Origin of the sequence: Hyphomonas sp. L-53-1-40, assembly GCF_000682775.1 — a bacterium.
Lineage (GTDB): Bacteria > Pseudomonadota > Alphaproteobacteria > Caulobacterales > Hyphomonadaceae > Hyphomonas.
This window is the reverse complement of the sequence record NZ_AWFI01000016.1, coordinates 1-56,339: the sequence shown is the minus strand read 5'-3', so window position 1 is coordinate 56,339 and position 56,339 is coordinate 1. Positions and strand designations below refer to the sequence as shown.

55 protein-coding genes and 2 tRNA genes (1 of these 57 running past the window's edge) are annotated in these 56,339 nt (G+C 56.4%); 29 read left to right on the top strand and 28 right to left on the bottom strand.

Features of this window, described 5'->3' with window-relative positions; translation table 11 throughout:
- Positions 1-1,986 carry the 5' portion of an amidohydrolase family protein gene (locus tag L53_RS11265; RefSeq protein ID WP_084333385.1) on the bottom strand. The gene continues 1,254 nt to the left of window position 1, outside the view, so the window shows 1,986 of its 3,240 coding nt (coding positions 1-1,986); its start codon is at positions 1,984-1,986; its stop codon lies off the left edge, out of view.
- A gap of 163 nt (positions 1,987-2,149) precedes the next feature.
- Here L53_RS11265 and L53_RS11260 point away from each other — a divergent pair, with 163 nt between their 5' ends.
- The gene (locus L53_RS11260; RefSeq protein WP_034815425.1) at positions 2,150-2,632 is read left to right on the top strand and encodes a hypothetical protein; all 483 of its coding nucleotides are present in this window, start codon (positions 2,150-2,152) and stop codon (positions 2,630-2,632) included.
- A 117-nt stretch (positions 2,633-2,749) separates the two neighbouring features.
- Here the strand turns inward: L53_RS11260 and L53_RS11255 are convergent, their stop codons facing one another.
- Complete coding sequence (locus L53_RS11255; RefSeq protein ID WP_034815423.1) at positions 2,750-3,373, bottom strand: GNAT family N-acetyltransferase; 624 nt, start codon at positions 3,371-3,373, stop codon at positions 2,750-2,752.
- 479 nt (positions 3,374-3,852) lie between these two features.
- Here L53_RS11255 and L53_RS11250 point away from each other — a divergent pair, with 479 nt between their 5' ends.
- The gene (locus tag L53_RS11250; protein WP_034815420.1) at positions 3,853-4,104 is read left to right on the top strand and encodes a hypothetical protein; all 252 of its coding nucleotides are present in this window, start codon (positions 3,853-3,855) and stop codon (positions 4,102-4,104) included.
- A 7-nt stretch (positions 4,105-4,111) separates the two neighbouring features.
- Here the strand turns inward: L53_RS11250 and L53_RS11245 are convergent, their stop codons facing one another.
- Positions 4,112-5,521 (bottom strand): trehalose-6-phosphate synthase, encoded by a 1,410-nt coding sequence (locus tag L53_RS11245; protein ID WP_051607897.1) that lies wholly within the window; start codon positions 5,519-5,521, stop codon positions 4,112-4,114.
- Between the two features lie 188 nt (positions 5,522-5,709).
- A complete protein-coding gene (locus L53_RS11240; protein WP_034815711.1) occupies positions 5,710-6,600 on the bottom strand; it encodes an ROK family protein in 891 nt (296 codons plus the stop codon).
- Positions 6,601-6,688: 88 nt separating this feature from the next.
- Between L53_RS11240 and L53_RS11235 the strand changes: the two genes are divergently transcribed.
- Together L53_RS11235 and L53_RS11230 are read left to right on the top strand one after the other, a co-directional pair.
- Positions 6,689-7,939 (top strand): sugar MFS transporter, encoded by a 1,251-nt coding sequence (locus L53_RS11235; RefSeq protein WP_034815418.1) that lies wholly within the window; start codon positions 6,689-6,691, stop codon positions 7,937-7,939.
- Positions 7,940-8,065: 126 nt separating this feature from the next.
- The gene (locus L53_RS11230; RefSeq protein WP_156947903.1) at positions 8,066-9,046 is read left to right on the top strand and encodes a hypothetical protein; all 981 of its coding nucleotides are present in this window, start codon (positions 8,066-8,068) and stop codon (positions 9,044-9,046) included.
- A gap of 1 nt (position 9,047) precedes the next feature.
- On the opposite strand, the gene L53_RS11225 is transcribed toward L53_RS11230, so the two are convergent.
- Both L53_RS11225 and L53_RS11220 read right to left on the bottom strand, forming a co-directional pair.
- Positions 9,048-10,085 carry a LacI family DNA-binding transcriptional regulator gene (locus tag L53_RS11225; RefSeq protein WP_198019798.1) on the bottom strand — a complete coding sequence of 346 codons (1,038 nt, stop codon included), beginning with the start codon at positions 10,083-10,085 and terminating at the stop codon, positions 9,048-9,050.
- A 278-nt stretch (positions 10,086-10,363) separates the two neighbouring features.
- Positions 10,364-12,838: a TonB-dependent siderophore receptor gene (locus L53_RS11220; protein WP_051607865.1), complete on the bottom strand. Its 2,475-nt coding sequence runs from the start codon at positions 12,836-12,838 to the stop codon at positions 10,364-10,366.
- Positions 12,839-13,085: 247 nt separating this feature from the next.
- Between L53_RS11220 and L53_RS11215 the strand changes: the two genes are divergently transcribed.
- Entirely contained in the window at positions 13,086-14,165 is a 1,080-nt protein-coding gene (locus L53_RS11215) for a D-2-hydroxyacid dehydrogenase (RefSeq protein WP_051607864.1), read from the top strand.
- Here the strand turns inward: L53_RS11215 and L53_RS11210 are convergent.
- The gene (locus L53_RS11210; protein WP_034815412.1) at positions 14,130-15,176 is read right to left on the bottom strand and encodes a glycosyltransferase family 2 protein; all 1,047 of its coding nucleotides are present in this window, start codon (positions 15,174-15,176) and stop codon (positions 14,130-14,132) included. The two genes, L53_RS11215 and L53_RS11210, sit on opposite strands and share 36 nt — an antisense overlap.
- Before the next feature lie 195 nt (positions 15,177-15,371).
- On the opposite strand from L53_RS11210, the gene L53_RS16460 reads away from it, so the two are divergent.
- Positions 15,372-16,559: a glycosyltransferase family 2 protein gene (locus L53_RS16460; protein ID WP_051607863.1), complete on the top strand. Its 1,188-nt coding sequence runs from the start codon at positions 15,372-15,374 to the stop codon at positions 16,557-16,559.
- 145 nt (positions 16,560-16,704) lie between these two features.
- A complete protein-coding gene (locus L53_RS11200) occupies positions 16,705-17,871 on the top strand; it encodes a CaiB/BaiF CoA-transferase family protein (RefSeq protein ID WP_034815705.1) in 1,167 nt (388 codons plus the stop codon).
- On the opposite strand, the gene L53_RS11195 is transcribed toward L53_RS11200, so the two are convergent.
- Both L53_RS11195 and L53_RS11190 read right to left on the bottom strand, forming a co-directional pair.
- Positions 17,868-18,608, bottom strand: coding sequence for an SDR family NAD(P)-dependent oxidoreductase (locus L53_RS11195; protein WP_034815410.1), 741 nt, complete (start codon positions 18,606-18,608; stop codon positions 17,868-17,870). The two genes, L53_RS11200 and L53_RS11195, sit on opposite strands and share 4 nt — an antisense overlap.
- 75 nt (positions 18,609-18,683) lie before the next feature.
- The gene (locus L53_RS11190; RefSeq protein ID WP_034815408.1) at positions 18,684-19,550 is read right to left on the bottom strand and encodes an alpha/beta fold hydrolase; all 867 of its coding nucleotides are present in this window, start codon (positions 19,548-19,550) and stop codon (positions 18,684-18,686) included.
- 275 nt (positions 19,551-19,825) lie between these two features.
- On the opposite strand from L53_RS11190, the gene L53_RS11185 reads away from it, so the two are divergent.
- Positions 19,826-20,011: a NepR family anti-sigma factor gene (locus L53_RS11185; protein ID WP_034815406.1), complete on the top strand. Its 186-nt coding sequence runs from the start codon at positions 19,826-19,828 to the stop codon at positions 20,009-20,011.
- Between the two features lie 447 nt (positions 20,012-20,458).
- Here L53_RS11185 and L53_RS11175 read toward each other — a convergent pair whose 3' ends face one another.
- Positions 20,459-20,935, bottom strand: coding sequence for an outer membrane protein assembly factor BamE (locus L53_RS11175; RefSeq protein WP_034815402.1), 477 nt, complete (start codon positions 20,933-20,935; stop codon positions 20,459-20,461).
- Between the two features lie 75 nt (positions 20,936-21,010).
- On the opposite strand from L53_RS11175, the gene L53_RS16455 reads away from it, so the two are divergent.
- From L53_RS16455 to L53_RS11145, 6 genes are all read left to right on the top strand, one after another.
- Positions 21,011-21,562 (top strand): ubiquinol-cytochrome C chaperone family protein, encoded by a 552-nt coding sequence (locus L53_RS16455; RefSeq protein ID WP_156947902.1) that lies wholly within the window; start codon positions 21,011-21,013, stop codon positions 21,560-21,562.
- 92 nt (positions 21,563-21,654) lie between these two features.
- Positions 21,655-22,680, top strand: coding sequence for a phosphate acyltransferase PlsX (gene plsX, locus L53_RS11165; protein WP_084333377.1), 1,026 nt, complete (start codon positions 21,655-21,657; stop codon positions 22,678-22,680).
- A gap of 23 nt (positions 22,681-22,703) precedes the next feature.
- Positions 22,704-23,675: a beta-ketoacyl-ACP synthase III gene (locus L53_RS11160; RefSeq protein WP_034815400.1), complete on the top strand. Its 972-nt coding sequence runs from the start codon at positions 22,704-22,706 to the stop codon at positions 23,673-23,675.
- A 103-nt stretch (positions 23,676-23,778) separates the two neighbouring features.
- Positions 23,779-24,072 carry an integration host factor subunit alpha gene (locus L53_RS11155; RefSeq protein ID WP_034815398.1) on the top strand — a complete coding sequence of 98 codons (294 nt, stop codon included), beginning with the start codon at positions 23,779-23,781 and terminating at the stop codon, positions 24,070-24,072.
- Between the two features lie 16 nt (positions 24,073-24,088).
- Positions 24,089-24,553, top strand: a complete 465-nt coding sequence (locus tag L53_RS11150) for a MerR family transcriptional regulator (protein WP_051607861.1) — start codon at positions 24,089-24,091, stop codon at positions 24,551-24,553.
- Positions 24,554-24,587: 34 nt separating this feature from the next.
- A tRNA-Pro gene (locus L53_RS11145) sits at positions 24,588-24,664 on the top strand.
- Between the two features lie 61 nt (positions 24,665-24,725).
- Here L53_RS11145 and L53_RS11140 read toward each other — a convergent pair.
- From L53_RS11140 to L53_RS11110, 7 genes are all read right to left on the bottom strand, one after another.
- Entirely contained in the window at positions 24,726-26,969 is a 2,244-nt protein-coding gene (locus L53_RS11140) for a S9 family peptidase (protein ID WP_233347770.1), read from the bottom strand.
- A 58-nt stretch (positions 26,970-27,027) separates the two neighbouring features.
- A complete protein-coding gene (msrB, locus tag L53_RS11135) occupies positions 27,028-27,438 on the bottom strand; it encodes a peptide-methionine (R)-S-oxide reductase MsrB (protein ID WP_034815689.1) in 411 nt (136 codons plus the stop codon).
- A gap of 147 nt (positions 27,439-27,585) precedes the next feature.
- Positions 27,586-28,041 carry a MaoC family dehydratase gene (locus tag L53_RS11130; protein ID WP_034815688.1) on the bottom strand — a complete coding sequence of 152 codons (456 nt, stop codon included), beginning with the start codon at positions 28,039-28,041 and terminating at the stop codon, positions 27,586-27,588.
- Between the two features lie 110 nt (positions 28,042-28,151).
- Positions 28,152-29,297, bottom strand: a complete 1,146-nt coding sequence (locus tag L53_RS11125; RefSeq protein ID WP_034815396.1) for an aminotransferase class V-fold PLP-dependent enzyme — start codon at positions 29,295-29,297, stop codon at positions 28,152-28,154.
- Between the two features lie 57 nt (positions 29,298-29,354).
- Complete coding sequence (locus L53_RS11120) at positions 29,355-30,902, bottom strand: acyl-CoA synthetase (RefSeq protein ID WP_034815394.1); 1,548 nt, start codon at positions 30,900-30,902, stop codon at positions 29,355-29,357.
- Positions 30,903-31,011: 109 nt separating this feature from the next.
- The gene (locus L53_RS11115; RefSeq protein ID WP_034815392.1) at positions 31,012-31,941 is read right to left on the bottom strand and encodes a sterol desaturase family protein; all 930 of its coding nucleotides are present in this window, start codon (positions 31,939-31,941) and stop codon (positions 31,012-31,014) included.
- 121 nt (positions 31,942-32,062) lie between these two features.
- Positions 32,063-33,364, bottom strand: a complete 1,302-nt coding sequence (locus L53_RS11110; RefSeq protein WP_051607860.1) for an amidohydrolase family protein — start codon at positions 33,362-33,364, stop codon at positions 32,063-32,065.
- A gap of 149 nt (positions 33,365-33,513) precedes the next feature.
- On the opposite strand from L53_RS11110, the gene L53_RS11105 reads away from it, so the two are divergent.
- Positions 33,514-34,425, top strand: coding sequence for a crotonase/enoyl-CoA hydratase family protein (locus tag L53_RS11105; RefSeq protein WP_034815390.1), 912 nt, complete (start codon positions 33,514-33,516; stop codon positions 34,423-34,425).
- A gap of 25 nt (positions 34,426-34,450) precedes the next feature.
- Positions 34,451-35,401, top strand: coding sequence for an alpha/beta fold hydrolase (locus tag L53_RS11100; protein WP_233347768.1), 951 nt, complete (start codon positions 34,451-34,453; stop codon positions 35,399-35,401).
- A 3-nt stretch (positions 35,402-35,404) separates the two neighbouring features.
- On the opposite strand, the gene L53_RS11095 is transcribed toward L53_RS11100, so the two are convergent.
- The 4 genes from L53_RS11095 to rpsF all read right to left on the bottom strand — a co-directional run bounded on the left by L53_RS11095 (position 35,405) and on the right by rpsF (position 38,247).
- The gene (locus tag L53_RS11095; RefSeq protein WP_034815385.1) at positions 35,405-36,901 is read right to left on the bottom strand and encodes a replicative DNA helicase; all 1,497 of its coding nucleotides are present in this window, start codon (positions 36,899-36,901) and stop codon (positions 35,405-35,407) included.
- 134 nt (positions 36,902-37,035) lie between these two features.
- Positions 37,036-37,623: a 50S ribosomal protein L9 gene (rplI, locus tag L53_RS11090; RefSeq protein WP_034815383.1), complete on the bottom strand. Its 588-nt coding sequence runs from the start codon at positions 37,621-37,623 to the stop codon at positions 37,036-37,038.
- A gap of 12 nt (positions 37,624-37,635) precedes the next feature.
- Positions 37,636-37,893, bottom strand: coding sequence for a 30S ribosomal protein S18 (rpsR, locus tag L53_RS11085; protein WP_034815380.1), 258 nt, complete (start codon positions 37,891-37,893; stop codon positions 37,636-37,638).
- A 15-nt stretch (positions 37,894-37,908) separates the two neighbouring features.
- Positions 37,909-38,247 (bottom strand): 30S ribosomal protein S6, encoded by a 339-nt coding sequence (gene rpsF / locus L53_RS11080; RefSeq protein WP_034815377.1) that lies wholly within the window; start codon positions 38,245-38,247, stop codon positions 37,909-37,911.
- 208 nt (positions 38,248-38,455) lie between these two features.
- Between rpsF and fabD the strand changes: the two genes are divergently transcribed.
- From fabD to gmk, 7 genes are all read left to right on the top strand, one after another.
- Positions 38,456-39,406, top strand: a complete 951-nt coding sequence (fabD, locus tag L53_RS11075) for an ACP S-malonyltransferase (protein ID WP_034815686.1) — start codon at positions 38,456-38,458, stop codon at positions 39,404-39,406.
- 5 nt (positions 39,407-39,411) lie between these two features.
- On the top strand, positions 39,412-40,149 hold the full coding sequence (gene fabG / locus L53_RS11070) for a 3-oxoacyl-[acyl-carrier-protein] reductase (RefSeq protein ID WP_034815374.1): 738 nt from the start codon (positions 39,412-39,414) through the stop codon (positions 40,147-40,149).
- Positions 40,150-40,263: 114 nt separating this feature from the next.
- Positions 40,264-40,497, top strand: a complete 234-nt coding sequence (locus tag L53_RS11065; RefSeq protein WP_027839729.1) for an acyl carrier protein — start codon at positions 40,264-40,266, stop codon at positions 40,495-40,497.
- A 16-nt stretch (positions 40,498-40,513) separates the two neighbouring features.
- Complete coding sequence (gene fabF, locus L53_RS11060) at positions 40,514-41,800, top strand: beta-ketoacyl-ACP synthase II (RefSeq protein WP_034815370.1); 1,287 nt, start codon at positions 40,514-40,516, stop codon at positions 41,798-41,800.
- Between the two features lie 62 nt (positions 41,801-41,862).
- Positions 41,863-42,891, top strand: a complete 1,029-nt coding sequence (gene mltG / locus L53_RS11055) for an endolytic transglycosylase MltG (RefSeq protein WP_034815368.1) — start codon at positions 41,863-41,865, stop codon at positions 42,889-42,891.
- The gene (locus L53_RS11050; protein WP_034815365.1) at positions 42,888-43,775 is read left to right on the top strand and encodes a YicC/YloC family endoribonuclease; all 888 of its coding nucleotides are present in this window, start codon (positions 42,888-42,890) and stop codon (positions 43,773-43,775) included. Before mltG ends, L53_RS11050 begins: the two co-directional genes overlap by 4 nt.
- Entirely contained in the window at positions 43,765-44,418 is a 654-nt protein-coding gene (gene gmk / locus L53_RS11045; RefSeq protein WP_034815363.1) for a guanylate kinase, read from the top strand. Before L53_RS11050 ends, gmk begins: the two co-directional genes overlap by 11 nt.
- Before the next feature lie 153 nt (positions 44,419-44,571).
- Here the strand turns inward: gmk and L53_RS11040 are convergent, their stop codons facing one another.
- Positions 44,572-45,792 carry an NADP-dependent isocitrate dehydrogenase gene (locus tag L53_RS11040; protein WP_034815359.1) on the bottom strand — a complete coding sequence of 407 codons (1,221 nt, stop codon included), beginning with the start codon at positions 45,790-45,792 and terminating at the stop codon, positions 44,572-44,574.
- Between the two features lie 76 nt (positions 45,793-45,868).
- Here L53_RS11040 and L53_RS11035 point away from each other — a divergent pair, with 76 nt between their 5' ends.
- Together L53_RS11035 and L53_RS11030 are read left to right on the top strand one after the other, a co-directional pair.
- The gene (locus tag L53_RS11035) at positions 45,869-46,630 is read left to right on the top strand and encodes an RNA methyltransferase (protein WP_034815357.1); all 762 of its coding nucleotides are present in this window, start codon (positions 45,869-45,871) and stop codon (positions 46,628-46,630) included.
- On the top strand, positions 46,623-47,846 hold the full coding sequence (locus L53_RS11030) for a TIGR03862 family flavoprotein (protein WP_034815355.1): 1,224 nt from the start codon (positions 46,623-46,625) through the stop codon (positions 47,844-47,846). Before L53_RS11035 ends, L53_RS11030 begins: the two co-directional genes overlap by 8 nt.
- Before the next feature lie 3 nt (positions 47,847-47,849).
- On the opposite strand, the gene L53_RS11025 is transcribed toward L53_RS11030, so the two are convergent.
- On the bottom strand, positions 47,850-48,614 hold the full coding sequence (locus L53_RS11025) for a crotonase/enoyl-CoA hydratase family protein (protein ID WP_034815352.1): 765 nt from the start codon (positions 48,612-48,614) through the stop codon (positions 47,850-47,852).
- A gap of 112 nt (positions 48,615-48,726) precedes the next feature.
- Here L53_RS11025 and L53_RS11020 point away from each other — a divergent pair, with 112 nt between their 5' ends.
- A complete protein-coding gene (locus tag L53_RS11020) occupies positions 48,727-49,920 on the top strand; it encodes an acyl-CoA dehydrogenase family protein (RefSeq protein ID WP_034815350.1) in 1,194 nt (397 codons plus the stop codon).
- A gap of 4 nt (positions 49,921-49,924) precedes the next feature.
- Positions 49,925-50,965 carry an acyl-CoA dehydrogenase family protein gene (locus tag L53_RS11015; protein WP_034815347.1) on the top strand — a complete coding sequence of 347 codons (1,041 nt, stop codon included), beginning with the start codon at positions 49,925-49,927 and terminating at the stop codon, positions 50,963-50,965.
- Position 50,966: 1 nt separating this feature from the next.
- Here the strand turns inward: L53_RS11015 and L53_RS11010 are convergent, their stop codons facing one another.
- Positions 50,967-51,917, bottom strand: coding sequence for a LysR family transcriptional regulator (locus L53_RS11010; RefSeq protein ID WP_084333373.1), 951 nt, complete (start codon positions 51,915-51,917; stop codon positions 50,967-50,969).
- A 64-nt stretch (positions 51,918-51,981) separates the two neighbouring features.
- Here L53_RS11010 and L53_RS11005 point away from each other — a divergent pair, with 64 nt between their 5' ends.
- Both L53_RS11005 and L53_RS11000 read left to right on the top strand, forming a co-directional pair.
- Complete coding sequence (locus L53_RS11005) at positions 51,982-52,560, top strand: hypothetical protein (RefSeq protein ID WP_156947901.1); 579 nt, start codon at positions 51,982-51,984, stop codon at positions 52,558-52,560.
- Complete coding sequence (locus L53_RS11000; RefSeq protein ID WP_084333371.1) at positions 52,557-53,189, top strand: GNAT family N-acetyltransferase; 633 nt, start codon at positions 52,557-52,559, stop codon at positions 53,187-53,189. The genes L53_RS11005 and L53_RS11000 overlap by 4 nt, the downstream gene beginning before the upstream one ends.
- A 19-nt stretch (positions 53,190-53,208) precedes the next feature.
- Here the strand turns inward: L53_RS11000 and L53_RS10995 are convergent.
- The 4 genes from L53_RS10995 to pgi all read right to left on the bottom strand — a co-directional run bounded on the left by L53_RS10995 (position 53,209) and on the right by pgi (position 56,126).
- A tRNA-Phe gene (locus tag L53_RS10995) sits at positions 53,209-53,283 on the bottom strand.
- 57 nt (positions 53,284-53,340) lie between these two features.
- Positions 53,341-53,550 (bottom strand): DNA gyrase inhibitor YacG, encoded by a 210-nt coding sequence (locus L53_RS10990; protein WP_034815341.1) that lies wholly within the window; start codon positions 53,548-53,550, stop codon positions 53,341-53,343.
- Complete coding sequence (locus tag L53_RS10985; protein ID WP_034815330.1) at positions 53,547-54,521, bottom strand: ribonuclease E/G; 975 nt, start codon at positions 54,519-54,521, stop codon at positions 53,547-53,549. The genes L53_RS10990 and L53_RS10985 overlap by 4 nt, the downstream gene beginning before the upstream one ends.
- Before the next feature lie 48 nt (positions 54,522-54,569).
- Positions 54,570-56,126 carry a glucose-6-phosphate isomerase gene (pgi, locus tag L53_RS10980; RefSeq protein ID WP_034815328.1) on the bottom strand — a complete coding sequence of 519 codons (1,557 nt, stop codon included), beginning with the start codon at positions 56,124-56,126 and terminating at the stop codon, positions 54,570-54,572.
- Between the last annotated feature and the right edge of the window lie 213 nt (positions 56,127-56,339).

Sequence of the window (56,339 nt, the reverse complement as noted above, 5' to 3'; positions counted from 1 at the left end):
TTCAACAATGACGGTGCCGTTCTCGATGACTTCGCCCTCAATCGGAATGATCTTGCCGCCAACAAAAGCAATCGTGCCTTCAGGCATGTCCGTCTGCATCTCCATCCGAATGGGTGTAGATTGGATCGCCGCTGACTGGGCGGCAGGGTCAACCGACAGAATTTCCGCTCCCATGGTCCAATAGAGTTTGGAGGCGTCTGGAGACCAGCTCATCTCGTATCCGCCAGTCTCGCTTAGGAGACGGGCTGAGGAATTGTTTTCCATCGACAGAACAATGGGCTCGTCACGGATGTCGAACGGCATGACATAGGGGCGATTGTGATACTTGAAGCCCAGCCAGGCCTGATCGGGGCTGAGGCTGAGATTACGTATGTCCGCGGTTTCAGCGATCGCGTGTTCCCGGGTATCGCTGCCATCAAGATTGATGCTCATCAGAACGGAAGCACGCCGCTCGTAGAAGGCAGTTTCGGCGAACAGGAACAGACGGCTGTCATCGGGCGAGAAGCCGGCCAGACCGGACGACGGGGAAAGGAATTTGGCGGTTTCTTCGGCCGTGCTCACGATGTAGACGCCTGTTTCCGGTCCAGCCGCATTGAACGACGGATCCGGTTCCATGATGCGATACGCGATCAAGTCTCCTGAGTTTGAGAACTGTGGCTCTCGGATCACGCCCCGACTTTCAACGATAGTCCTTTCCTCTCCCGTAGCCGCGTTGCGGATGACCAACCGACTGCCGGTCTGATCCGTCCAGCTCGTATAGACAATCTTCTGCCCGTCCGGAGACCAGGCAGGGTCGGATTCGGCTGCATCGGAAGTTGTCAGGCGCGCCGGTTTGGCTGGTACATCCATTTGGACCTTCCAAAGCTTGCCGACTGCACGGAACAGCATGGTCTGACCGTTCGGCTGAGGCGCCAGCTGCCGCAGCGTGCGGATGGCGACTTGTTCGGGCGCAAGGTCCTGTTTCACGCGAATGGCTGGCTGAAGCACGTGCCTGGCGGTCAGGCTGAAGGGAATTTCTTCAGCATAGGCAGATTGTGTATCGATACGAACAATCTTTCCCTTTGCCCAGATCGCAATCGTTCGGTTATCCGGAAACCAGTCGAAAGATGGATAGTAGTGTTCCTGTGGCAGGTAATCTCCGTGCAGGTCTCGCCCGAGTTCGTCATAGATTGGCTGTTCGTACCCGGTTTTCAGGTCTTTGACGAACAGCACGGTCTTTGCGCCCAGACGGCGAATGAAAGCTACTGAATTGCCATCGGGAGAGACTTGCGGAGTCGATGCACCACCGAAGCCGGAAATGGCACGACGCTTTTTCCCCGTCTCCAGATCCAGCTTGTTGATGGCGAAGTTCTTCAGGCCGGTATTCATGTAGACATAGTGATCACCGCCAATACGTTCCGTATAATAAAGATGCCGGCCATCGGGCGAAAAACGTGGCTCCTGAACATCCTTGCCACTCAGCGGAGGAGAAACAATGATCTCATCGGATGTGCCATCGACGTCGTAGAGGTGTATTTCAGAGTTTCGGACACGAAAGATGTCGGAATAGGTTTTCACTGCTGCGATGGATTTCCCGTCAGCGGCCCAAGCCGGACCAGCTATCATGGCGTGCGTTTCCCGCGTGATCTGGCGGGCTTCGCTGCCATCGACGCGCGATACCCAGACATTGTCGGCGCCACTTTCGTCGCTCAGATAAGTTAGAAATTGTCCATCCGCACTGAATTGTGGACTACGTTGTGCCGCAGAGCCTTGATGGATCGCGACGGCCCTGCCTCCTGATGCTGGCATCACGTATATATCGTTCAGAAGGTCGAACGAAATGAACTCACCGTCTGGACTGACGTCCAGGCTCATCCATGTTCCCTCCGACAAGTCCAGGTTGACGGTTTTAACGCCAGCATGACTGCTGAGGCTGTCTCCGGAGGCTGGGGCTGGGGAGGCCACGACATAAGCAAGGACGGATAAAATCAGTAAGCGGATGTGCATATTTTCTCTCTCCTACGAATATCAGGTTAGCATCTCCGTCAGTTGAGGGGTGATGCAATCTGTCGGCGGCCTGGTGCTCATGACGCACCGACCCTAGCGCAATACGCAGTGCCGGTGAGGTTTGGTTGCAGATACATTCCACACTTCACCACAGGAGATTTTCATGAAGCAAACAGTCAATACAGTGTGCGGCATTGCCATGTTGGGCATCGCTTTCAGTGTCGCAGGATGCGCCAGCCTGCCGGCGTCTGAAGCGCAAGCAACAGTCTCGCAAATCGAGGCGGAACTGCTGGCGGTTGATCGCGCTTATGAAGCCTACAATCTCGCGCATGGCTATGAAGCAGCGTCTCTGAAATTTGTGGATTTTGAAAAAGGTTTCATGATTGAAGCAGGCGAGGGGTTTCTGACGGGCCAGACGGCTATCATGGCCGAGCGACAGCTGGACACGGTTCCGTCGCCTGTTCACTGGGAGCCTGAAGGCGCCATGGGGGCAGCGAGTGGTGATTTGGGAATTACGTGGGGAAGTTTCGTCGTCGATGGCGATCCAAACACGACGGGTGATTATGTAACCGTCTGGCGGAAAGTGAATGGCGCGTGGAAGATCGTAACTGATACAGCAGTCGACGATCCTGCCGTCGCCGATTGACCATTAGCATCAGTTGCAATGCCAGTTCATCCTGCTTTTCGTGACTGAACTCCGTGGCACGGGACGCAGGGTGAGTTGATGACGGTGCCAATCAGTTTTGACCTCATCATGTTGAGGTCAGACTTGGCTTCTTGGCCAGTCTTGCAGCATCGCTTCAATGGCTGGCTCGCCAATCTGGCGATCATAAACACCGGAATAAATACGTATGATCCAGGCCCGCATCACATCCTTTGTGATCGCTGTATCCGTTCCATTCGGATGGTACATTAGATCAAGTGCAGGCGGTGTCTCGCAATTCAGTTGAGGCATCTTGTAGGAAACGCTTTCAAGCGTTCTGCACCCCAGTCTCTCATAGTAGCGTTTCCGCCTGCGTTGCAGTCCGCGTTCCGCCTCTGGGCCACATTCGGCCTCGACTTCGATCAACAAGGTGCGACCATGCGATAACTCCAGAGCATGTTCGAACAGCGCTTGTCCAATGCCCTGTCCTCGGCACCCTTGTCGTGTCGCGAGATATTCGAGAAGCGAGAAGGTGTTCTGATCAGGGAGAAAGATTACCGAAAAGCCGACCACCTGCTTGCCTCGCCTAGCCGCGATCACTGCGTAGTCATTTCGCTCCAACAGTGTGGCAAGCTCGGCCTTGGTTTTGCGCTCAGCTGCGGGAAGGGCGCTTTCATAGATTCCGAAGACTGCATCGAAATCGTCCGGGGCTGCCAGGGCCCCAGATATACGTGAAAGCTGCATGTATCGCTCCTGACAGGTGCAAAATGGACGTTTCCGATGATGCGCACACGATAGTCTGGTACCATGGAATGGCAGTAATTTGTAATCGGCGTGCAAGCATGAAATCGCGTTCCCGCCCTGGTTCATTCAAATGGCACGTCATGCGAGCGAAGCACTCCGGTTCGTTAATCAGGGCCGATCAGAGTCGAGGCGACGCCCGTCGCATGATCTACACTGCGGAGATTGAAAGTGTAAATCAGCTGCTCTCTGTACTCGTGGACGATTGTTGCCCTGGTCACCCGGAAGTTTGCTTGGCTTTGGCAAGCAAACAGTCAGCGCGTGACTGTCTTAATGTTCGATAAGGGGTGATAACTAGTGACGCCAATTTTTTGTATGCTGAGGGTGATGGCAGGTGTTCCAGGCCTTTGGCGATGCTGTCGGTTCCCGCCTGTGCAACCAATATGATTGATATGGGTTGATTGTCTTTGAGGAGACAATTGATGACACGCAAGACTTTGGATCATCTGGGCTATCCGCGATCCACCGCCAAAGAAGTTGGCGAGATCCAGCACGGTGCCGAGAGACGGCGCGAGCAGATGCTGCCCGGGAACGGCCCGTTCGAGCCAATACAGGAAGAGCCGGTAAGTCACTTCAAGGGTGAGGACGATTCAGTTGAACTGGGCCCCGAACCTGAAATCGGTCCCGTCGTGACTGAAAATACATTGGTTGATGAAGAGTCCCGGGACTCGTGATGACGCATTAACCGCGCAACATTGTCTCCAGGTCCGCAATGGACCTACTCCTTTTCCTGCGGGAACTTGCATTTTTGTCTAGCCGGTTCAGGAAGGTTTCAGTCCACCAATAGACGTCGTGCTGAGAAATTTTATCCCACATGGCCTGATGGCGTTCTATACGTTCGGTCAGGGTCATGGCGACGGCTTTGCGTATCGCGCCAGCAATAGAGGACGGATCGAAGGGATTGACCGTCAGGGCGCCAATGCCCAGCTGCTCTGCCGCCCCCGCAGATTCCGAGAGTATCAGTACACCGGGATCACTGGAATCCTGCGCAGTCACGTATTCTTTCGCCACCAGATTCATTCCATCGATCAGTGGTGTGACGAGACCAATCGCAGCCCGTCGATAGAGGCCTGCCAGATAGTCGCGGGGCACAGCGCGATGGATGTACTGGATAGGCATGTATCCAAGCTCGGCAAACTCTCCATTGACCTCACCGGATAACTGCTCAAGCTGGCGCCGGATATCCTGGTAGGCTTCCACATTTTCGCGCGTCGGCGATGCGATTTGCAACAGTGTAAGGCGCTCACTTTCGGAATCCTGATCTTCCAGAAAGCGCTGAAATCCACGGAACTTGTGAGGCAGTCCTTTTGAATAATCCAATCGGTCCACGCCGATCAGAAGTTTCTGGCCAGGGTCAATCCGGGGTGACGTCATTTCCTGCGTCTCGGCTGTCTGCCGGAACGTCTTCGCATCTATCCCAATTGGAAAGCTGGCCGCCCAGATATCCTGACCTTTGCAGCGGATTCTCCCGTCTGACAGCAACTGTCCGCCGAAAGTGGCGCGGCAAACCTCGATCAGTGCAGAGACATCGCGTTGGGTTTGCAATCCCACCAGATCGTACGCAGCCAACCAATCCAGCAAGAATTCTTTGTGAGACATCGCGCGTACATTGTTCGAGGATGGGAATGGCGTGTGCAGAAAGAAACCGATCGGATTGTTGACGCCCAATTTGCGCAGTTCCGCAGCGAGAGGAATGAAGTGATAATCATGGATCCAGATCACATCGCCTTTCTGGATCAGGTTGACAGATGCTTCCGCCATCTTCCTGTTGACGCTGCTATAGGCTGCGAGTTGTCCTTCTTCGACATCCAGAAGGTCTGTGCGACCATGGAAAAGCGGCCACAGGACGGAGTTCGAATATCCCAGGTAATAGTCGTTGTATTCGCCTTCCGGCAGATGAAGCGCGTGCCGGTCAAAGCTGGCTCCTTCATATGACTGGAGCGTATGCTGGCCTGTTCCGCTTTTCCCGGGCGTGGCGCCAATCCACACTCCCCCTCGCTGCTCCATTGTTCTTCCCAAGGCAACGACCAGTCCTCCAGACGGCGATGATCCCAATGGCAATCGGTTCGAAAAAACTACGAGTCTGGACACAGCATCCTCATCTTCTGGTTGATCAACGGCATTCCGGCCACAATGATCAACCAACTCGCTAGAGCTGAAAAAGTTGCGCCAAAATGAAGCAAACTGCCAGCTGGTAGTTGGCGCGAGCAATTGGAGGAAATCAGCATAGTGAGCGTTTTGGTGTGCTCTGTATTTGCTGAACTATGAGTGCGCAAATTCTAGTGTTCTGCGTCACCTCCCAACAAGATCGCGCCGATCAGACCGGCATCATCTCCCAAGGCCGGAGTGCAAATGAGGTCTTCGGCAATCGGGTAATCCATCCCGAGATAGCCGTTCATCTGACGAACGAATTCGACGTGTATGCGGCTCAGAAGGTGCGGCGCCAGCATAAGCCCTCCGCCCAGAATGATTCGGTTCAGGCGGGCTGTCAGGAACAAGCTGCGGCACGCCTGAGCCAGGTAATCAGCCGTGACGTCCCAAACAGGATGGTCTTGTGGCAGTGCAGTAGGCTCGCCGGCCCGGGCGTGCACCGCCGTGGCGGAGGCAAGCCCTTCCAGACAATCATCATGATATGGGCAAACGCTATTGAAGCTTGAGTCGAAGGGATGACGGTTCACAGGTATGTGGCCAAACTCTGGATGGTGGGGGTGTGCCAAGAGCTGATTATTGGCAAAAACTCCTGCGCCAATACCGGTGCCAATAGTGACATAGGCAGCGGAGTCCACATGCTTTGCTGCTCCGTATGCCATCTCTGCCCTTAGAGCGCCGTTCACATCTGTGTCCAGGCGAACAGATACGCCCATAGCAGAGCCGAACGCGGTCTTGAGGTCGGTTAGGGACCAACCGGGCTTTGGTGTTTGTAAAATGGTGCCATAAGTTGAGGACCGCGGATCGATATCGATCGGCCCGAAGCTGGCGATTCCGAACGAAGACAGGCGTTCGGTTTCGAAAACGGGCCGAAAAAAATTGATGCAGCTGGAAATAGTTTCGTCTGGTGTCGAGACTTTGACGCGAAACTTCTGAACGATGTTACCATTATAGTCCATGATGCCACATTTGAACGTGGTGCCGCCAGCATCGATTCCGCCGCGAAAGTTTCTGGTCGACATAACCCGATCCCCGATCATTTCAGAACTTCGAATATTCATTTGCAATCGATTGTATTTTTGTTATCACAATCGCGGAGGAGACAACAAGATGACAAGAACACAAGTAGGGTCTGGCAAAAAGGGCGTCTCAGTAGCGCTCGTTTCCGCACTCACTTACGCGATGTTCTTTATGTTCGCCATGACGACCGATGCGGTCGGCGAGATCATCAAGATCGCGCGTGTGGACATGAATCTTTCCAATACTGAGGCGAGCGCGTTTCATTGGGCAACAATGATTGCGATTGCCATGAGCGGGATCGGTCTGGGCTTCCTTGCGGATCGCTTCGGACGCAAGAAGACGATCATAGGTGGTTTGGCAATGTATGGCGTCGCCAGCGCACTTTTCATGACAGGCCAGTCTTTTCAGCTTTACTTTACCCTGCTCTTCATTTCTGGCCTCGCCATCGGTGTATTCAAGACCTCCGCATTGGCGTTGGTTGGAGACCTCGCGAATTCCACGGATGATCACACGTCACGTATGAACGCCGTCGAAGGCTTCTTCGGCGTCGGGGCCATCATAGGTCCATTGCTGGTAGTGTGGCTGACGGGCCAGGGCTTGTCCTGGACCTGGCTGTACATGATAGCCGCGTGTTTGTGCGCGCTGATGATCATCGCTGCGTTGGTGACAGAGTATCCACCCATTACCGGTGAGAAGGAGACGCCAGCGTCGGTACGACACACGCTGTCACTTTTGGGCAATGCGCACGCGCTTGGTTTTTCCTTGGCCATCGCCCTCTATGTCGCCTGCGAAGTCGCTATCTTTGTTTGGCTGCCAACCTTTCTCGAAGGGTTCACCGGAACCAACACCGCCATGATGTTTGCGGCATATGCGGTGATGATTTTCTTTGTATTGCGTGCTGTCGGACGGTTTCTTGGGGCTTGGATTCTCCGCATCGTTGACTGGAAGCTGGTAATGCTTGCGTTCGCGGCGATCATTTTTGGCTGTTTCCTCGCAAGTGCGCTGATCGGTAAATCTGCGGCGGTTTTCCTGCTGCCGCTATCGGGCCTGTTCATGTCGATGATCTATCCGACTCTGAACTCCAAGGGCATCAGCTGTTTTCCAAAGAGTGATCATGGCGCAGTCGCAGGACTGATCCTGTTTTTTACGGCCGCGTCGGCGGCTTTTGCGCCTCTGTTGATGGCGGTGGCCAGTGATAGGTTTGGCGGAGGCGACATGCGGATTGGCTTCGTCCTCGCGACAGGCTTTGCAGGCTTATTGTTCGTGATGGGGCTTGTGAACTGGATTGCAAACCCTGCAGCGGCCGCTCTCAAGGCTGCAGACCAGTCGGAATATTCCTGAGGATAGTTTATGAGTCGCCGTACAGCGCCGATCCCTGATCCATGCGATCTATCCTTTTCGGGAGACATTCGTCATCCAGACCTTTGGTTGTGGGACTCTTGGACGATTCAGTCGGGGGAAGGGCACTTGCATCTATACTGTCTGGCGCTCAGTCGGACGGACTTCGATGGATCACCAATCCTGCCGCCGCAGCGCAACGACCATTCCTTTCATATTCGGCATTTCCGTTCAGCCGACAATGGTCTCTCGTGGCGCGATCAAGGTGTGGCGATCCAGCCCGGCGGCGCGTCCGATGGCGCAGATGCGTTCAACGTGTGGAGTGGTTCTGCCATCATGGGAAAAACGGGCCAAACCCTCTTCGGATATACCGGGGTCCGTGACATCTCCCCGGCGCGAACTTTCCTCCAGACTATTTGTGTAGGGGCAGGCCCAACACCGGATGCCATGACCACTGTGCCTGCTGCCGCGATCAGTTGTCCCCTGCGCGACTATGACCAGATCACCCGCCTGGGGTTTTATCTGGGGCCACTGGATAGACTGGGTGACCGGGCTGGGGAAGAGGGCGGTCCCATAATGGCTTGGCGCGATCCGTTCCTGGTGCGGGATCACAATGACGAACTCAATGCCTTCTGGTCTGCCAAGATCGGACCAACGAGGCCTGCCATAGCGCGCGCGCGACTCACGGAAGGGCCGGCTGGCGTCTCGATGACGGAGTTGCTGCCTCCGATCGAACTGCCCGACGCAGCCGAATATACTCAGTCTGAAGTCCCGAAACTCTATCACGACAAAGCATCGAATCTCTGGCTACTCCTCGTATCAGCTTGCAATCGCCAATTTGAAGGCCAGCCTGATAGCGAAGTTGAGTTTCAGCAAAGACTGTACACATCAGCATCATTGGATGGGCAATGGGAGTCAGCGCTGGTGTCTGGCAGCGTGCTGACAGGCCTTGATGGCATGTTCGGATGTAGTCTTGTGGACCATGATCTTGTGGCGGGTACGTTGAGCGTACTCGGTCCGTTTACTGAGCAAGCGGGCCCGGAGAAGCAGCTGAGTTTTCCGCCAGTGCGAAACATTTCTCTGACTTTGGTGTCTGGTCCAGCAGCGTAGCCTAGCGCGATCCACCGCTTGATTCACGAATGATCAGCTGCGTGGGCGTCAACTCCGACTTGGCAGTCTCACCGGCCAGTTGAGCGAGTAGTTTTTCCACCATCAGTTCGCCGCCACGGGCTATGTTCTGGTCAATTGTCGTGAGTGACGGGGTTGCCATACCAGCTTGTGCAATATTGTCGTAACCGACCACAGCTACATCATCTGGCACAGAAATGCCGCGTGCATTGAGCGCCAGCAAAGCGGACATTGCCAAAACATCCGAGGCGGCAAAGATGGCATCAAATTTCTTGCCCGAATCCAAAAATTGAAGAACTTCCTCGAACGCATTTTTCGCGCCGAATTCAATGTCCAGAGTCAACGTATCGTCCCAGCGTACGCCACGTTCGTCATGTGCCTTGAGAAGTCCATTGTATCGCAGCTGGACCTCAGGAAGGCGACCCGGCCCCAGGAACAATATACGTTTTCGAGCAATCGAAAGGAGATGGTCACCCGCAAGTCGACCGCCTTCGACATTGTCACTTCCGACAAGTGTGTAATTTAGGTGACCAGCGTTGCCACCCCAGACAACGACTTTGCGACCCAGCGGTCCAAGCTCTTCAAGCCGTTGCGACATGCCTGCCTGGCCGATCACGATCAGGCCGTCAGCTTTACCCGTCTGCAGCAGGCGGCGTTCCGCGATTGTTTCGTCTTCACGTGGAATACTCACGATCAGGTCATAGCCATTTTTTGAGGCGGCCTGACTGACCGCTCCGACCATTTCCAGATAGAAGGGGTCTGAGATAGTCTGGCCAGATTCCGGTCGAAGCGGGATGACTATTCCGATTGCCTCGGACGATTGGCGCCTAAGATTTCGCGCCGAGGCATTGACTGCATAGCCGGTCTCGGCCGCGATATCGAGGATCAGACGCTTGGTCTTTTCCTTCACCAACGGACTATCGTTCAGAGCGCGCGAAACCGTCGAGACATCAACCTCGGCCAACTTGGCGAGCTCTGCCATAGTCATCTTTCGGTGCGACTTACTTGCGTGCTCGCTCATGTCGCCTGAATTCCTCTCGTCATGACGTCTTGTTCTCTGCAGCCTGAATTGCCGATTAAACGGGCATATAAGGACCGATGTGTCCCGCACACAGGGCGAATTATCCATTATAAATCAAGCTGAGTCACAAAGGGAATAGCGAGACCTCGAAATTATGTGATCTTGCAGAAGTAACTGTGGGAGTGGCTAGCACCTCGTCCTGAAAAGATGGGAACCTGCCAGTGTGAATGGCAGGCTCCGAAAAGGACTGGCTGTCTCAGCTACAATGCAGGAGGCAATCAGAAGCGGTATCTGAGAGTTGCAGTCGCGGAGGTGCCGTTGATCGAGCGGGCAACGATGACATCTGCAGCACCATCGCCATCGGTGTCGAACACTCGGCCGTTCTCGGCTTCTGTGAACAGGACTTTGTCAAACACGTTGTTCACGCCAACGGACAAGGTAGCCTGTTCGGTGATGTCCCAATCAGCGAAGAAATTTGTAATCGTTGCGCCGGGCATCACATAGACGTTGTCATCATCGACATATGTGTCCGTGGTGCCGGTAAAGTTCACTCCGATGCGCCCCAGGCCGTCGATCGTGTAAGTTGGTGTAAGGGACCAGATCCAATCTGCCTGACGGCGCGGCGTGTTTCCGATATTGGCAGGCGCGGTATCGCTATCGTCTATTTCGGCATCAGTGAAGGTCACCGATCCTGCCAGGTCCAGGCCGCCATAACCATATTTGAATTCAGTTTCGATTCCCTGCGAGACATAGGTATTGCCCAGCGCCGTCATGGTCGTGATTTCGTAATTGTCCTCTTTTGTCTCTGCATTGAAATAGGTGACATAGAGGTCAAGCTGTCCCGGAATGGCGTCACTGGATTCTTGCCATTTCACACCTGCTTCGAATTGTTCCGTCTCATCGACATATGTCTCTTCACCACCAGGGACGAGTCCGCCACCTGCATTTAGCGAATTGAACAATTGCCGCTCGCCATTGAAGGCCGCACCGTCGCTGTAGCGTCCGAATACGGAGAGTGTATCTGAAACCAGATAGTTCGCACCGAGAGTGAAGGAGGTGTGGTCTACCTCGAAGTTGGCGATGCCACCTTGGCCAGTATTGAGCGATACCATCATTTCCGGGGCGTCAATAATGCCGTCGCCATCTACATCAAATGCGCCGCCAGCACCTTCGGTGCGTGTGCCGGTTTGCTCTATCGTGTCGAAGCGCACTGAACCGTCAATCGTCAGACCGTTATCAAGTGCCCAACTTCCTGCAACAAAAGGTGCGCGGGCCTGATATTCGAGGTCATAATTGCGGTTGGTGCCCGTCCAACCGAACGCTTGATTGTAGCCAAGAATTCCATTGTCGGTGAAGCCATTCACGTCGATCAAAGCCGCATTGGTGTCGGTTGATGTCAGGAACCGATTCCAGTGCCAATCCTGAACGAACTTCTGATTCATGAAGAAGTAGCCGGCTGTCAGGTCCAATGAAGAGCCTTCAAAGGCCAGCGATTTGGAGGCGCGCAACTCGCTCGCGAAATTGCTCATATCGTCGAGGTCGGTGTTGAAGTAGGCAACTTCCGAGATATAGGGGTTGCCCGTCGCGGCCGCCAGCGATGCGGAGGTCACCGGATTGCCCGCGCCGGGACCGTTGAAGAAGCTCCCTGACGCGCCGCCATAAGTGGATGCCAGAACAGTATCGGCATCGCCCACAAAGTGCGTGAAAGGAGCGTTGAAATAGCCTGAGATGTCTTGGTAACGGGCCTTGGCGTCCAGATTTATTCCTGCACCAATATCGAAGTTTACCTCAACACCTAGAGACTTGATTTGTGTGCGGATGCCATCTGCAAGGTCGTAATTGTTGACGGTATTGTTGCCATCAACATCGCGTCCATTCCGAATGTAGGGGCTGTGCAGGCTGTCATTCGTCGCTGAGAAGCCAGCGATGCTGTCGGTGACTTCATCACCAGACAGACCAGCAGCTTGTGGCATGTATGTCGCGTCGGCTTTGTCCAGCCACTTCGAGTTCACGCGTATGAAGCCGTTCTCGAATTCCTTGGTGAGGCTGGCGCGAATTTGACCGCCACTGACCGCATCAAAGCCAAGATCACGATAGTCTCCACCTTGTTGCCAATGGCCTCCAACATGGAAGTAGACAGTGTCAGTCAGCGCGCCCCCATACTCGAATTCTCCCCGGTAATCATCATGATCGAGTCCCGTGCTGAGTGCGATCGAACCACCTTCTGTGCTTCCAGTTTTGGAAATGAAGTTGATGATGCCGCCAGGGCCGTTTGTGGTCAGCGTAGAGGCCGTACCGCCCCGAACTGACTCAACGCGGTCAAGTGTACCGTCCACTTTGTAGAAGCCATCGGCTGGCGCGAAGTCGAAATCTCCGAACAACAGTATCGGCAGCCCGTCTTCCTGAAGGCTCACATACTTTGCCCCACCTGTGGATAGCGGCATTCCTCGGACCGCTATATTGGAGTTACCGCCGCCGGCGGAACTCTCGGCACGAATGCCGGGCAGGGCGCGAAAGATTTCTGCGGTGCTGCGCGGGGCGGTCTTCATCAGCTCGTCTTGATTGAGACTGCTGACAGAAATGGAGCTGTCGAGTCGGTTTTGACCGCCTGCCTTCACGATACCGGTCACGATGACGGTTTGTTGCCGAGCCTCTGCTTCAGTTGAACTCAGAGATTCCTGGCTGAACGCGGTGCCATTCGCCAGGGCAAATGCGCCAGCACCAAGCAAAAGTGTATTGCGAACAATCGACATGACTTTTTCCTCCCTATCACTGCTGGTGTGTGCACCAGTCGATTTCTAGACCGGCACGTCCCGGTTGGCTCTTCATAATATCAAAATACAATCGATTGCAATACATAAATACAATCGATTGCAATGGGTTCACCAAGGGAAGAGTGCGAATGAGACGATAGTTGAAGAGAAACGGCGCACTTCTTGCTCTTTTCAGTTTACAGCAGAATTTCGCATCGGTGCAATTGCCCATCCTTGGAAGTTAGTCATGACAACACGCAAACTCCTGGAGTCCAGACCAAAGATCATGGCACGACTTCCGTGGTCCGCGAAACATCGCGAACGCCTTCAAGAGATCTTTGCGCCTGCTGAACTGGTTTTCGTCGAGCGAGAGGATCAAGTCGCCATCGACACGGCTCTCCAGACTTGCGAAGTCGCCCTGATTGATGGCGTGATGGATGATCGCTATCTTGCTGCGCCCAAGCTGAAATGGGTGCATTGCGACCAGTCTGGCCTCGATGGTTATGCACCACAGAGGCTGAGTGACAGCGATCTTGTTGTGACTTCTTCGAAGGGCCGGTCTGGTCCGGTGCTCGCTGAACACGCTGTCTTCTTCATGCTCTCGCTCGTGTACAGGGCATCGACCCTTGCGCGCGCCCAGCGGCGCCGCGTCTGGGGCATTCAGGATCAAGATACCTTACGCGGGCTAAATGGCCGAAGCATATCCATCATAGGCTATGGGGCGACAGGAGAGTGCCTTGCCCGTCAATGCCAGAGCTTTGATATGAATATCAGGGCATATCGGCGGAAAGATATTCCGGCCAAAGTCCCGGGCGTGCAAATGTATAGCGCTACGCGCGGGGATAGCTTGCTGGATGCTGTGCGGGATTCGGATTTCGTGGTGATGTGTGCGTCGCTCAATGACCACAGCTATCGAATGCTGGGGGCGCGTGAAATTGCTGCGATGTCGCCGGGAAGCTATTTGATCAATGTTGCGCGTGCACAGCTTGTCGATGAGGGGGCAATGATCTTGGCATTGGAGTCCGGACACCTGGCAGGCGCGGGACTGGACGTAACAGACCCCTACGAGCCGCTTCCTCCATGGCATCGGCTTTGGTCAGCGCCAAACATAATGATCACGCCGCATTTCACACCGCAAATGCCGGATCGAACTTCCCGCACGCTGGATATAGTCGAGGAAAACTACGCCCGGTACTTGAAGGGAGACGACCTGCTTCATCGTTTCTCGAGAGATGATGTGTTCTCGTGTGCCCCTGAAACCAGACAGTTTCGCGGACGCCACCGTCTGTTGTCAGCCTGGAACAGATTCGGGCGTTGGATTGGCTAATTGGGATTGAGGCACAGATGGTGACGGATCCGGCCTGATAAGGCGCCGAGACGCCAAGGCGGAAACAGCTTCACAGACCAAGTCAGTTGTCGCAACGGTAATTCGCCACCCAGCCAGTTTTTGAAGTTTCTTGAAAGGGAAAGCGTGACGCTTGTGGTCGCGCAAAAAATTCTCCTGCCTTTCGAAGTCATGCGACAACCCCCATTTATCGTAGAAATATCTCTCGGCACGCATGACTCGGCCACGACTCCAGCGAACGCAGAAATAGGGTCGATCTCGCCAGGTAAGCTTCTTGCCAACTGCGTAGGCCACAACCGACGCCGGTTCGTAAAAGATCTTCCAGCCTTTCTTGCGCGCCATCAGTGCCATGTCTATTTCGTCGGTGAACCCAACAAGGTTCGGATCAAAAGGCCCAATGTCACGGATCATTTCTGTTCGCGCCAGAACAACATGAAATTCGGTGCAACCTGTTTGCTGCCGAACGAGGTCGTTCTTGGTGGCCAGGTAAGGTTGATGTTCGAAACCATGACGGCGGTGAATGGTTTTGCCATTCTCACCCTCGTCAATCTCGAGAATGCCGCCAGCATGATGAATGCTGAGGTCCGGCATTCTGGCCGCTGGTCCAACCAGAATAGTGGGGGTTACCAGTCCTGCGCCGGTTTCATCTGCACATTGGATCAGAGCGTCCAGCCACGCGGGCTGAAAAACAACATCATTGTCGATGAATGCTATGTACTCGGTGTTTATGAAAGGCAGCGCCGTGTTGCGAGCATCGTTGGGCGTCAGGAACCCGTCCCGCCGGATGTAAGTGTGTCCCCGCGTTTCCACTTCGGTCTTCAAGACACATGCTATTTCTCGCGGCGTGCCCCCGTCGATGTAGACCATTTCGAACGGTGTATCTGTGACGTCAAAGCAGGACTTCAACGACATCTCAGCCTGTTCGAAACGCTCTCTCGGTGAAACGACAATCGTTACACGGGCAATTTGCGAAGGCGTGATTTCGTTGTTCATTTGTGCGAATTTGCTTTCTTTTCGAGAAAAACGACGTTCAAATACAGTGAATCGTGGGGAGGTGACTAGAAAAACATGAGCATCCTCATGCGATTTTCATACCGAAATCTGGAAGAACATCAATTTCTTTGGCTCAAATATTGCGCTGTCCGGATTATCATTCCTCTTGCATGTCGTTGAGTTCCAAGCATTTACATGACTTCTGTTGCCGCTCCATCCGTAACCGTAATTCTTCCGACCTTTAATCGGGCCCATCTGATTGCGGAAAGTATCAATAGCCTGTTGGCGCAGACTTGGCCTATTGAAGAGATCATTGTTGTTGACGACGGCTCTACCGACGAGACGGATCGTGTGGTTGCGGCGTATGAGCGGCAAGTCAGGTACTTGAAGAAGGCGAATGGTGGAAAACTCTCAGCCCTGAATGTTGGACTCACTTGCGCAAGAGGCGACCTCATCTGGATCATGGATGATGACGACATCGCACCTGTTGATGCGCTAGAGAACCTAATCGCACCTTTCTTGGAGAGTCCGGAGACAAATATCTCGTATGGTGCGTTGCAAAAATTCTCCGTGAACGCGAGCACCGGTCGGACCGAGTATGTAAAGACGTTCCCTTACCCGCCAGAAGACGGGCGATCATTCTTTGTGCATGTGCTCGAGGATTGTTTCATCACCGGCCAACCGTGCTTGCTTGTAAGGAAATCCTGCTACGAGGAAATCGGTCCGTTGCCTGAACATATAACGGTGTCAGAGGATTATGCGGTACTGATAGAACTCGCGCGCCTCTATGACGCGCGTCGGGTCGATGCGGTGACGCTGCTCCAGCGGCAACATGAGGGCCCACGCGGTCCGAGTGATATCCGCTATGCCGCGGATACACGATATGCCCGTTGGTGCGCTGCAGACACTGGATTAATGGAGCGAATACTGCCGACACTTTCGCTGGATGAGCTCCGTGGTGGTCAGGGTGATCCGTTAAACGCTCGCCAGGCCTTTTTTCAGAAGGCAGTAATCGCGGCGCGCAAGAAGTTGTGGCCCAGTGCGATAGAGGCACTCCGCGGAGCCGTGAACGCTGATCAATTCAGTCCGCTCAAGCCATTGGAAGGCCACATCCTTGGCGGCCTGCTTGGATGCAGGTATGGCCTTGATGAACTGGTAGAGCATCCGGAATGGATGGACCGGGTCAGAGATGTCCTAGCACCGCTGGAAGATCGGAATGAAGCCTTGTCACGGATTGCGGGGTTGCTGACTTATCGAATTCGCATCCAGCTGTCGGAACGTGATTTCAAGCGCGCCCGGGCGTATTGGGGGCTTTTCTGGCGCCTGACAGGTGTGCGACTGGGGGTCCGAACCGGGGTCTCTCGACTGGCCAGCGCAATCTGAAACATGGCGTATCCTCGCGCAGGGTATTTATGCGTGGAAACAACCCTGATCCGGCTTGTCTGTCCTAACGACACCCCGTCTACTTGCCTTGTAAGCAACTGCGGCTCGCCAACCGCAGCAAGACTGAATTTGGAGGATGCGCAACATGCCAGGCACCAACCTGCTGTCGAACATTAAGATTGCGGACATGACCACGGTCATTTTCGGTCCCTATTGCACGCAGACCTTGGCGGACATGGGCGCAGATGTCGTCAAGGTAGAGCCGAAGGGAGGAGATGACTTCCGCAATGTTGGCAAGCCTGCAAACAATCGCAGCATGGGGCCATGCCATTTAACGATTAATCGAGGCAAGCGTTCGGTCGTCTGGGATTTGAAATCTGAACACGGCAAGGCCGCGATCAGGAAGCTGATCGAGCAGAGCGATGTCTTCATCCACAATATCCGCCCGGATGCCGTTGCGCGCCTCGGCCTGACTTTCGAAGAGGTCCGTACAGTCAAGCCCGACATTGTCTATGTCCATTGTTTGGGCTTCGGATCGGACGGCCCCTATGCAGGTCGCCCTGCCTATGATGACCTGATTCAGGGTCTGTCGGGCGCAACCATGCTGCTGCCCAAGGTCGACGGAAACGAGCGACCGCGCTTTATTCCAACCGCCTTCGCAGACAAGGTTTCCGGAATGCACGCAATGTATGCAACGCTTGCGGCACTTCACCATCGCGACCGCACGGGCGAGGCAGTCCATGTTGAAGTACCAATGTTCGAATGCGTAACGCACTTCCTGTTGGAGGAGCATTTCTATGAGGCTGAGTTCGATCCACCGGTCGGACCATTCCTGTATCAGCGTCAGGTTGACCCCTCTCGTCAGCCGCTCAAGACGTCGAATGGCTGGATCGTAATCGCGCCATATGTCGACGCACGCTGGATCAAGCTTTTCGAGGTCATGGGCGCCCCGGAAGAGTTGCAAGACGAGCGCATCGCCGATCGAAAGGGGCGGTTTTTCAATCAGGACTATATGATGTCGCGCGTACAGGAATATTTCGACAAGCAGACTACGGAGTATTGGATTGACGCGTTGGGCAAAGCAGATATTCCGGCGGCCCGTGTGAACGATTTTCCGGATTTGCAATCAGACCCGCATCTTGTGGCGACAGGCTTCTTTCAACGACGCGAGCACCCGACGGAAGGTCATTATTGGGAAACGCAGCCACCCGTCACTTTTCGAGGCACGCAGCAGCGAGAAATCGCTCCGGCTCCAAGAATTGGCGAACATACGGAGCTCGTATTGTCCGAGTTGGGATTGGGGATTGACTAGGTCCCGCCATCTACCGAAATCACGGATCCTGTGGAGAAACTGGCCGCGTCGCTCAATAGATAAAGGGCAGCCGATACGATTTCTTCGGGGCGTCCAGGGCGACGAAGGGCGTTATCCGCTGTTTGGCGGGCTTCGTCGGTCCATGCGTCCGCAATATCGGTCAGGAAGGGGCCTGCGCAGATACAGTTTACACGAACGTGCGGCGCATACTCCTTGGCCATGCCAATCGTCATCGCGTTGAGACCAGCCTTGGCCGCGCTGTAAGGAACGACTTGGGCCAGCGGCTGGAGGGAGGCAATCGAAGAGATGTTGAGAATGCTGCCAGAGCCCTGCGTTTTCATCTTCTGACCGATGATGCTGGCCAGACGATAGGGTCCTTTCAGGTTCAAGTTCAGCACACTGTCATACAGACTTTCGGGCATCTCATGGCTCGGCATACGCGGCCCCATGCCGGCATTGTTTATCAAAATGTCGACGCGCCCGAATTCGGCGTATGCCGCTTCGATCAGCTTATCGATCTCGTCCCATTTCCCGCAATGTGCACCTACGGCGAGAGCACGCTGACCCATTGCCCGAACCTCTTCAGCCACCGCTTCACAGGCATCCACTTTGCGGCTGGCTATGATGATATCTGCGCCGCGTGCAGCAAGCGCTTTTGCCATCTGGTATCCCAGTCCGCGACTGCCGCCGGTAATCAGGGCAACCTTGCCTTCGAAATTCAATAGTGGATCGTTCATGGCTATCCCTCCAGTATTTTTGGAGAGCTTAGTGCAGTTGCGCCTGTGCGCCAGCACTGTCCTCGGGGCAGGCGATCAGAGAAATGCCTTCAAGTCGCCCATGAATTGTTCGAACTTGTCATGGTGCAACCAATGACCGGCATCCTTGTAGAGTTTGACGGTCGCCGTGTTGAACTTCTCGATCCGGCCATCCTCTGCGGGGTTCGATGCCCAGCTTTTTTCTCCATAGAGCAGCAAAGTCGGACAAGTGATTTCTCCCCACAACTGCTCCACATCTTCCTGCGCCATATCGTAGGGCGGGAACGTGCGAAAATAGTTGTCGAATTTCCACGACCATGTGCCATCTTCATTCTGGCTGATCCCGTGCAGGGTCAGGTGTCGCGCCTGCTCGTCATTGAGATAGCTGTTTTCATCCTTCATGCGCGTGTATGCTTCTTCGAGGCTGCCATACTTTTTTGGCGTCCGCCCGGCCATGCCGCGCTTGGAACCGATCCATTCGCGCATGCGCTCGCCGATCGGGCGTCCAAACCGCTCTTTCAGCATTTTGGGGGAGGGGCCCAGACCCTCAATGGCCACCAATTTGCGTACATTCTCTGGATAGATGCCGGAATACCGCAACGCGATGTTGCCGCCGTAGGAGTGGGCAACAATCGTAACCGGTGCGAGTTTTTTCTGATGGATGAGTTGAGCAAAATCGTACAGGCAGGCCCGCGCGGAATATTCGCCATCGGCCGACCAAGCGCTATCACCATGCCCTCGCAAGTCGGGGGCGATGACATGCCAATCCTTGCGAAGTTCCTGGGCAACCCAGTCCCAGCTACGGCAGTGGTCTCGTCCGCCATGCAAGAGAATCAAGGGCGGAGCGGTTTCATTGCCCCAATCCACATAGTGAAGACGAAGGCGTTGCGAAATATAGGTTTGGGAGGTTGGTCCATGTATCATCTGGCTATAGTTTCGGGCCTCGCCAAGCTTGTCCAGTCTCTCCGTAGCGGCATGCGCCTCTGGCGACGGCTAAACGAGTGAAACAGCTTTTTCGCCAAGCAAGGACAGAGGTGGTGACAGCAATGCATGGGCGATACACAGGCAAAGCTCGAGAATATTTTTCGCCTAAAGGGAGAATGGTAAGAGCATATTAAAGCTTCCACCATATATTTTTTTGGCGTGATTATGGTCAGAATGGATGATCGGAATCTGGGGAGCGCACTGGGAGGGGCAGCGTGAAAGCGGTCGCTAAGCATCTAAGAGAACACGATGTCGCACGCATCAAGCGTGCCGCCAAACTTGGAGCGGCATTGCGCGAAGCCTATGCGGAAGTTCTCGCGGAGCCGTGCCCACAATCCATGTTGGATCTTTTGGATGAGCTGCGTGCTCAGGAATCAAAACAGACTAAGCGCAAGGACTGAAGACGCTTGGCCTCAGCCAAATTGTTGAGGGATATCTTCCTCGAAAATCAGCCTGTCTGCACGATCCAAACGCTGCTTGGCCAAGCACTTGACCGCTTCATAGCGCTTTTGGATATCGTCCGTCGCCAACATCTGTGTTGATGACTGTTCACTCGATTTTTGCAGCGACTTCAAGGTCCTGTTTAAGAGAGGTAGTCTCCAGACCATCACCATCCTCCTGCTTCAAGGTTGTTCGTTCGGAACCGAAATTCCACACAAATACACACCTTTTCCGCCTGAGGCTGGAACGTCTATCGCGTCGCCTTTCGCCAAATCGTGACGGAATAAGCCAAGACTACCCCGAAATCCGCCAAGAGGCGAGTTACTTTTCTATAATTCACTCCAAGCGGGATAGAGCGGTCCCTATATGGGCTGCATCTTTTGCTTTGGAGCCAAGAGGCGAGTTGCCTAACGACGACCGGTCGGATTGTCCGGCGTGGCTTCATTGGTGCGTGGCAGCTGAACCGCGCCGATCGTACCGAAGATCTGCTCCCAGAAGCCAAGCTCCCGGCCGCGAGTTGGCGTTTCACGCGACGCATAATTCACGATCTGGCCAGCATCCTGATCATATTCGACGACTTCTTCCACCTTGTCGTCTTCCCCAAAGCGTATGGCGACGACGCTGCGTGTTTTCACCTTCGGGTTCAGATACGCAATGCGCTCCTGAAGTTCGGACATGTAGATCCAGGTGTTCTCGTCAAAGATGCTGGTGGTGGAGGGCGACCCAAGTTGGGCCAACACGCTGGAGCGAGTATCTTCGCCTGGCTTCATTTCGCGCGGCTGAGCTTCGTCCGCCACATAGCCGTGATAATCGCGCGATGGCGTCAAGCAAGCTGTAAGGGGCAGAGCCAGTAGTGACAGTGCCAGTATCGCACATCGCGACATAGGACTACTCCTGTTAATTCGTTCTGAAAGACCTAGCTGTTGGTGGCCGGTCTTGGCAAGCGAAGGAGTGCAGGTGTGGTCGGGTTTCGCAATCTCTGGAGTGGGCGCGGGGGCACGGTCCAGGCCTCAGCCCACATGCTCTACACAGACCTCGCCGCCGCCGCGCTGCAGCCGGTCTTGTACGAGCAGGGGGCGGCGCGGGACACATTCGAGGGCCGTGCTGCGATGATTACGGCAAGCGCGACATTGGTCATACGACGATTGAAGCACATCGACTCGGCCCGCGCACGAAAGACCGCCGAACATGTGAATCGTTTGGTGCTGGATGGTTTTGACGCAGCGTTCCGCGAATTGGGGGTCGGTGATTCGTCTATTGCTCGCAAGGTTCGAAAACTGGCGGAGCTGCACTATGGTCTCGGCAAGGCCTTGATGGAGGCCATGAGCGTTCCTCATTCGGAGATCCATCAAACCGTGTCTGAATGTGCCAAACGAAACGGGATAAGCGCGCCGGGCCGGGAACCCCTGCTTGCAGCCTTTTTGTTACACAATGCGACGTGCTTTGCCGCTGCAACGGACGATGATGTGCTCGCCGGCAAATTGTCCTGGCAGCTGCCGGGTCAAGATTAGCCATCGTTCACATCCCCGGCGTTGCCAATGTCAGAGGCGCGCCGTAAACACCGAAAAGTATCCCGAACGAACTGGTGGAGCACGAAAGCCCAATGGCCCAAGGCCTAATACTGGCAATTGACGCAATGGGGGGCGACCAGGCCCCCGATGTGACGGTCGCGGGCGCAGAGCTCTTTCTTGCCGCGCGTCCGGATGCCTCCGTGCGTCTGCATGGCGACGAAGCTCAGCTGAAGCCGCTCCTGTCCAAACCGTCGGAGCGTATCGAAATTGTTCACACCGATCTTCATGTGACCAGCGACATGAAGCCCAGCCAGGCCCTTCGGCGCGGCAAGGGATCTTCAATGTGGAATGCTATTCATGACGTTAAAGATGGCCGCGCGAGCGCTGCGGTTTCGGCGGGCAATACGGGTGCCTTGATGGCAATCTCCATGCTGGTCCTGCGCAAGATGGATGGCGTGCACCGTCCGGCAATGACAGCGGCGTGGCCGACTCTTCGGGGGCGGAGCGTCGTGTTGGATGTCGGCGCAAACCTTGAAGCGGACGCGGCACAACTCGTTACCTTCGCGATTATGGGCGAAGCTTATGCACGAGCCATTCTTGGCATCGAGAAGCCGACCATAGGTATCCTCAATATCGGCTCCGAGGAGATGAAGGGGCATGACGAGATCCGTGAGGCGCACGAATGGTTGCGCAATTCCGGGCTCGACCTTGCCTATCATGGCTTTATCGAAGGCGATGACATTTCATCGGGTACCGTCGACGTCATCGTAACTGATGGTTTTACCGGAAATGTCGCGCTCAAGGCTGGCGAAGGCGTTGCCCGTATGTTGGGAACACGCGTGCGTGAAGCGCTGACAAGCAGCGTCCTGTCCAAGATCGGCGCATTGCTCGCCATGGGTGGTTTGAAAGGTCTGCGAGAGCAGATGAATCCGAGCAATGTAAATGGCGGTGTGCTATTGGGCTTGGGCGGCGTGTCGGTAAAAAGTCATGGCGGCACAGACAGTAGAGGCTTTGCCAGGGCTTGCGAGTTGGCAGCCGATCTCGCGGCAAGTCACTTCAGGGATGAGGTTGCGGCCAATCTCGAGAAAATCAGAACGAAAGGTATGGCGGCCGAATAGGCCGTCCTATTGATAGGCAAGATATGGCGCGGCGCAGTTTTATCCGTGGAACCGGCAGCTATCTGCCAGAGAAGGTCCTGACAAATGAGGACCTGTCGAAAATGGTCGAGACGACCGACGACTGGATCGTGGAGCGCACCGGAATTCGACGTCGACATATTGCGGCTGACGGCGAAGTCACGTCCGACATTGCGGCCGCAGCGGCGAAACGTGCGCTAGAGGCTGCAGGCCTTCAAGCGAACGATATAGACCTGATCGTGTTGGCCACCACCACGCCCGATCAGACATTCCCCGCGACTGCCACCGCTGTTCAGGCCAAGCTCGGCATGGATCATGGCGCAGCTTTTGACGTTCAGGCGGTATGCTCAGGTTTCCTGTTCGCGCTCGCGACCGCCGATTCCATGCTTAAGCAGGGCCTGTTCAATTCCGCGCTCGTGATTGGAGCCGAAACCTTCACGCGCATTCTGGATTGGTCAGATCGGGGAACTTGCGTTCTTTTCGGCGACGGCGGCGGTGCGGTCGTGCTGCAAGCTGAGGAGTGGACTGGCGCTGATTATGCCGGGATAATCACACATCATATACGGACCGATGGTACGAAATCCGATCTGCTGTATGTAGATGGTGGTGTAAGCTCGACGGGAACGATCGGTCACGTGCGTATGGAAGGAAACAGGGTATTCCGCCATGCTGTCGCCAACATCTCCTCGGCGATCCAGGCCGTGCTGGATGAAACTGGTCTGAGCTCTGAGCAGATTGACTGGTTTGTACCTCATCAAGCCAATAAGCGCATTCTCGACGCCGTGGCGAAACGGATGAAAATTGATGATGAAAAAGTCATCATCACGGTCGACCAGCACGCCAACACATCTGCAGCGTCCATTCCGCTCGCGCTGGATCATGCCGTTCGAACGGGCCGCGCTAAACCGGGCGACTTGATTCTTTCGGAAGCAATGGGCGGTGGATTTTCCTGGGGTGCGAGCCTTTTCCGCCTCTAGCCTGATCCTCAAAAATCAGCATTATCAAAGAACTGACGCAACGGTTTCGCTAGGGATCCGTTAACGAAACGCGTTTAACCATTAACCGGAGCGGGAGAATCCCATGAGCAATCAGACCGTCACCAGGGCAGAAGTCACGGATGCCATCGTCCGCGAAGTCGGTGTGACTCGCCAAGAGTCTTCGGACTTGTTGGACAGAACGCTGGAATTGATCGGGTCGGCTCTGGAAACTCAGGATGAGGTCAAGCTCTCTCGCTTCGGTAATTTTGTGGTGCGATCAAAAGCGCCACGGGAAGGCCGCAACCCGAAAACCGGGCAGGAAGCTGTCATCGCCGCGCGCCGCGTCGTCACCTTCCGCCCTTCACCAATGTTGAAATCATTGGTGGACCACAAATAGTCAGGAAGGATCCCTCATGTCGGCAAACCGAGCCCGCGTCACCAAATCAGCTCAGGCATTCCGTTCGATTGGCGAGGCTGCAGGCGAGCTTGGGCTCGAGACACATGTGATCCGATATTGGGAAACCAAATTCACCAAGGATGTCCGTCCGATCAAGCGCGCCGATGGTCGCCGCATGTTCCGTCCGCAGGACTTGGATGCGCTCCGGGCCATCCAGACTCTCGTGCACGAAAAAGGAATGACGCTCAAAGGTGCCAAGGCATTGCTTGCCGAGCAGGGTGTCCCAGCGGTCCTCTCCGGAGCAGCAACGCTCGGCACGAGCCCGGCGCGCGAGCTTCAGAAAAGCGTGGCAGACGCGTTCCAGGCGGATGTGGCGGGTGAAGTATCAGGCGATCCCAGAGAGCGCCTTCAGGATACATTGGTCGAACTGAAAGACCTGAAAGCTCGGCTCGACGCGGTTCGCCAGACTCGCGCAGCCTGAACCCACATAAGACATGGGTACAAGCCGCCGGTGTCGGAGCGTGGCGCAGCCCGGTAGCGCACTCGCCTGGGGGGCGAGGGGTCGTAGGTTCGAATCCTATCGCTCCGACCATTCATCACCCAATCCAATCAGGGGATTGAATTGGGCGTGAAGTGGCGGCATCCGGGCCGGACTATTCTTCTTTAAAATCCACACCATCAACTTTGCCCATGGCCGCAAGAGCGAAGGCATAATCGAGCGCGATATCCTTCAGGCCTTCGAAGCGACCGGATGCACCGCCATGGCCGCCTTCCATCTCGATGCGCAGAAAGTAAGGGCCAGCATCGGGCGCATCGTGGCGCAGGCGTGCAGCCCATTTTGTGGGCTCCCAATAGGTGACACGCGGGTCCGACAGGCCGCCAGTGATGAGCATGGGCGGATATGGCTTGTCGGCTACATTGTCATATGGGCTATAGGCCATGATCGTGTCGTAATCTTCGGCGGACGTAAGTGGGTTGCCCCATTCCGGCCATTCCGGCGGCGTCAGCGGCAGGCTTTCGTCAGACATGGTATTCACAACATCGACAAATGGTACGGCTGCGATAATGCCGCCAAACAGTTCCGGGTCCATGTTTGCGACCGCACCCATGAGAAGTCCTCCGGCAGATCCGCCATAGGCAACGATGTTGCCTTCGGACGTATATTCCTGATCGACGAGATAATGTCCGGCCGCGATGAAATCCTTGAACGTGTTCGATTTCTTTTCGAGCTTGCCGTCAAGATACCATTGATACCCCTTGGACATGCTGCCGCGAGGATGCACGATCGCATAGATCACGCCGCGGTCCACAAGGCTGAGCCGGCTGGTGCGGAAGTCAGCTGGGTAGGTGATTCCGTATGAACCATAACCATAGAGCAGCAGCGGCGCCGATCCATCAACGGGAGTGGATTTGTGGCGCAGTAGCGTTATGGGCACCTCCACCCCGTCCCATGAGGGCGCCATCAATCGCTCGGCAACATAGTCTTCGGGGTTGTGACCGGATGGCACTTCCTGCGTCTTGCGAAGCGTGCGTTCACGTGTGTTCAGGTCATAGTCGAATACCTGGTCCGGCGTCGTTGGGGACGAATATTCAAATCGCAGGATTGGCGTCGCAAAATCATATCCGCTGTCGAGGCCCAGCGAATATGCCGCCTCCTCGAAATTGATCCTGTGGCTGGAGCCGTCCTCACGCGCCCGAATGACAATCTGTGGCAGGCTGTTCTCGCGCTCCATGATGGCGAGAAAGTCCTTTTGAGGTTGTATTCCCAGGATCAGGGTGCCCGGCCGGTGTGGAATTACTTCTTCCCACGCATCGCGACTGGTCGACTCCATCGGGGCACGCATCAATTTGAAGTCTACGGCACCGTCGAGATTGGTATAGATGTAGAACTGACCGTCCCAGTGAACGACATTGTATTCACTGTCGGTCTGGCGTGGCGCGATAATTCGGGGTGCCGGATCTGCCTCGTCGGCGGGGAACCAGTAGACTTCAGACGTCGTATGGCTGGACGCTCCAATGAATATTACTTCTTCGCTCGCACTCTTGTTGATGCTGAGAAAGACTCCTGGATCATTCTCCTTGTAGATCAGTGTGTCTTCACCAGTATCGAGGTCTCTTTGCCAGACTGAATCCGGCCTCGCATTTTCATCGCGATGGATCCAGTAAATCCGCTTTCCATCTGCGCTCCATTCAAACGGTCCATAGGCATTCTCAATGCTGACGCTTTGATCTTCGGCAGTTTCGATATTCTTTAGACGAATTGTATAAAACTCACTGCCTTGCGTATCCGTCGCATAAGCGATCAGACTGTGGTCCGGTGAGGTATCAATACCGCCGAATGAGAAATAGTCCTCTTCCTTTCCAAGTGCGTCCCCGTCCAAAAGGATGGTTTCTTCAGCATCGGGGTCAAAGGCCTTTTCGGCAGGTTTTCTGGCTATAATCGGATACTCGCCACCCTCACGGTAGCGGGTGTAATATGCGTAAGGACCGTTAATCTCGGGAACCGAGCTGTCGTCTTCCTTGATGCGTCCTCGCATTTCCTTGAAAAGTTCATCGCGCAGGGCAGTGGTTGGAGTCTCAAGTGCTGCCTTTGTGAAAGCGTTTTCCGCTTCGAGATAGTCGCGGATATCCTGGCGCAAGACGCTTGGGTCGCGCATGACCTCTTGCCAGTTCTCATCCTTCATCCAGTGATAGGGATCGTTGCGGGTCCGCCCAACCTGCGTGATTTCATGATCAATGCGCGGGGCAACTGGCGATGTGAGGGGCGCCGCCGCTTGCGCATTCGGCGATGAGGTGTCGGCCTGGGTCAGTTCTGGGGGAGGGGTTTCAGTCATGGTGCATCCGGTCGTAAGCGCCATCGCGGCAGCGCTGATCATGAAAAGGGGAAGGAGGCGCATATCAAAGACTCCGAAGCTGTGAGCAAGCCTCGATAGGACCAGCTGCTTCTGATCGTGTCTAGGCCTGTTTGGTCGGTTTGAACTCAAGAACGACGCCGTTGATGCACCAACGTTCTCCGGTGGGCGGCGGCCCATCCTTGAAAACGTGTCCCTGATGCATGCCGCAGATTGCACAATGGCATTCAGTGCGCGGCAAGATCATCTTGAAGTCGGTCTTGGTCGCAACCACGCCTTCGCTTGCTGGCTGCCAGAAACTCGGCCATCCCGTTCCAGACTCGAATTTGTGCTCAGACGACCAGAGCGGCGTATCGCACCCCTTGCAGTGAAAGAGTCCCTCGCGGTGTTCGTCATTGTGATTGCCGGGCGTGAAGGCACGCTCGGTACCTTCTTTAATACCGACGCGATATTCCTCTTCAGTCAGTATCTCGCGCCATTCGCGGTCGGACCGCTGAATCCTGGCTTTTGTCATCATGAGCTCCATGAGAGTATTCGCGTATCATATAGGCGGTTCGGAGCATCACACCATGATAGGTGATGCAATCTGGAGGGAAAGCGGCAAAGAAAAAGGGATCGCCGGAGAGCAATCCCTTGAATGGTTTGGGAATGGGCGTTGAAACTAGCCGTACAGAACCGTAATGGATTCTGCGACCAGCGCGGGGCGCTCCTGGCCTTCGATTTCCACCGTGGCTTCCATCTTCATCTGCTTGCCGCCAGCCTTCGGCTCAACCGACAGGCATTTCTGGCGCAGGCGCACCTTGGAGCCGACCGGCACCATATTCGTGAACCGGACCTTGTCGGAGCCGTAATTGATGCCGCGTGTCGTGCCGGAGACGCGCAGGACTTCAGAGCCCAGCATTGGCAGCAGCGACAGGGTCAGGAAGCCGTGCGCAATGGGGCTGCCGAGTTCCTTCGTGGCGCGTTCGACATCCACATGGATCCACTGATGATCGCCCGTGGCTTCGGCAAACATATTGACGCGATCCTGATCAATTGTGTGCCAATCGGACACGCCGACTTCCTGGCCAGCCAGGGATTCGAGATCGTCATATGCAACTGTGCGTGGGTCCGCCATGTTTTCCTCCAATTAGAAATTTTCCCTGTTTTGGCGTGCGATTGACGTCTCGGCAAGCTTGACCGAGCGGCAAGTGCAGATTGTAGCAGAGCAGGTACCGGCTGAGCTGCTCAGGATCGGAGGAAATAAGCGAGGCGTTCCACGAGCCGGTTGGTGTCTTTGTCATTCGTGAAGAGGTGCTGAGTGATGCGCAACCGGTCGCCTCGGCAAGACACAAAAATTCCTTCGGCCTTCAGGCGTGCCGTCAGGTCTTCGGGCGCAGAGTCCGGCAGTAAGGGGCAGAGATAGTGGGGGCCGCGCTCGGCCTCTGGAGGGCACAACACTCCAACTGAATTGAGCCTTTGCGACAGGTCGGCATTGCGGGCGCGAAGCGTGCGCTCCACGTTTTCGACGCCCCAATCCAGAATTGTGCGAACGGCGCTTTCGAAGGCTGGAAGTAGTGCGAAATTCGAACGCTCCCCCATGTCAAACCGTTCGGCCCCGGCTCCGAATTCGTCAGAATAGTCAATCAACCTCGCGAAATTGGAGGCGCCTTTCCGGTTGATCCAATTCTGCTCCAATGGACGGCCCGATCTATGTTTTGGGGCCGCATATAGGAAGCCGGTCGCATAGGGACCGAGCAGCCATTTGTAACCGGCGACTGCCACGAAGTCGGGTTGAACATTTTGCGTATTGAAATCCAGTGCACCGCAGCTTTGGGTCAGGTCCAGCACGAAGGCGGCCCCATAATTCCGGCATTTTTTGCCGACCGCCGCGACATCGACCAATGCACCGTCGGTCCAGCGAATATGAGCGCAAGCCACAAGTCCGGTATTGGGCCCGATTTCGTTGAGAAGACAGTCGGACAGAGTCGAACTGCCCGTGCGGGTGATGGTTTTCAGCTGGGCGCCGGTAGACTCCGCCAAGGCGCGCCACACGTAAACATTCGAGGGAAACTGGTCCTCCAAGACAAGAATTTCCTGACCTTCTGCCAAGCTTATGTTGGCGGCAGCCGTGGCTAGCGCGTAACTCACAGATGGGACAAAGGCGATGCCGTCGGTGTCAGCATGGATTAACTGGGCCAGTAGGGGACGGAGGCGCGCAGTATCCGCAAAGAAGTCTGTGTCCTGAATAGACCAGGGCCGCAGCTTCCGGGCCAGTCCGGCTTTACCGGCTTCGACCGAGGCTGTCGTCATCGGTCCCATCGTTGCTGTGTTGAAATAGGCAACATCGTCCGGGATATCGAACAAATGGCGCTGGTTTGGAATGACGCTCATATTTCTTCCCTAGCGTGAAAGAAAAATGAGGGGAAGCGCCTCCATATTCTGCTCAGCCTAAACGATGCGACTTTCTTTTTTGCCCCAATAACGGTCACGGATCAGTCGCTTATACAGTTTTCCGGTCGGATGCCGGGGCAGCTCGAGGTCGAAATCCAGACTTTTGGGGCATTTGATCTTTGACAGCTCGCCTCGGCAGAATTCAAGCAGTTCCGCGGCAAGCTCATCTGATGGGGCTATCCCCGGCATTGGCTGGACGATGGCCTTTACAGATTCTCCGAATTCTTCGTCGGGCACCCCTATGACCGCAACATCGGCGACCTTGGGATGAGTGATCAGGACATTCTCCGCTTCTTGCGGATAGATATTCACGCCGCCTGATATGATCATGAAGGCCTTGCGGTCGGTCAGGTACAGAAAGCCATCTTCGTCGACTTTGCCAACATCGCCGAGAGACGACCAATCGGGATGTTTTGGATTAAGTGCAGAAGCATTTTTCTCAGGATCATTGTGATAGTTTGGCGGGGTGGTGCCACCGAAGTAGATCTGGCCTTCACTGCCAACCGGCACTTCATCCCCGTTTTCATCGCAGACATGAAGTTCGCCGAAAATAGCGCGCCCCACCGTACCTTTGTGCTCGAGCCATTCGGCGCTCTTGGCCCATGTCATGCCGTTGCCTTCCGAGCCTGCATAGTACTCATCGATGATCGGCCCCCACCATTCGATCATCTGCTCTTTTACAGGGATCGGACACGGCGCGGCTGCGTGAATTACGAATTTCAAGCTTGTGACGTCGTAGGATTTTCGGACGTCCTCCGGAAGTTTCAGAAGCTTTACGAACATGGTTGGGACCATCTGAACATGGGTCGTCTTGTGAGCCTGCACGCAATCAAGAAAGGCTTCTGGATCGAACTTTTCCATCACCACCAGCGTGGCGCCAAGGCGTGTGAACGTCATGCACCAGCGGAGCGGGGCAGCATGATAGAGTGGAGCTGGTGAAAGATAGACGCTGTCTGGTCCTGCAGCTGCCATTCCTCGTGTAATCTGAAGCAGGACATTGTCAGCATCGATAGGCATATCCCGCTCGAGTGGCGGACGAATGCCTTTCGGTCTTCCCGTTGTCCCGGAGGAATACAGCATGTCCGTACCGGCCATCTCGTCCGCGATGGGCGTCACTGGAAAGGCCGATTGAAGAGTCTCCAACCGCTGGAAACCTTCGATGTCACCATCAATGGACCAGAACTGATCAATGCCGACCAGTTGTTTCGCTTGCTTTGCGATATCGCTTTTTCCGGCGCTGGCGATCAGGAGGGAGCTGCCGGAATCCTCGATGATATATTTTACTTCAGGCGCAGTCAGGCGTGACGATACGCACACAAAATACAGGCCTGAGCGTTGAGCGGCCCAACAAATCTCGAAATAGCGCGCCGAATTCTCTGCGAAAAGCGCGATTGTGTCGCCGGGATTCAGGCCGGCGTCGCGAAATGCGTGCGCAATCTGGTTTGATCGTTCATCCAGTTGTTTGAAGGTTACGGTTTCTCCGGAGGCAGCCATGATATAGGCGGCCTTGTCAGGATGGGTCTTCGCGTGGTGGCAGGGATGCATATTTTCCTCCTGATATCGGCAGCGCTTCTGGTGAGCGCGCTCGACGGTCTGGAGGCGTTTCTAGCGGGACATTCGCATTCGTCCACGGGCAACGTCGCGTCAGCCGGGTTTATTCGGGAAAGCCTGGTGTTCCGCGTTTCTCGGGATTTTCCTGCAGATAGGCGTGTTTGAGTTCAGTCGAGCGATTGTGATTGCCTTCCGGGCACCAGCCGGGTTCGCTTACCAGGCGTCCGATCCAGCGATGAGGGCGAAGCCCGTCGGAGGCGCAATCCTTCAGGATCGCGAAGAATTCGTGAAACGCGATGACGAAAGGATTGTAGTTGTTCAGGGGCTTCACAACGCCATAGATTGGCTTTTCGTTCTCCAATTCCGGCACGAAAGTCCCGAACATCTTGTCCCAGATGATGAACACGCCGGCAAAATTTGTGTCGAGATACCTGGCATTGGTCGCGTGGTGAACCCGGTGGTGACTGGGCGTATTGAACACTGCTTCAAACCAGCGTGGCATCCGGTCGATCGCTTCAGTATGAATCCAGAACTGGTAAAGCAGGTTCAGGCCACCCACGAAGAATATGACATAGGGATGAAAGCCGATGACGACCATGGGCAGGCCGATCCAGATAAGTCCGGTCAGTGGGCCAAACCAGGGCTGACGTAGTGCGGTGGTCAAATTGTAGTGCGTAGAGGAATGGTGCGTTACATGCTCCATCCACCACCATCGGGCACGATGTGCGAAACGGTGTTTCCAGTAATAGATGAAGTCATAAAGGACGAAGCCGATAATGGCTGACACGGCCGTGAACGGGAGCGTGAAAACCCGGAATGGCCAGGCGATCAGCATCATCCAGACGGCGAGTGTCCCAGTGAGTGTATTGATGACGACATTGCCCAGCCCCATTGTGAGGGAAGCGAGTGCATCCTTGGTGTCATATCTCCCCGCAGCACGCCCGGACTTCACCGCCCACCATTCCAGCGCAACTGACAGGATGAATATTGGCGCGGCGAAGGTTGTTACGGCGGGCAGGGGGTTGAATTCCATCGTGTGGGGTTACCATCCTTGAAAGTATCAGTTGAACTGCGCCTTCGATGGCGCCCTCGTCACCCGTCTGTGACCTAGCTTGTTTGTAGACGAGTCAGTTGGTTTCATAAACGGGGTTGGGTCAGTAGACGCCAGCCTGAGGTTTGCCGTCGCGCTTGTAGACCGTGCCGTCCTTCATGACGAAATCCACGTCCTCCAATGCGGAAATATCGGCAAGCGGATCGGAGTCCACGGCGACAAAGTCAGCACGACAACCGACGTCGCTGCATCCGAGTTCTCCTGTTTTGCCGAGTGCTTCGGCCGACAGGCTGGTCGCAGCCTGGATGGCCTGCATCGGCGTCATGCCGAGATTGACCATGCGAGAGAACTGATTGGCATTGTCCCCGTGCGGATAGACGCCCGAATCCGAGCCGAACACGACCTTGACCCCGGCTTTCACCGCCGCGGTGAAGCTGTCTCTCTGAATTTTCGAGATCGCCCGTTCTTTCGCGAGAGATTCTTCCAGCACGCCGTTCTTCTTGCCTTCAGCGAGCGTGTATTCGGTGTTGTAGATGTCCATGGACAGATAGGTGCCGTTTTCCTTGGCGAGACGGATCGTGTCTTCGTCGAGGATGCTCGCATGCTCGATTGTGTCGATCCCCGCGAGGATCGCGTTCTTGATACCGATCGTGCCATGCGCATGGGAGGCGACCCTGATCCCGCGTGCATGGGCTTCCTCGGCGATGGCCGTCAGTTCTTCCAGCGTGCCCTGAGCGGCGCCAAGGCTGGTGCCTTTCGAAAACACGCCGCCCGTGGAGCAGGTCTTGATCAGGTCAACGCCGTATTTGATATTCCGGCGAACTTTTTCCCGCATTTCCCATGGGCCTGTGGCAACGTTCTCGCCCGCGACATCATACTCGGATGGCAAGAGATTGGTGTCCGAGCAATGTCCGCCCAGAATCCCGACCGGAGGCCCGGAAACATACATGCGCGGGCCGGGGACATCGCCTTCATTGATCGCGTCCCGAAGGGCGACGTCGCTATAGCTGGAAGCGCCGACATTCCGCACCGTGGTGAACCCCGCGAGCAAGGTCCTGCGAGCATTTTTGACGCCTGTGATAGCTTGGCGCTCATCTGAAAAGCTCAGCGAGAAATAGGCCGGATCTTCGGGATCCGAGGTCAGGTGGGTGTGCATGTCGATGAAACCGGGCACCAATGTCGCATCCTTCAGATCAACAGATGTGGAACCTGACGGTTTGCGTAACTCGTTTGCAGTGCCGCGCGCCGTGATCACCCCATCTTCAATGACGAAGACTGGCCGATTCACAGTTTCCGCGGTCACTGGATCCACAAACTTGCCAGCCGTAAGATAAAGGGTCTCAGCCGTGGCCGGCAGGGAAAGCAGCGCGATGGACGCACCGGTTAGCAGGGCTGTCAGTTTCATCGTGAAGATCCTTTGAATTCGAGGACTAGTTTATCGAGCCGAGCCTGCGGCAAGGTCAAGCATTGGGCTGAATGCCGCCGGGTAAGTCTTGACGAATGCTGAGGCACAGGCAGCTTGGGCCCGGAAAATCATCACAAGGGAGGCCAGCCGTGGCGCAGCCGAAAGAATTTGAACAGATCACCCTCGATATTGAAGACGGTATCGCGACCCTTACGCTGAATCGCCCAGCCAAGATGAACGCCTTTACCGGCAAGATGATGTACGAAATGATTGAGGCGTTCGATATCACGGATGCCGACGACAATGTGCGTGTCGTCATCGTGACCGGCTCGGGCGATCGGGCGTTCTGCGCCGGGGCAGACCTCTCCGAAGGTGCCAAAACGTTCGACTATGACAAGCGCGCCGAAGGTGGCGAAGTTGGCCGGACCGACGATGTGGATATCCAGCGCGATGGTGGTGGCCGTGTGACACTGCGTATCTTCGACAGCCTGAAGCCAGTGATCGGCGCGATCAATGGCGCAGCCGTGGGTATTGGCGTGACGATGCAGCTGCCAATGGATATTCGCATTGCATCAGACAATGCGCGCTTTGGATTTGTGTTCAATCGGCGGGGCATCAATCCGGAGGCGGCTTCCAGCTGGTTCCTGCCGCGTCTGGTCGGCATCTCGCAGGCATTGGAATGGTGTTATTCCGGCCGCGTCTTCCCGGCACAGGAAGCAAAGGATGGCGGGCTGGTACGGTCGGTCCATCCGCAATCTGAGCTGATGGATGTGGCGCGCGCCATGGCGAGAGAGATCGCGGACAATACAGCCGCTGTATCAACCAGCCTGACTCGTCAGATGATGTGGCGCATGCTGGGCGCAAGCCATCCGATGGAAGCGCACATCGTGGATTCTGCGGCGATCTACTCCCGCGGCAAAACGCAAGACGCCAAGGAAGGCGTGATGAGCTTCCTAGAGAAGCGCAAGCCGGTCTATCCGGTCAAGGTCTCGGATGGCATGCCGAACTTTTATCCGTGGTGGGACGAGCCGGAGTTCAAATGGATCGGCGGCAAGGACTGATCCGGCAATGACCCCTGAGTTGAGGATGATCGAAACGAACGGACTCCGCTTGCGCGTAGCGCTGGCGGGGGAAGGGCCGTTGGTCGTTCTCGTGCATGGGTTTCCTGAGAGTTGGTATTCTTGGCGCCACCAGATCAAGGCATTGTCCGAGGCAGGTTACAGCGTGGCCGCGCCGGATGTGCGTGGTTATGGTGGGTCTGATCGGCCTGACGCGGTCGAAGCTTACGATATGGAAAGCCTGACGGCAGATATTGCCGGGCTTGCCGAGGCCTTGTCTCCAGCTGCGCCAGCGGTTGTCGTCGGGCACGACTGGGGCGCACCGATCGCTTGGAACACGGCGCGGCTCCATGCCGACCGGTTCCGGGCAGTGGCCGGGCTGTCAGTGCCCTATGTGCCGCCGGGCGATGTGGTCTTCATCGACGCGGTACGTGCCGTCTTCACTGAGCGTGGTCTGTTTTTCTATCAGGTCTACTTCCAGGATGAAGGTCCACCCGAGGCAGAGCTCGAAGCCGATCCCGCAGAAACGATCCGAAAGTTCTATTACGCGATTTCAGGTGATGCGCCCGAGGGGACCTGGCCGGTCGACAAGAAGCATGGCGACACGCTGCTCTACAGGTTGCCGGAGCCGGACATGCCACTACCCTGGCTCAGTGATGACGACGTTGCCTATTATGATGCCCAGTTCCGTCAATCCGGGTTTCGTGGCCCGCTGAACCGGTATCGCAACTGGCATCGCGATCATGCGTACCTGCAGGAGCACCCTTCTTCCACTGTGATCGCTCAACCTTCTCTGTACATTGGCGGCACCGAGGACCTGGTTCTCAAGATGTATCCTGGCGACATGGTCGCAGCGATGAAAAAGAGCCTTGGCGATCTGCGCGGCGCTGAACTGCTTGAGGGGTGCGGGCACTGGACTCAGCAGGAACGGCCTGAAGAGGTGAATCGCCTGCTGTTGGACTGGCTGGGCCAGCTTTAGTCGCTATTCGTCGAAATCGCTTCCATAGCCTTGCTGGTCGCGGGAGAGATCTCCGAAGCGGGTGATGTTCGAGTCAAACGCCAGTTCTACGCGGCCAATCGGACCGTGACGTTGCTTGCCGATGATGACCTCGGCCTTGCCATAGACCTGGTCCATGCGCTCGCGCCATTGGCTCCATTTTTCGTTCGAGGAGGGATCGCTCGGATCGGCGCCGGGCTCGGTCCGCGACAGGTAGTATTCTTCGCGATAGACGAACATGACGACGTCAGCATCCTGCTCAATCGATCCGGATTCCCGCAAGTCAGACAATTGGGGGCGCTTGTCGTCGCGTTGTTCTACGGCACGTGAAAGCTGCGACAGCGCGATGATCGGTACGTTGAGGTCTTTCGCAAGCGCCTTCAGGGAGGTCGTGATTTGCGTAATCTCCTGGACCCGGTTCGCGTTCGCGTTGCCGCTGGTGACTGTAATCAGCTGCAGATAGTCGATCACGATCATGTCGAGCCCGACAGAGCGCTGCAGGCGTCGGGCGCGGGCGGCCAATTGGCTGATCGAGATACCGCCTGTGTCGTCGATATAGAGCGGCAGGTTCTGAAGCTCTTCGGTCGCTTCACGCAGCCGTTCAAAGTCGCTCTTGTCGAGATCGCCCTGACGAATCCGATGGGTGGTGATGCCAGTCCGCTCGGCGATGATCCTCGTTGCAAGCTGTTCGTTTGACATTTCCAGCGAGAAGAAGCCGACAATTGCGCCGTCTACAGTCTTCTTCGAGCCGTCATCTTGTACTTCTGCGCGATAGGCCGCAGCGGCATTGTAGGCAATGTTGGTTGCAAGTGAAGTTTTCCCCATTGAGGGGCGCCCGGCTAAAATGATCAAATCAGATCGGTGCAGTCCGCCAAGCTTCTCATCGAGATCGCGCAGCACGGTCGGGATGCCGGCAATCTTGCCTTCGCGCTTGAACGCAGCTTCAGCGTTCTTGAGAGATTCTGTCAGGGCTTCGGAGAAGGTCGTGAAACCGCGACCCGACGAGCCGCGCTCTGCGAGGTCGAAGAGCTGCCGTTCAGCCAGTTCGATCTGGCGTTCGCCATTTTCTTCCGGAGTCGGGTTCAAGGCGCGACCCGTCAGTTCGCTGCCAATGCCGACCAGCGACCGTCGCATGGCAAGGTCGCGGATCATCCGTGCATAGTCGCCGACTTCCGGGCCAAAGGCAGCTGAGTCGAGCAATTGCTCCAAATACCGGGCGCCACCAATTTCAGTGAGTTTTTCAGCCTTTTCGAAATGCTCGCGCAGCGTGACGCCGTCTGCAATGCGGCCCTGCTGAATCATCGTTGCCGACACGTCGAACAACTCCTGATGCGCTGGCGCATAGAAATCTGAGGGCCGCAGGATATCTGCCACGCGCTGGTAGGCGTTATTGTCGAACAGGATGGCCCCCAGCACTGCGGCTTCCGCCGACAGATTGTGGGGCGGCGCGATTGTGGCGGCGGGGGCATCATCTAGAGGCATGCGATTCTTTTACCTTACCTGCGACGCGAATTCATCGCCTTGATGCGGATTGAGCTGCGCAATTCACCGTCACTTCACAAAAAAAGGGCCGCGGCTGTGGATAGCTGCGGCCCTCAATTCGAATTTGCAGAAGACTATTCTTCGTCTTCGCCTCCGGCTTCGGCCCGCTCAGCAGCAGCTTCGGCGAGTTCGCCGGCCTGCTCTTCAGCGAGCTCCTGGTTTGCAGCCTGGAGCGAGGCAACGATGTCCTCACCTTTCTCCTGGCGTTCAGCCTCTTCAGCGGAGCGGGCGATGTTCGCCTGGACCGTGACAGTTACTTCTGCGTGCAGGCGAATTGCAACGTCGTACAGGCCGATGGCCTTGATCGGACGGTTCAGGCGTACGCCCGAGCGTGGCACGGCGTGACCTGCAGCTTCAGCCGCATCAGCAACGTCGCGAGCAGTAACCGACCCGTAAAGCTGCCCCGTATCGCCAGCTTGGCGAATGAGCGTGAAGACGGTGCCGTTCAGCTTTTCAGCTTCGGACTCGGCATTTGCGCGAGCTTCTGCGTTACGAGCTTCAATGGCTTCGCGCTCAGACTCGAAGCGAGCCCGGTTACGATCATTGGCGAGCAGGGCTTTGCCCTGAGGGATGAGGAAGTTCCGGGCGAACCCGTTCTTCACGTTCACTTCTTCGCCGATTTTGCCGAGGCGTTCGATGCGTTCAAGAAGGATGACTTGCATGTTCGTGTCTCCTTACTTCACTTCGAACGGAAGCAGGGCCAGCATGCGGGCGCGTTTGATCGCCTGAGCAAGCTTGCGCTGGTTCTTGAGGTTTACGGCCGTGATGCGGCTGGGCACGATTTTCCCTTTTTCAGAGATATAGCGCTGCAGCAGTTTCACGTCCTTGTAATCGATTTCCTGCGCATTCTGACCGGTGAACGGGTCGACCTTGCGGCGACGTCCAAACGGACGGCGGGCAGGAATGTTCGTGATGTTCAGTTTCTGAGCCATTTCGAGTGTCCTTCCCTAGTCGCGACGACGGTCTTTGCGAGAGAGAACCGGCGACGGCTCATCACTCAGGGCTTCAACGCGGATCGTCATGTAGCGCATGACGTCGTCGGAGATGCGAAGGCGGCGTTCAAGTTCCTGAACTGCGTCGGCGGGGCCGTCGATGTTCAGAAGCGAGTAGTGCCCCTTGCGTTGTTTCTTGATTGGATAGGCCAGGTTGCGAAGACCCCAGTATTCGGTCTTGCCAACAGATGCGCCTTTTTCCTTGAGAAAGCCGCTCAGTTCTTCGACAAAAGTCTCGACTTGAGCAGGCGAAATGTCAGGTCGTGTGATCACGACATGCTCATATAGTGCCATGTTTTCAGTCCCATAGTAGAGCCATGCGGCGCCAGACAGCGGGAAACTGCCGGGCGATGGCCCCTCTTCATCTGGCTCATTCCAAACTAACGAGGGCCGCATGCCTGCGAGTGAATGCGGGTGTAAAGCGCATTTGGGCCTGTTTTTCAAGCGCTTGCTTACATTCGCGGTCACCTTTAACCACGGGCGCAATTTGGAGAAACCAGACATGAAAAAATTCGCGCTGATCTTTCCTGGTCAAGGGAGCCAAGAAATCGGAATGGGCAAGTCGCTTGCGGAGGCCTTTCAGTCCGCACGCGATGTCTTTGCCGAGATTGATGAAGCCCTTGGACAGAATCTGTCTGGCCTCATGTGGGCCGGCGATATTGCCGAGTTGACCCTGACGGCAAATACTCAGCCCGCGCTCATGGCGCACAGTGTTGCCGCCGCCCGCGCCCTGGAGGCTGAGTTTGGCTTGTCGGCCAAGGACGCGGCCTATGTGGCGGGTCACTCCCTGGGCGAGTATTCTGCGCTTGCTGCTGCAGGCGCGCTTGGTGTGGCGGATACGGCGCGCCTCCTGCGCATTCGCGGCAATGCCATGCAGGCCGCCGTGCAGCCGGGAGAGGGTGCAATGGCAGCCTTGTTGGGAGCCGACATAAATCAGGCGGAAGCCGCCTGTGCAGCTGGACGCGAAACCGGCGGCGCCTGTGATATCGCGAACGACAATGCGCCGGGTCAGCTTGTCATATCTGGCCGCAAGGATGCGGTTGAGGCCGCCTGCGCGCAGGCGAAGGATAGTGGCGTCAAGAAAGCCATGCTTCTCAATGTTTCCGCACCGTTCCATTGCTCCCTGATGCAGCCAGCCGCTGATGCGATGGCCGAGGCGCTGGCCGAGGTGTCGATTGCGCAGCCGGTGAGTGAACTGGTCGCGAACGTGTCTGCAAGTGCTGTCACCGACCCGGAAACGATCCGGAAGAACCTCGTCGCACAGGTCACAGGCCGTGTGCGCTGGACCGAGACTGTGCAATTCATGGTCGCTCAAGGAGTTGAAGCGACGGGCGAAGCAGGCAATGGCAAGGTGCTTACGGTGATGCAACGCCGAATCGACAAGTCGCTCAACGGTTTCACGCTCGGGACCCCCGAAGATCTCGAAGCCTTTGCAGAAGCAATGAAGGGATAGACAAGATGTTTGATCTTACCGGCCGTACGGCCCTCGTGACTGGCGCTTCTGGCGGAATTGGCCGCGCCATCGCACAAGCCTTGTCCGAAGCGGGCGCCAAAGTGGCTCTCTCCGGGACACGTGAGAACGTGCTGGAAGAAGTTGCCGGCACACTGAAAGGCGAGAGCGCCATCGTGCCCTGCAACCTGTCTGATGCGGAATCGGTCGATGGCCTTGTGGGGCGGGCTGAAGACGCGATTGGTCCGCTGGATGTTCTGGTCGCCAATGCCGGCATCACGCGCGACAAGCTGTTGATGCAGATGAAGGATGATGACTGGAACGATGTTCTCTCGGTCAATCTGGGTAGCTATTTCCGCCTCACCAAGAGCTGTGTGCGAGGCATGATGAAGCGCCGCCATGGCCGGATTATTGGAATTACATCCATTGTCGGCGTGACCGGAAACCCTGGCCAGGCCAATTATTGCGCCTCCAAGGCTGGCATGATCGGATTTACCAAATCATTGGCGCAGGAAGTCGCCAGCCGTGGGATTACCGCCAACACGATTGCGCCCGGATTCATCGAATCACCCATGACGGATGTGTTGCCGGAAAAGCAGAAAGACGCTCTTTTGGGGCAAATTCCTGCTGGTCGCCTCGGCCAGGGTGCAGACATTGCCGCTGCAGCCGTTTATCTTGCTTCAGACCAGGCTGCGTACGTCACGGGACAGACAATCCACGTGAATGGCGGCATGGCAATGATCTGATTTCACTACAGCAAGCCCCACTCATAGGACTTGGCGCTCGTCCCCAGTGTATGCTAGGCGCAACACAATGGTTCGAATCTGGGCCAGTCCTCAGGCATTTTCAGAGAGGTACTCATGTCTGACGTTCTAGAACGCGTTAAAAAAATTGTTGTCGATAATCTCGACGTGGATGGTGACAAAGTTGTTGAGAGCGCAAGCTTCATCGACGACCTCGGCGCTGACTCTCTTGACCTCGTCGAGCTGGTCATGGCTTTCGAGGAAGAGTTCAACATCGAGATCCCGGATGATGTGCAGGAATCTATCCGCACAGTTGGTGATGCGGTAACGCACATCAAAGCCCACATCTAAGATTTCCAGGATTTCTATGTCAGATCGCCGCGTTGTTATTACCGGAATCGGGATTGTTTCACCCTTGGCCGCTGGCCGTGAGGCAACCTGGGAGCGCCTGCTTGAAGGCAAATCTGGGGCTGGACGTATTGATACGTTCGATCCCGAAGATATGCCGTGCAAGATTGCGTTTCAGGTTCCGTGGGTAACAGGCCGCGGCGGCGGCGAAGGAGATCCCCATGCGTTTGATCCGGCCAAATTCGTCTCCCCAAAAGAGATGCGTCGGATCGACGAATTCATTCTTTATGCGATCGCTGCAGCAGACGAAGCTGTAGAGGATGCCGGATGGAAGCCCGAGGATGACGAAGGTCAGGAGCGCACTGGCGTTCTCATCGGGTCCGGTATTGGTGGTCTTGAATCGATCTACAAGACTGCGATCACGCTTCATGAGAGCGGGCCGCGCAAGGTGAGCCCGTTCTTCATCCCTGCTGCTTTGATCAATCTGGCCTCTGGCCAGGTATCGATCCGGCACAAATTCAAAGGGCCTAACCATTCGGTGGTGACGGCCTGTGCTACCGGCGCTCACGCGATCGGTGACTCTGCCCGCCTCATCAAATATGGCGATGCGGATGTCATGGTTGCAGGCGGCGCCGAGGCTGTCATTGGCCGCATCGGTATCGCAGGGTTCTGCGCTGCCAAGGCTATGTCCACGAATTTCAATGATACGCCTGAAAAGGCCTCGCGCCCCTATGACAAGGACCGGGATGGCTTCGTCATGGGTGAAGGCGCCGCCATCGTCGTGCTCGAAGAGTACGAGCATGCAAAGGCACGCGGTGCGAAGATCTATGCGGAAGTCGCAGGCTACGGCCTGACGGGTGACGCCTATCACATCACGGCGCCTGCTGAGGGCGCCGAGGGTGGATATCGCGCGATGAAGATGGCGCTCAAGCATTCTGGCATGGACCTGTCCGAGATCGACTATGTCAACGCCCACGGCACCTCGACCCCTAAGGGGGATGAAGGTGAAGCCGGCGCGGTTGAGCGGGCCTTCGGGGATCACGCCAAGAACATGTCGATGTCGTCCACCAAGTCCGCCGTTGGGCATCTGCTCGGCGCCGCTGGCGCAATCGAAAGCGCCTTCTGCGCACTGGCGATCCGCGACCAGGTGATGCCGCCGACCCTGAACCTCGACAATCCGAGCTTCGAGACCGTTCTGGACCTGATCCCGCACAAGGCCAAGAAGGGCCGGGTGCGCGCGGCCATGTCCAACAGCTTCGGCTTTGGCGGAACGAACGCGTCGCTGGTTCTCAAGGAAGTTCAGTAAGCCTGTTTCTCCGGGCTGGGGTTGGCATGTAGGCTGGCACAGTCAGGATTCGCGAGGCGTTCATGGAATTCATCAAACTCCTGCTTTCGGTGCTGGTGCTCCTGCTGTTTGTGGGTGGCGCAGCCCTTGGCGGCGGATGGCTCTGGTTGCAGAACGAAGTCTCGAAACCGGGCCCCTCCACAGAGCAGCACGTCTTCACGGTTGAGCCGGGCGAAACGTTGACCCGCGTAGCCTTGCGGCTGGAGCAGGACGGTATCGTGCAGGACGACCGTCTGGTACGCCTGAAGGCACGGCTCGACGGCACTGAACTTGCCATCAAGACCGGCGAATTCGTCATTGAGCCACACGCCAGCGTAGCGGATGTCATGGACATTCTGATTGAAGGCAAGGCGGTTCTGCACAAGATTACCTTGCCCGAAGGACGTACGACCGCACAGCTATTGAAATTGATAGAGGTCGATCCGGTCCTGACAGGCGATATGCCGGATGAAGACATAGCTGAAGGTGCGTTGCTGCCGGACACTTATCTCTTCCAGCGCGGCACGACCCGCGCAGAACTGGTCGAGCGAATGCGCAAGGCACAAGCAGACATGCTGGAAGGCCTGTGGCCTAGGCGCGCTGAAGGTTTGCCCATTTCAACACCGGGAGAGGCGGTAATCCTTGCCTCCGTTGTCGAGAAGGAAACCGGTATCGCCGGAGAGCGCCCACAGATTGCTGGCCTGTTCGTTACCCGTCTGAAGCGAGGTATGCGTTTGGAGAGCGATCCGACGATCATCTACGGGATCTCCAGGGGTGAGCCCCTGTACAATCGTCGTGGAGAGCGCCGAACGCTCTATCGATCCGAGATCGACCGGAAGACGGACTGGAATACGTATCAGATTGATGGTCTGCCAAAGACGCCGATCTGCAATCCGGGCCGGGAGGCAATTGCGGCCGTCCTGAACCCCGATGAGACAGGCCACATCTTTTTCGTGGCAGACGGCAAGGGCGGCCATTTGTTCGCGAAGACGCTGGCCGAGCACAATCGAAATGTCGCAGCCTATCGCAAATATGAACGCGAAGAAATCCAGAGGGAGCGGGCAGGGAAATGAATAACCTATCCGGCATGACCGGTTTTGCCCGCGTCACAGGGGAAGCGGAATGGGGCGCTTGGGCTTGGGAGGCCAAGAGCGTGAATGGGCGAGGACTGGATGTAAGGGTGAACACCCCTCCTGGGTTCGATGCGTTGGAACGTGTGGTCAAAGCCGCGGCTTCGAAACGGTTCAATCGCGGATCCCTTCAGGTCTCGCTCAGGATCGAGCTGAGCGAACAGGCGGGAGGCGCCACGATCGATCAGGCCTTGCTGGACACATTGCTGGCGGCGGCGGAACAAGCGCACGGCGTTGGCATTTCCAGCGAAGCCATCGCCACCCTGATGACCGTAAAAGGCGTTGTGGAAATCGGATCCACAAACATACGGGACGTTGCGGCGAATTCGGACGTGATGGCTGAACTTGAATCTGCTGCGGGCGCGGCGCTTGCGGAGTTGGACGAGGCACGTCAGGCTGAGGGGCGCGCGCTGAAAGCGATGCTGTCAGACTTGGTCGACGAACTGGTATCGGCGACGGACACCGCTATCTCGCTCGCAGGGGACCAGCCTGCATTGCTCAAGGCACGGCTTACGAAGCAATTGGAAGAATTGGGGGCAGACCAGCAGGTGGAACCGGAACGGCTGGCAGCTGAACTCGCGCTGACCGCTGCGAAGGCCGATGTCCGCGAGGAGCTGGACCGTTTGCTCGCACACTTCGACTCTGCGCGAAAACTGCTTTCCGGTGGCTCACCGGTGGGCCGGAAGCTTGATTTTCTCGCCCAGGAACTCAACCGTGAAGCCAATACGCTCTGCTCGAAATCTGTTAGCCTTGATTTGACGAATGCCGGACTCAGTCTCAAAGGAACCATAGACCAGTTCAAGGAGCAGGCAGCCAATGTCGAATAGTGGACATCCAAAGGATCATGGGCACCGCAGGGGACTCATGCTGGTTCTGTCGAGCCCCTCAGGTGCTGGCAAGACGACGCTCGCAAAAAAATTGATCGAAGAGTTCGACGATGTGAATTTGTCCGTGTCGGCGACCACGCGTCCACCACGTCCCGGCGAAAACGACGGAAAAGACTATCACTTCCGGTCTGTCGACGAGTTTCATCACATGATCGAACGGCGGGAATTCCTGGAATGGGCGCACGTTTTCGACAAGTATTATGGGACGCCAAAGGCCGACACGGTCGCCAAGCTGGATGCGGGCGAGGATGTCTTGTTCGATGTGGACTGGCAGGGCGCAGATGCGCTGCACGACCAGATGCCAAACGATGTGGTTTCGGTATTCATTCTCCCACCCAGCATCAGCGCGCTGGAACAACGTCTCGCGGCCCGACCTGGCTCGACCCCGGAGATTGTTGCCCGCCGCATGGACGACGCCAAACGGGAGATCATGCATTGGCGCCGCTATGACTATGTGATTGTGAACGATGATCTGGAAGTGGCCTATCAAAGGCTACGACGCATATTGTTGACCGAGCGATTGAAACGGTTGCGTCAACTTGATCTTGAAGACCATGTGCGCACGCTTCTGGGAGAGGCGTGATGGAGCCGGAGGAGAAACTTGGGAACGTAAAGGCTCGCCCAATTTGGTTGGTGGCGCTGATCCCGTTGCTCGGGATCGTCTGGGGCGCATGGTTTGTCGCCAAGTACATCGCTTGAGAAGCTGCGGGGCTTTGTTCTGTAAGGTCTGAGATTATCAGGATTTCGACATGGCTTCCTGGAAGTTCTTGTCGACCGCTTCGATAAAGCCTTCAGTCGTCAGCCATTCCTGATCCGGACCGACGAGCAAGGCGAGGTCTTTCGTCATCTGGCCATTCTCGACTGTCTTGATGATGGTCTCTTCCAGCTTCTGGGCGAAGGCGCGTACGTCAGGCGTGTCATCCATACGACCGCGATGGTCGAGGCCGCGAGTCCAGGCAAAGATCGACGCAATGGAGTTGGTCGACGTGGCTTCGCCCTTCTGGTGGTTGCGGTAGTGACGCGTCACCGTGCCGTGTGCGGCTTCGGCTTCGACCGTGTTGCCATCTGGCGTCATCAGAACGGATGTCATCAGACCGAGCGAGCCGTAACCCTGGGCGACCGTGTCGGACTGGACATCGCCGTCATAGTTCTTACAGGCCCAGACATAGCCGCCGGACCATTTCATGGCCGCTGCGACCATGTCGTCGATCAGGCGATGTTCGTAAGTGCCGCCAAACTCGGCGAACTTGTCTGCGAATTCAGCGTCGAACACTTCCTGGAAGATATCCTTGAAGCGGCCATCATAGGCTTTCAGGATCGTGTTCTTGGTCGACAGGTAGACCGGCCATTTGCGCTGTAGGCCGTAGTTCAGGCTGGCACGCGCGAAGTCACGGATGGACTCGTCGAGATTGTACATGCCCATGGCGATACCAGAGGAAGGGAAGTCGAAGACTTCGAATTCCTTGGAATCGGATCCGTCGGATGCTTCCCATTTCATGGTCAGCTTGCCCTTGCCGGGAACGAGGAAGTCCGTGGCCTTGTACTGGTCGCCAAAGGCGTGACGGCCGACCACAACGGGCTTTGTCCAGCCTGGCACTAGACGCGGGACGTTGGAGATCACGATTGGCTCGCGGAAGACAACGCCGCCGAGAATGTTGCGGATCGTGCCATTTGGCGAACGCCACATCTTCTTCAGGCCAAACTCTTCAACGCGGGCTTCATCCGGTGTGATCGTGGCGCATTTGACAGCAACGCCGTATTGTTTGGTTGCATTGGCTGCGTCGATGGTGATCTGGTCGTCCGTCTCATCACGCTTCTGGACCGACAGGTCGTAATATTTGAGGTCGATGTCGAGATAAGGATGGATCAGCCGGTCCTTGATCATCTGCCAGATGATGCGGGTCATTTCGTCCCCGTCCATCTCGACGATTGGATTTTTGACCTTGATTTTCGCCATGTTTGTATTCCCTGCGGTTGCACTATTCTCGCAGGGCTATAGCAGAGCCCACAGCCGCGTCAAAACAGGGAAAACCATGTCAGATCAGCGCAACCCCGCAATTATCCTTCACAGCCCCCAATTGGGCGAGAATATCGGCGCTGCGGCCCGTGTGATGCGCAATTTCGGACTGACCGACCTTCGTCTGGTTGCACCGCGGGATGGCTGGCCGAATCCTGCAGCAGATACAATGTCTGCCGGGGCGTTCGATTCGGGCGTAGTAGTGCGCGTCTTCGAGAGCCTCCCGGATGCGCTGGAGGGCATCACCTGGCTCGCAGCAGCTACGGCGCGCCTACGCGGCATCGAAAAGCGCGTCGGGGATGCGGGCGCCGCTGCGGATACGGCGTTCGAGCGACTGGGGAGCGGCCAGTCAGCCATCATGTTCGGCGCTGAGAAATCAGGCCTGCCGAACGATGCCGTGGCTGTTGCAGACTTCCTGATGACCTATCCGGTCGATCCGGAGTTCAAGAGCCTCAACCTTGCTCAAGCCGTCTGTGTGTTCTGCGCAGAGTGGGGAAAGCGCCGCGAGCAATCGGATCTGGTGATCTCTCATGACAAGGCGAAACTGGGCGAGCCAGCCCCGCGAGATGAGCTCTTCCGCATGTTCGAGCATTTCGAAGAGGAGTTGGAACGCGCCGGCTATTTCTTCCCTCCGGAAAAGACACCGCTCATGAAAGACAATTTGCGTGCAGCTCTGGTCCGGGCTGACTGGACGCGGCAGGAAGTGCAGACTTTCCGGGGCGCCATCAAGGCGCTTGCGCTTGGCCGGGGCAAGGCGCGCGTCAATCGTGATGACTGAGAACTCGACCCATGTTGCCGTCATAGGCGCAGGACCCGCTGGCCTGATGGCAGCAGAAATCCTGTCAGACGTCGGGTATGCCGTTTCACTCTATGAAGCCATGCCCAGCCCGGCACGGAAATTCCTTATGGCTGGCAAGAGCGGCCTTAACATTACCAATATGCGTGAGGGGGAAGCATTTACCTCGCGGTTTCCAGGTGTGGCACCCATGCTGAAAACTGCCCTTGGCGAATTTGGGCCAGGAGCCATCGCGGAATGGATGCGGGCTCTCGGTGTCGAGGCGACAATTGGGCCAACGGGCCGGGTGTTCCCGGTACAAATGAAAGCATCGCCGCTCCTGAGGGCGTGGCTCGCACGGCTGCAGTCGCACGGCGTCCAGCTACATACACGGCATCGATGGGCGGGATGGAGCGACGATTTTGACATGATCTTTGACACTCCAGAGGGGCCCATATCTGTACAATCAGACGCACAGATATTTGCTCTGGGTGGAGGAAGCTGGAAGCGGCTCGGCTCGGATGGGAGTTGGCCATCTGTGTTCGCCGAGAGGGGCATACACACAAAGCCTTTCCGACCGTCCAATTGCGGCTTCATCGTCGACTGGTCAGACCGTATCAGGACGGAATTTGTCGGAATGCCCGTGAAGAATGTTGCTGTTCGTTTCGGGGACCAGACCAGCCGGGAAGAATTCGTTGTGACCGACCGGGGCGTGGAAAGTGGTGCGATCTTCACGCTGTCACTCGCCGTCCGCGACAGGCTGGAGAATAACGGGAAGGCGACTTTGGAGATTGATCTTGCGCCCGACCTCTCGGAGGAAGCTCTGGTCAGGCGTCTGAAACAAGACCGTGGAAAACAGTCGCTTTCAAACCATCTCCGCAAAGCAGCAAACCTGAAAGGCGTGAAGCGCGCATTGTTGCTCGAGTTTGGTGGGTTGGATGTCTCCAATGAGCCGGAACGTCTGGCCCGACTGATCAAATGTCTGCCGATCCCGCTTGCTAAGCCTTTCCCGCTGGATGAAGCGATCTCCACGGCGGGCGGCGTCTCATTCGATGTGCTGGACGATCAGTTCATGGTGAAGGAACAGCCTGGCATGTTCTGCGCGGGCGAGATGCTGGACTGGGACGCGCCCACAGGCGGTTATCTGTTGACGGCCTGCATAGCCACCGGACGCGCGGCCGGGTTGGGCGCGGTCCGGTGGCTCAGATCACAGGTATAGTCGTTAGCGGCCCTTCCAGACGGGCGCACGTTTTTCGATGAACGCTTTCGGGCCTTCCTTGAAGTCTTCCGTCCCGACAATGCCGGCAAATGCCTTGCCGCTGTCTTTCCAGAGCTCGTCATCCGTCTTGCTGGTCGCATCCATCGCCACGGCGCGGCTGGCGGCGACAGCGAGCGGTGCGTTGGCGGTGATCCTTGCGGCAAGCGCTTCGGCTTCGCCCATCACTTCGGATTCTGGCACAACCTTGTTGACCATACCGAGTTCATAGGCCCGCTGTGACGGAAGTGGGTCACCTGTCAGGATGGCTTCAAGCGCGACTGCGCGCCCGATAGCGCGGGGCAAGCGGAACAGGCCGCCAGCTCCGGCGACGAGGGAGCGTTTTACTTCCGGAAGACCGAAACTCGTGTTGTCCGCGCAGATGATCATGTCACACGAAAGGGCGATCTCGGTGCCGCCTGCGAGGGCAGATCCTGTAATGGCCGCGATCAGTGGCTTGGTCCGTTCGCGACGTGCGATTCCTGCAAACCCGCCTTTCTTCGTGGACAGGCCAGCACCATTCCCTGCGGAGATCTCCTTGAGGTCTGCGCCGGCACAAAATGCCTTGCCGACGGCAGTGAGAATGCCGACCCAGACCTCCGGATCAGATTCCATTTGGTCAATTGCAGCCTCCATCGTAGTGGCCATTTCGGCGTTGATGGCGTTGCGTGCCTCGGGTCGGTTCATGGTGATGATCGCGACATTGCCTTGTTTCTTGTACTCGACGGGCATGAGTGTCCTCCTTTGACTAAAGCCAGCGCTAACAGGCTTTCCCCAACGTTCTGCAAGACAGACTTCGATTTCATATTGCCAGCCCTTGGGGAAGCCATTCGAGAGTTGGCTCATGGATTTGACATTGAGCCCCGAATACGCCGCGTTTCGTGACCAGGTCGCAGAAACGCTGAAAGCCAACGCCCATCTTGCGCCGGGCCCTGACGACAAGGGCCTGAAGCATCCGAAACGTCTCGCCTGGCAGGAGTTCCTGATCCGGGAAGGCCTGACGGCGCGTACCATTCCCACCGAATTCGGCGGGTATGGCGCCGAGCCCGATATCCTGAAATCCCGGATCATTGCCGAAGAGTTCGCGCGTTCCGGGGTGCCACGGCCGCTCGCCGGTCAGGGCATTTCGATGCTGGTGCCGACATTGCTTGAACTCGGAACACCGGAACAGAAAGAGGCGTACATTGAGCGGACGCTCAAGGGAGAGCTGATCTGGTGCCAAGGGTATTCGGAGCCGGGCGCGGGATCTGATCTTGCGGCGCTGCGCACGCGCGCGGTCGAGGATGAAGATGACTTCGTCATCAATGGTCAGAAGATCTGGACCTCCACGGCGCGCCAGGCCGACATGATGTTCTGTCTCGTCCGAACTGATCCGAATGCCAAGAAGCATCATGGCATCACCTATATCCTGTTCCCGATGGATACGCCCGGCATCGAAGTCCGCCCACTTGTCGATATGACCGGTTCGGCAAACTTCAACGAGGTCTTCTTCACCGATGTACGAGTGCCTAAAAGCGGCGTCGTGTTCGAGGTGAACAAGGGCTGGCAAGTCGCCAACGCAACGCTCACTCACGAGCGGGGCATGCTGGGAGACCCGAATGCCACCAAGGCCCGGTTCATCGAACTGGTCGAGCTGATGAAGGTTGAAACCGTAAACGGGCAACGCCTGATCGACAATCCGGTGCTGCGTGATCGGCTCATGACGCTGCAGGCCGAAGTCTACGCCATGCAGGCCAATGGGCTGAGGATCACAACAAACAGTCTCAAGGGCGAGGCGGCTGGCTTGGCAGGATTAGTCGTAAAGCTGCAGGGCTGCGAACTCAATCACCAGATCGCGGCCTTGGCCATCGATGCGCTGGGTGAACTTGGCATTCTCTATGAGGAGGGCGAGCATTTGAGGTCCGGCGGGGCCTGGCAGTGGCGCTACATGTATGATCTCGGACTGATCATCGGTGGCGGTACGGCTCAGATTCAGAAGAACATTATTGCGGAACGCGGGCTTGGCATGCCGCGCGAACCCCGGCTGGCGAGGAGTTAAATCAATGGAATTCGGACTCTTAGAAGACCAGGTGATGTTGCAGGAAACCGTTCGCCGCTTCGTCGCCGAAGAAGTGTCGCTCGATCTTGTTCGCCAGATTGCAGAGGGCGAAATCCAAGTCGCTGAAACGCTTGCCGAGAAACTGACCGCGCTCGGTCTTGATGGGCTACTTGTGCCGGAGAAAGATGGAGGGTCGGGGCTCGGTGTGCTCGACGCGGCCCTTGTCCAGGAGTGCTTCGGATACGGTATTGTTCCCGCACGTTTCTTATCGAACTCTGTCGCAGCCTATGCGTTGCGTGACTCTGGTTCCAGCATTATGAACGACATTACGAACAACGATGCGCGCTTCGGTATAGCCCTTAACGATTTTCTTTCGAGACGGGATGGTTCTGGCCTGTCGATTCGTGACGAGGCCGTCTCCGGGGCATCACTCATGGCCATGGACGTCGCGCGTTCGACTCACTTGCTTTTTCTGGCGAATGACACGGTCCGGATCGGTCAGGTCGGTTCTGCAGAACAGGTCAAGACAATCGACCGGACGCGTGAGTTCTCAGAAGTCACAATTACCTCGTTCGAGCAGCAATTTACGGGAGCCGAAATCGAAAAGACGTTCGCCGTAGCTTGCATTCTTCTTGCCGCTGACACGCTCGGTGCCGCCCAATGCATGTTGGACAAGGCCGTCGCCTATGCGGGGGATCGCCAGCAGTTCGGTCGCGTGATTGGCTCTTTTCAGGCGGTGAAGCATCTTTGCGCTGAAATGGCGGCGAAACTTGAACCTGCACGCGCGTTGATATGGCACGCCGCTCATGCGTTGGACGTTCAGGATGATGAAGCGCTAGCTATGGCGTTTCTCGCCAAGGCGCACATGGCAGAAGTCGGAACCTTCATTGCCAAAACGTCTACGGAAGTACATGGCGGAATGGGCTTCACGGATCTCGTTGGCCTGCATTACTGGTACAAGCGAATTGGTGTAAACCGCCAGATCATGGGGGCGCCAATGGCGCTCAGGGAACTGGCTGCCCAGCAGCAGGGGCTGGTCGCATAGGTCAGCACATACGCGTGACATCAACTTGGCGAAACCATTCGCTTTGGTCGACTGAGAAAATGTGGTGGAGCCACTCCAGAAAGCAACCTCCATTTTTTAACTTTCTGACGCGTGGCGTATGGTAGAGCCAGATGTCTATCGCGGGAGATCGAGGCGCCGGACATACAACGAGATCGGGAAATCGATCAGCTATGTGGGTGGGTAACAAGGCTGGCGCTATTGCGGACTCGCAGAATGATACCATCGTTTCCAATGTGTTCATGCGGCGCATCATGTCGAGACCCGGGAAGCTGTTTCCAGATCTCTGAAGAAGTTCAGAGTAGGGACTATGGATAAGAGCTTTTCTCCTTGCCAGATCGGATAGTGACGATGGCATTGCGTGATCCTTTTCCCATTCGGCCGATACGAAGCCGGCATAGTGCGATCTGCCAATACGACTGACCATCAGGTCAGACTCGGTTGGTTGCAGCCCCTGAATGGCGATGTCTCCCGCCAGGTCGTGAAAATCAGATGGTGAATCGCTGATTGTGAGGTCGACGATCGTGTCGGGATTGCTCAGTTGGAACTGCGCAAGACGAGGTGCGATCCAGTAAAGAGCTATTGCCTCACTGCAGACAAGCTGGATGTGCGTTCCTGAATCATTTGCTGCACTACAGACTTCGTTCTGAGCGGCTTCGATTGTGTCCGCTACAAGGTCGGCGTGTCGCAGTAGCGCGTCTCCCGCCTTCGTCAGGATTACCCCCGTGTGGTTCCGCCTAAATAGCTCTGTATGCAGCGTGGATTCGAGCTCGGTTATCCTGCGGCTGATTGTTGGCGATGAGACTCCAAGCAGGGATGCGGCAGCGCTCATACTGCAAGTCCGTGCCACCGCGCGGAAGATTCTCAAACGGTCCCAGTCAAACTGATCGAACGAGCATTGACTGCCTTGCGCGTGTGAAAGCCCCCGTTTCATTTTTTGCTGAAGTCACCCGCCCGAATTCATGTCATGAAAATTAACCATATAATGGAGAATTTTCATGAATGCAACTCAGGCTAGAAATATGGTTGGGGCGGATATTGACCCTGAGGTACTTGCTGCGCGGGCAAGAGATTTCGGGTTTCGGCTCGCAAACCGCGACGAGCTCCAAGCCGCCGTTTCCATGGCGGAATCGCTGATTGACGGAAAGCTAGCGTCAGTCGATGCGATTTCGGCGATGAACGTTCAAACCGGTATGACGGCATGGGTGACGGGAGAGCCGGTAGACGGCATCTTCCTGACCATACCGCTATCCGCCGATGGCGAAGCTGCTGTCAGGAATGGTTCTTATGTGCCTGCGGCACCTTCGTCTGAGCATTTGGCGACGCAGGGCAAGGATATCGCGGCATTCTATGTCGGCGTCTATGCTGGCAGATCGCGGGAAGCGCGCAAGAAAATCATGACTGCGTCCGCTGTCCTGCGTGTGGAAATGCTCGGTATGTTTCCCGCCTATGCGCGAGGAGCCACGGAGGACGGGCGGCGCTCCATGTTGAGCTTGGGGTTTCAAGAATTTGAAGGGGGGCTCCCAGATCTGTTCATTCAGCCGCCATTCCAGACGGCTATGGATCAGGCATCATGAGCCAGACCCGAAACCAGATCGGAGAGGCTGTGCTTCTCCGCCGTGTGCCGCCTGAAGCTTATCTCGAATATTCAACAGAAATTGTAAGAACTCTTGACGGTTTCCATCAGATCAGCGCCATTCGATCTGCTGTCTTTCTCAGCGAGCAGGATTGTCCATATGAGGAAGAATTTGACGGGAATGATTTCTGCGCAACACACCTTCTTCTGAAGGCGCGAGGGCGTCCGGTGGGGACATTGCGCATTCGCTGGTTCGCCGAGTTTGCGAAGCTGGAACGGATTGCCTTGCTGCCGTGTGAGCGCGGGCGCGTTGGATTGCGCGTGCTGCTGGCCACCGGATTCGAGATGGTTTCGCGTAAAGGGTATGAGAGGATGATTGGCCAAATTCAGTCTCGCCTTTGGCCCGTCTGGTCTCGAACCTTCAAATGTCATTTGATTGAGGGTCGGCCGGCATTCTGGTTCTCGGATTACGAATACCGCGAGATCGAAATCCCGATCCCCCGCCATCCGTTGGCGCTGCGCATGCAAGAAGACCCGTATCGCATCATCCGCCCTGAGGGTGCATGGGACGAACCCGGCATTCTGGAAACCTCGGTTGCCAGATCGCAATCCGATGAACAAGCGGCATAAATGTACGGAAAGTCGAGAATGGTGCCCGGGGGCGGAATCGAACCACCGACACGCGGATTTTCAATCCGCTGCTCTACCCCTGAGCTACCCGGGCGGGCCACTGGGGAAGCGCGGTATCTAACGAAGGGTTTTGAACTTGTCCATGCTGTTTTCAGTCATCCTCTGACATCTCTTGACCCGGCACCTCATCTGCCACGTCCGCCGGCGCGCCTGGAATGGCATATCCCTCAGACAACCATTTGTTCAGGTCGACATCAGCGCAGCGTTTTGAACAGAAAGGCCGGTACTGCGCAGAGATGGGATTCTTCTGGCATTGGGAACATTTCGGTTGGACGGATTTGGGGGACACAGGTTTACTCATGCGGTCTGATATACTGAGGGCATCGGCTTCGTCGAGGCAAGATATGTGAAGCGTCGGCCATACTTGTCCGACAGCTTGTCCAGAAGGGGCGCACCCGTCTTGTCCAGCCAGGCCTTGGCCCGGCCTGGCAATTCAAGGGTCAGCCTGTGCATCGGATTTTGCTTGGCGGTGCGCTCCAACAGTCTCAACCCTAGCAGCGCAAGTGTCTCGTCGGTAGGGTTGCCGCGAGAATCGAGCGTGCGTTCGTGAAGCGGCGTTTCGCGCCAAGGCAGCGCGATTTCCATCAAGCCGAGTTGCGACGGTGCCAAGACGGTGGCGGTATGAAGTCCAGCCTCTTTCAGGCAGGACTTCATTATATCCTGAACCTTCTTGCGAGATCCTGTATTGAGGGGCGCGACGCAATCAAGGATGATGAGGCCGCCGAGGCTGCGGAGGCCTACCTGTCGGGCCAGCTCTCGGGCAGCATCGAGATTGAGCTGAAGTGCGCGACTTGCCGCGCTACCCTTGCTCTGGCGCCCGGCGCTATCAATATCGACCACTGTCAGAGCCCTAGCGCGCTCGATGCATAGACGTCCTCCCTTCGGGATGGTCACAATTGCCGACGAGGCTTCGTCAAACGCTGCTTCAATGCGGTCATCACCGATCTCTACATCGTGGATTGGTGCTTCGCGCCATAAGTTGTCGCGTGATACTGGAGTGCTATTGGCGGTCATCGACACGCGAGGCAGCTTATCTTTTCGTGCCTCTGCCATGACCGTCACGTCTACAGACTGACCTTCTGTAAGTCCGTGGTCTGCTGGCAGGCGCAGGAACGCCTCAGCCTTGCCGGCCGTCTCGACAAATGCGCCGCCTTGTTCGGGTTGTAGCGATCGGATCCGGGCAGGGGCCTGCGCGCCCAGAATCGGCCGTGTCTCGCTGTCGGACCAACGTGTGATCTTGAGTGCGACAGGACGGCCCGTATCGTTCAGCAAGACTTGGCGCGTTTCGCCAATACAGACTTCGCGCAGGATTCGGATCGGTTAATCCCCCGCAATCATGGCGATTAGGGCTGACGTAACCGCGTCGTCCGCCGCTGCGGTACCTTCGACTGCTGGCTTGAGACGTGATGCCATCGTCTTGCCTCGTTCCACACCCCATTGGTCAAACGGGTTGAGCTGCCACAAATGCCCGGCGAGATAGGTCCGATGCTCATACAGGGCAACCAGCGCGCCGAATGCGGCTGGCCCGAACGTGTTGTGTACGAGGAAGGTGGAGGCGCGGCCACCCGCATGGACCTTCTGGCGTGCGACTTCGTCGAACAGATCCGGCTCTTCCCGTTTGACTTCCTCGAAGCTCCGTCCATTCGCGAGCACTTCCGCCTGCGCCAAGGCATGGGCGGTCAGGGCCTTGATGCCTTCCGGATCCCTGTTCCGATCTGGAGCGAGGATGAATTCGCAAGGTACGTCCTGTGAGCCCTGGTGCAGCCATTGATGGTAGGAGTGCTGGCCGACAGAGCCTTCACCGCCCCAGAGCGCCGGGGCAGTTGCACCAGATACCATTGCGCCCATCGGGCCAACCGTCTTGCCGTTCGATTCCATTTCAAGCTGTTGCAGATAGGTCGGCAGCATTCGTAACCGGTTCGCATATGCGAGCAGGACGCGCATCTTTTCGTTTCGAATTGTTGCGTTCCAATAGTCGAGCAGGGCCAGGCGCATGGCGGCATTCTCTTCGAGTGGAGCCGACCTGACATGCGCATCCATCTCGGCGGCGCCTTTCAGTATGCCTTCGAACGTGTCTGCGCCGAGATAGATCATGCAAGCCAATGATGCTGCCGACCAGAGCGAGAAACGCCCACCCACTGACAGGGGCATATCAAACACATGTGCTTCTCGGCCATTCAGCCAAGCCTTGGCGCGGTCCGGATTTGCGGTAACCAGCGCGAGATGCTGTTGCGATTGATCACCAACAGACTCTTCAAGCCATGTCCGGGCTCGGGCGAGATTGTAGAGTGTCTCCTCAGTACCAAAGGATTTGGAGACACCGATGACCAGCGTGCGCGTCGGGTCAAGCCCATGCATGGCGCGGTCCAGGTCAAAGGGGTCGACATTCGCGCAGAAGCGGAGATCGATATTGCCCGAGGCTTTGTCCTCGAACGCGTCGGCGATCAGGCGAGGACCGAAATCAGACCCGCCGATGCCGATGTGGAGAACGGCATTGAAAGGTAGGCCAGTCGAACTCGTCACGCTGCCTGAAACAACATCCCGCGCAAAGGAGAGGGCGGGCAGAACGCTTTGCCTGACTGTCTCGGCCTCGCCTGACAATTCGGACTGCGCGCGCAACGCCCAATGCAGGGCGGGGCGACTCTCCGAAGGGTTCACGATATCACCAGCGAACAAGCTGTTTGCAGCCGATTGAAGGTCGGAGACACGCCCAAATTGAAGCAATCCTGCTTCTGCTTCGGCGTCCAGATAGTGTCGGGAAAGGTCAATGGACCAACCTGCGGCGCGCAGCGGAGCAGAAGATGCACGCGTATCTGCGAGCGTCTTCAGAGAAGTCTGGCTTACCCGGTCGGCATGAGGCTTGAGGTCGGTGGTCATGTCATTGTCCTAGCGTAAGTTCTGGCTGTTTCCGCTTATCCGGGGTTTCCGACCGGGGCAAGACTGGAAACTAGACCGCAGTGAACTGGCATTTGCGTGCTTGAAACCCACGCCGCACATGGCTATGAGGCGCGTTTAACAGGCTATTCGGCCTGGTGTTCATGCGTCCGGCGGGCCGGACACCTAATTTGAATAAAGGAGAGGCCCGATGGG

Bases quoted from the DNA above. Each gene is read 5' to 3' on its own strand.
- L53_RS11260 (WP_034815425.1), top strand. From the start codon at position 2,150: ATGAAGCAAACAGTCAATACAGTGTGCGGCATTGCCATGTTGGGCATC.
- L53_RS11255 (WP_034815423.1), bottom strand. From the start codon at position 3,373: ATGCAGCTTTCACGTATATCTGGGGCCCTGGCAGCCCCGGACGATTTC.
- L53_RS11250 (WP_034815420.1), top strand. From the start codon at position 3,853: ATGACACGCAAGACTTTGGATCATCTGGGCTATCCGCGATCCACCGCC.
- L53_RS11240 (WP_034815711.1), bottom strand. From the start codon at position 6,600: ATGTCGACCAGAAACTTTCGCGGCGGAATCGATGCTGGCGGCACCACG.
- L53_RS11235 (WP_034815418.1), top strand. From the start codon at position 6,689: ATGACAAGAACACAAGTAGGGTCTGGCAAAAAGGGCGTCTCAGTAGCG.
- L53_RS11225 (WP_198019798.1), bottom strand. From the start codon at position 10,085: ATGAGCGAGCACGCAAGTAAGTCGCACCGAAAGATGACTATGGCAGAG.
- L53_RS11220 (WP_051607865.1), bottom strand. From the start codon at position 12,838: ATGTCGATTGTTCGCAATACACTTTTGCTTGGTGCTGGCGCATTTGCC.
- L53_RS11215 (WP_051607864.1), top strand. From the start codon at position 13,086: ATGACAACACGCAAACTCCTGGAGTCCAGACCAAAGATCATGGCACGA.
- L53_RS11210 (WP_034815412.1), bottom strand. From the start codon at position 15,176: ATGAACAACGAAATCACGCCTTCGCAAATTGCCCGTGTAACGATTGTC.
- L53_RS16460 (WP_051607863.1), top strand. From the start codon at position 15,372: ATGACTTCTGTTGCCGCTCCATCCGTAACCGTAATTCTTCCGACCTTT.
- L53_RS11200 (WP_034815705.1), top strand. From the start codon at position 16,705: ATGCCAGGCACCAACCTGCTGTCGAACATTAAGATTGCGGACATGACC.
- L53_RS11195 (WP_034815410.1), bottom strand. From the start codon at position 18,608: ATGAACGATCCACTATTGAATTTCGAAGGCAAGGTTGCCCTGATTACC.
- L53_RS11190 (WP_034815408.1), bottom strand. From the start codon at position 19,550: ATGATACATGGACCAACCTCCCAAACCTATATTTCGCAACGCCTTCGT.
- L53_RS11175 (WP_034815402.1), bottom strand. From the start codon at position 20,935: ATGTCGCGATGTGCGATACTGGCACTGTCACTACTGGCTCTGCCCCTT.
- plsX (WP_084333377.1), top strand. From the start codon at position 21,655: ATGGCCCAAGGCCTAATACTGGCAATTGACGCAATGGGGGGCGACCAG.
- L53_RS11160 (WP_034815400.1), top strand. From the start codon at position 22,704: ATGGCGCGGCGCAGTTTTATCCGTGGAACCGGCAGCTATCTGCCAGAG.
- L53_RS11155 (WP_034815398.1), top strand. From the start codon at position 23,779: ATGAGCAATCAGACCGTCACCAGGGCAGAAGTCACGGATGCCATCGTC.
- L53_RS11150 (WP_051607861.1), top strand. From the start codon at position 24,089: ATGTCGGCAAACCGAGCCCGCGTCACCAAATCAGCTCAGGCATTCCGT.
- L53_RS11140 (WP_233347770.1), bottom strand. From the start codon at position 26,969: ATGCGCCTCCTTCCCCTTTTCATGATCAGCGCTGCCGCGATGGCGCTT.
- msrB (WP_034815689.1), bottom strand. From the start codon at position 27,438: ATGACAAAAGCCAGGATTCAGCGGTCCGACCGCGAATGGCGCGAGATA.
- L53_RS11130 (WP_034815688.1), bottom strand. From the start codon at position 28,041: ATGGCGGACCCACGCACAGTTGCATATGACGATCTCGAATCCCTGGCT.
- L53_RS11125 (WP_034815396.1), bottom strand. From the start codon at position 29,297: ATGAGCGTCATTCCAAACCAGCGCCATTTGTTCGATATCCCGGACGAT.
- L53_RS11120 (WP_034815394.1), bottom strand. From the start codon at position 30,902: ATGCATCCCTGCCACCACGCGAAGACCCATCCTGACAAGGCCGCCTAT.
- L53_RS11115 (WP_034815392.1), bottom strand. From the start codon at position 31,941: ATGGAATTCAACCCCCTGCCCGCCGTAACAACCTTCGCCGCGCCAATA.
- L53_RS11110 (WP_051607860.1), bottom strand. From the start codon at position 33,364: ATGAAACTGACAGCCCTGCTAACCGGTGCGTCCATCGCGCTGCTTTCC.
- L53_RS11100 (WP_233347768.1), top strand. From the start codon at position 34,451: ATGATCGAAACGAACGGACTCCGCTTGCGCGTAGCGCTGGCGGGGGAA.
- L53_RS11095 (WP_034815385.1), bottom strand. From the start codon at position 36,901: ATGCCTCTAGATGATGCCCCCGCCGCCACAATCGCGCCGCCCCACAAT.
- rplI (WP_034815383.1), bottom strand. From the start codon at position 37,623: ATGCAAGTCATCCTTCTTGAACGCATCGAACGCCTCGGCAAAATCGGC.
- rpsR (WP_034815380.1), bottom strand. From the start codon at position 37,893: ATGGCTCAGAAACTGAACATCACGAACATTCCTGCCCGCCGTCCGTTT.
- rpsF (WP_034815377.1), bottom strand. From the start codon at position 38,247: ATGGCACTATATGAGCATGTCGTGATCACACGACCTGACATTTCGCCT.
- fabD (WP_034815686.1), top strand. From the start codon at position 38,456: ATGAAAAAATTCGCGCTGATCTTTCCTGGTCAAGGGAGCCAAGAAATC.
- fabG (WP_034815374.1), top strand. From the start codon at position 39,412: ATGTTTGATCTTACCGGCCGTACGGCCCTCGTGACTGGCGCTTCTGGC.
- L53_RS11065 (WP_027839729.1), top strand. From the start codon at position 40,264: ATGTCTGACGTTCTAGAACGCGTTAAAAAAATTGTTGTCGATAATCTC.
- fabF (WP_034815370.1), top strand. From the start codon at position 40,514: ATGTCAGATCGCCGCGTTGTTATTACCGGAATCGGGATTGTTTCACCC.
- mltG (WP_034815368.1), top strand. From the start codon at position 41,863: ATGGAATTCATCAAACTCCTGCTTTCGGTGCTGGTGCTCCTGCTGTTT.
- L53_RS11050 (WP_034815365.1), top strand. From the start codon at position 42,888: ATGAATAACCTATCCGGCATGACCGGTTTTGCCCGCGTCACAGGGGAA.
- gmk (WP_034815363.1), top strand. From the start codon at position 43,765: ATGTCGAATAGTGGACATCCAAAGGATCATGGGCACCGCAGGGGACTC.
- L53_RS11040 (WP_034815359.1), bottom strand. From the start codon at position 45,792: ATGGCGAAAATCAAGGTCAAAAATCCAATCGTCGAGATGGACGGGGAC.
- L53_RS11035 (WP_034815357.1), top strand. From the start codon at position 45,869: ATGTCAGATCAGCGCAACCCCGCAATTATCCTTCACAGCCCCCAATTG.
- L53_RS11030 (WP_034815355.1), top strand. From the start codon at position 46,623: ATGACTGAGAACTCGACCCATGTTGCCGTCATAGGCGCAGGACCCGCT.
- L53_RS11025 (WP_034815352.1), bottom strand. From the start codon at position 48,614: ATGCCCGTCGAGTACAAGAAACAAGGCAATGTCGCGATCATCACCATG.
- L53_RS11020 (WP_034815350.1), top strand. From the start codon at position 48,727: ATGGATTTGACATTGAGCCCCGAATACGCCGCGTTTCGTGACCAGGTC.
- L53_RS11015 (WP_034815347.1), top strand. From the start codon at position 49,925: ATGGAATTCGGACTCTTAGAAGACCAGGTGATGTTGCAGGAAACCGTT.
- L53_RS11010 (WP_084333373.1), bottom strand. From the start codon at position 51,917: ATGAAACGGGGGCTTTCACACGCGCAAGGCAGTCAATGCTCGTTCGAT.
- L53_RS11005 (WP_156947901.1), top strand. From the start codon at position 51,982: ATGAATGCAACTCAGGCTAGAAATATGGTTGGGGCGGATATTGACCCT.
- L53_RS11000 (WP_084333371.1), top strand. From the start codon at position 52,557: ATGAGCCAGACCCGAAACCAGATCGGAGAGGCTGTGCTTCTCCGCCGT.
- L53_RS10990 (WP_034815341.1), bottom strand. From the start codon at position 53,550: ATGAGTAAACCTGTGTCCCCCAAATCCGTCCAACCGAAATGTTCCCAA.
- pgi (WP_034815328.1), bottom strand. From the start codon at position 56,126: ATGACCACCGACCTCAAGCCTCATGCCGACCGGGTAAGCCAGACTTCT.